Source organism: Alcaligenes sp. PF14 (genome assembly GCF_037150615.1).
In the GTDB taxonomy this organism is placed as follows: Bacteria; Pseudomonadota; Gammaproteobacteria; order Burkholderiales; family Burkholderiaceae_B; genus Alcaligenes; species Alcaligenes phenolicus.
In genome coordinates, this window is record NZ_JBAGRS010000001.1 from 802,013 (window position 1) to 859,093 (window position 57,081).

Genomic DNA, 57,081 nt, shown 5'->3' on the forward strand with positions numbered 1-57,081 from the left:
GCTGAAGCTGACGGTATTCCAGACTGTCTCGAAGGAATCGGCGCTTAGCTCTTGCGGCACCAGGCCAATTTTCTGGCGGGCGCGCTTGTAGTCGGCGACATTGTCTGCGCCATCTACCAGAACGGTGCCGCTGCTGCGATTGACCAGCCCGCAGATAATACTGATCAAGGTGGTTTTGCCTGCGCCGTTGGAGCCGAGCAGGGCAAAAATCTCGCCCCGCCAAATATCCAGGTCCAAAGCGTGCAGGGCTTGATGCCCGTTTGCGTATTGTTTGCTCAGGCCTCGAACACGCAAAATAGCGTGAGAATCAGGAGTGTTCTGCATAGACAGTAAAATGACCCTTTTGCTGTGCCGACAGGGTTTGAATAACGCAATGGATTTGACGATGCCAACTAGCTTACCACCGCTAACAGAGAGTGACGTTTTGAGTGATGCTCAGGCTATGGCTTTAGCCTTGGAGCAGGCTCAACAGGCGGCCAGCATCGGCGAGGTGCCCGTAGGTGCCGTACTATTGGATGCGGACGGCAGGCTGCTGTCTGTGGGCTCCAATCGCACGGTTTGTGATCACGATCCCACCCAGCATGCCGAGATCGTGGCCTTGCGCGCCGCGACGCGTAAAGTTGGCAATTACCGTTTGCCCGGAGCCAGCCTGTTCGTGACGCTGGAGCCTTGCATGATGTGCTTGGGGGCCTTGTTGCATGCGCGTCTGTCGCGGGTGGTGTGGGCCGCAGCCGATCCGAAGACCGGAGTGTGTGGCAGTGTGGAGTCCTTGCATTTGCATCCCACTCTGAATCACCACACCCGTGTCTCGGGTGGTTTGATGTCCGAAGAGGCGGCCCAGGCCTTGCGGGATTTTTTCCGCGAACGACGCGAACAGAAGAAGTTGCAAAAGCAGGCTCAAACAGTCCAATCGCCGCTGGATGGCGCCCAGTAGTCTCGCTAAAATGTCAGCACTTTATTTTCAAGGTTAATCATGAGCAGCCCCGAGCACGACCATCATCACCATCACCACGAACATGGCCAGTGCCATTGTGGGCAGCAGGACAGTTCGGGCATTTACCTGTTTTCGCCCTCTGGCCAGATCCTTGAACCCAAGCGCCTGGAGCTGGCAAGCCAGCGCCTGAACCAGCTGGGCTTTGCCGTGGACATAGACCCGGACGCCCTGGCGGTGGATGAACGCTTTGCCGGTACGGACGCTCAGCGTCTGGCCGCGGTACAGCGTTCCTTGCAACAGCCTCAGCCCATTGTGATGGCGACACGCGGTGGCTACGGTTTAAGCCGCATTCTGGGCCAGATCGACTGGCGCGCGGTAGCCGACAGTGGCAAGCGTTTTGTCGGCATGTCGGATTTCACGGCCTTCAATCTGGCCTTGCTGGCGCAAACTGGCGCCATCAGCTACACCGGCCCCACCGCCATTGCGGACTTTGGTGGCGATGAAACCGATGAATTGACGACCGAACTGTTTGGCGAATTGATGCGTGGCGAGCTGGAGCTGTTCAGCTTTGAGTCCGAGGGTTCGGATGCCGTCGATGGTCACGGTGTTCTGTGGGGCGGCAATCTGGCCCTGGTTTGCTCCTTGCTGGGCACGCCGTACTTCCCCAATATCAACGGCGGTATCTTGTTCCTGGAAGACGTGGGTGAAGCACCGTACCGAGTCGAGCGCATGTTGACGCAGCTCTGGCATGCCGGCGTGCTCAATCGTCAGATGGCGGTGGTATTGGGCCGTTTTACGGCTTACAAGACAGGCGCTTCGGATAACGGCTTTGATATGGATTCGGTGGTGCGCTGGTTGCGTGAAACCGTCAAAGTCCCGGTCGTAACGGGCCTGCCTTATGGACATGTGGACGTCAAGGTCAGCCTGCCTATTGGCAAGGAAGTGGGCCTGGCTACCGAGGACGGCATGGCTTATCTGGTTCTGGATGAGCACGAACACTAACGGATTTCGCGCCTGCTTGATACACTACTGGGTTGAACTCAACCTTTTTCAAAGTACGTTTACGTGATCTCCACCGCTAATTTAACGATCCAGTTTGGTGCCAAGCCTTTATTTGAAAACGTCAGTGTCAAACTGGGCGGAGGCAACCGCTATGGCCTGATTGGTGCCAACGGGTCGGGCAAGTCTACCTTCATGAAAATCATTGGCGGCGACCTGGAGCCAAGCGGGGGTAATGTATCGCTGGATCCGGGCGTGCGCCTGGGCAAGCTGCGTCAGGACCAGTTTGCCTACGAAGACAAACGTGTGCTGGACGTGGTGCTGATGGGCCACACAGAAATGTGGAACACCATGCAAGAGCGTGATGCCATCTACGACAATCCAGAGGCCACCGAAGAAGACTATATGAAGGCCGCCGAACTGGAGGCCCGTTTTGCCGAGTACGACGGTTATACCGCCGAGAGCCGTGCCGGTGAATTGCTGATGGGTCTGGAAATTCCGGTCGAACAGCATCAGTTGCCCATGAGCGAAGTGGCTCCGGGCTGGAAACTGCGTGTGCTGCTGGCACAGGCCCTGTTCTCCAACCCGGATGTCCTGCTGCTGGACGAGCCGACCAACAACCTGGATATCAACACCATCCGTTGGCTGGAAGATGTGCTCAACAGCTACCAGAGCACCATGATCATCATCAGTCACGATCGTCACTTCCTGAATCAGGTCTGCACTCACATGGCTGACCTGGATTACGGCGAGCTGCGTGTCTACCCCGGCAACTACGACGATTACATGCTGGCGTCGGTGCAGTCGCGCGAACGTGTGCTGGCGGCCAACTCCAAGGCCAAAGAGCGTATTGGCGAGCTGCAGGACTTTGTGCGCCGTTTTGCCGCCAACAAGTCCAAGTCCCGTCAGGCTACCTCGCGCCTGAAACAGATTGGTCGCCTGAAGGCAGAGACCATCGAAGTGAAGCCTTCTTCGCGTCAAAACCCGTTTATTCGTTTTGAACAGAAAAAAGTTCTGCACCGCCTGGCCGTGACGGTCGAGGGTTTGAGCAAGTCCTACGATCATCCCATCATCAAGAACTTCTCGGCCATGATTGAAGCGGGCGAGAAAATTGCGATTGTGGGTGCGAACGGTGTGGGTAAGACGACTTTGCTGCGTTTGCTGGCCGGTGATCTGACTCCTGACAGCGGCTCGGTGGTCTGGTCCGAGAACGCTGATATCGGCTATATGGCTCAGGACGTCTCGGACGAGTTCGATACCGAAGACAATGTGTTTGACTGGATCAGCCAGTTTCGTCAGGCCGGCGACGACGATCAGTCTTTGCGCTCGGTGCTGGGCCGCATGTTGTTCTCGGCCGATGACATCATCAAGCCCGTGAAAGTGCTGTCGGGTGGCGAGAAAAACCGCATGACTTTCTCGCGTCTGATGCTGGGTCGTCACAACGTCATGCTCCTGGACGAACCGACCAACCACCTGGATATGGAATCGATCGAGTCCTTGCAGATGGCCATGGAAAAGTTTGAAGGTACTCTGATCTTCGTGTCCCATGACCGCGAGTTCGTCTCCGGCGTGGCAACCCGCATTATCGAAGTGATGCCTGAAGGCCGTCTGGTGGATTACCGCGGTGGCTACGAAGACTACCTGGCCAGCCGCGAGCAGGACTGAGGCTAGGGGTGGCCGTCTTTACCCTGCGTGAGCCCACCAGCTTTGAGCAGGACATCAAAAAAAGCCGTTTTCTGGCACTGGCTGCGCCTGTAGACAGTGCCAGCCAGGCTTTGGCTTTTTTCCAGGCCAAGGGTGTGCCCGATGCCACGCATAATTGCTGGGCCTACAAGATCGGGTCGGAATACCGCTTTAACGATGATGGCGAACCCGGCGGCACTGCCGGGCGTCCCATTTTGCAAGCCATAGAAGGCCAGGATTGCGACCGTGTTGCGGTACTGGTGATACGTTGGTTTGGGGGCGTCAAGCTGGGTACGGGTGGTCTGGTGCGCGCCTATGGCGGCGTGGCCGCTCAATGTTTGCGTCTTGCTGACAAGCAGGAGCTGATTCCCATGGCAGCTTTGCGCTGCCGTTGCTCCTTTGCCGATCTGGCTTTGGTTCAATCCCGTTTCGACAGCTTTGGCGTTCAGGTTCAGGACGAGCAATTCGATGCTGAAGGTGTGCAGTGGCTGTTGAATCTGCCGCTCGAGCATAAAGCTGATTTTCAACAGTCTTTTATCAATATGACGCGTGGCCAGGGGGAATGTGAACCCCTGGACCAAGCCTAAGTCACCCTCGGTTCTGCCCAAGGTCTGCAATGGACCTCTGGTCGCCATCTTCCTTGATGGAGTTTTCTGGACGAAAAGGTATCTTTTCCAGACGATTATCCCTCTGCACCGTCCAGGCAGTGGCCATACTAAATACCTCTGATTCCTTCTAAGTCTGTATCCAGCCTGCGGGTATGATCGGGTTTAGTCAGCATTGTGAGTGTAAGCCATGTCCTACGAGATCCATGCCAGCCAGTGGCTCAATACGACCGCTCCATTAAGCTTGGCGTCCTTGCGTGGCCGCGTGGTGGTGGTCACGGCCTTTCAGATGCTTTGCCCTGGTTGTGTCATCAACAGCCTGCCGCAAGCCAAGAAACTGGATACGCTGTTCTCGCGCGATGATCTGCGCATCATAGGCCTGCATAGCGTGTTCGAGCATCACGACGTGATGGGCCCTGCAGCTTTGCAGGCGTTTGCCCATGAGTACCGCTTGAATTTCCCCATCGCCATTGATCAGCCTTCAGACAGCGGCCCCTTGCCGCGCACCATGAAGGAGTGGGGCCTGGGCGGGACACCATCTACCATTATTTTTGACCGTGATGGCAATCTGGCTCTGAAGGAATTGGGCCATCTGGACGATCTGCGTCTGGGTGCGTTTGTCGGCCAGCTGATTGCTCGCCGCCCGGCGCAAGCAGACAAGAAAGAGGGGGTGGCGGACAAGCAGGATTCTTCCTCTTGCGGGCCGACCTGTACCTACTAGGTTTTTTGCTGAAAAGGGTTTGTCATGAAGATTGCGGTGTTTGATACCTACGTTGTGCGTCCTGACGGGCGTCGTATGCACTTTGATATCTTGGTCAGTGACGATGCCAAGGATATGGACAAGGTCTTGAGTTATGGTCAGCGTTATCTGGCGGCCAAAGGGGTGAATGTTGAAAACTTCACCTCGCGCGAGTGCCGCTTCTGCCATACGGAAATGGCTTCTGCGCCGGTCGAAAATGAAATCAAACGCAGTGGCTTCGCGATTATCGAGCTGGAAAACTGCGACTAAATCGCATTTATGCAAAAAAAACGCCAGACGATTTGTCTGGCGTTTTTTCTGGGGCCGGGCAAATCAGGCCTGGTCAGGCTGCTGGTTTTGCTGGGCAGCAATTTCAGCATGGACTTTTTCCATGTCCACAGCCTGGACCTGTTCGATCAGATCGTCCAGCTGGGCAGCGGAAAGGGCACCGGCTTGCGAGAACAGCAAGACGTTTTCACGGAAAACCATCAGGGTAGGGATGGAGCGAATACGCAGGCCAGCGGCCAGTTCCTGCTCTTCTTCCGTGTTCACCTTGCCAAAGGTCACGCCGGGGTGCTTGGCCGCTGCTGCGTCAAAGACAGGGGCGAATTGGCGACATGGACCGCACCAAGGAGCCCAGAAGTCGATGATCAGGGGTTTGCCGTCTTCTACTGCAGCCTGGAATGTTTCTTCGTTCAGTTCGACGATGCTCATGGGGGAGCCTCCGCAATAAAAAAGCGGCTGATGGTGTTCAGCCGCTTCGTTAAACATGCAATCAGTGTACTCGTTTTCCAGGCAGCCCTAAAGCGCCAAACGAGTTTGCTAAAGGGTTTTTCATTCCGTAGCGATTGCGTACTTGATCACAAACAAGATGGCGACAATCAGTGTGGCCAGGTGGATACTGCGCCAGCGGCCGGTTGTCAGCTTCAGGATCACGTAGCTGATAAAACCAAAGGCCAGACCGTTGGCAATCGAGTAGGTGAAGGGCATGGTGAAGGCAGCCAGGGCAGCAGGCACAGCCTCGGTCATGTCGTCCCATTTCACTTCAGTGATTTCGCGCATCATCAAGCACGCCACATACAGCAAGGCGGGGGCGGTGGCGTAACCGGGAACGGTCGCGGCCAGTGGCGAGAAAAACAGGGCTAGCAGGAACAGGACACCAATGGTCAGCGCTGTCAGACCGGTACGGCCACCGGCTTGCACACCCGAGGCGCTTTCCACATAGGCAGTGGTGCTGCTGGTACCCAACATGGAACCGGCCACAATGGCGGTGCTGTCAGCCAGAAGGGCGCGGCCCAGGCGATTGGGCTTGCCTTCTTCAATCAGGCGAGCGCGCTTGGCAACCCCGATCATGGTGCCCGTGGCATCAAACACCTCAACCAGTACCAGAACCAGAATCACGTGCACAAAGCCGGTGTGCAGGGCACCCATGATGTCCAGTTGCATGAAGGTAGGCATCAGTGAGGGGGGAGTGGAGACCACACCACCAAATTCGCTGTGACCGGTCAGCATGGACAGAATGGTCACGGCCAGAATGCCGATCAGGATTGCACCGCGCACCTTCAGCGCGTCCAGGGCGGCAATAATAAAGAAGCCCAGAATTGCGTACAGGGCTGCGGGCTGGGTCAGGTCACCCAGACCAATCTTGGTGGCAGGGTGGGCCACCACAATACCCGAGTTCATCAGGGCGATCAGGCCCAGGAACATGCCGATACCGGCGGCAATGGCGCTTTGCAGGGATTTGGGAATGCCCCGAATCAGCCAGGACCGGATGCCAGTCACCGTTAGAATCAGGAAGATCACGCCGGAAATAAAGACCGCGCCCAGTGCCTGTTGCCAGGTATAGCCCAGGGTGGCGACCACGGTGAAGGCAAAAAAGGCGTTCAGGCCCATGCCCGGTGCCATGCCGATAGGCCAGTTGGCCACAAAGGCCATGCTGAACGTGCCCAGAGCAGCAGCCAGGCAGGTGGCTACAAAAATGGCATTGCGATCCATCCCTGTGGACGACAGGATGTCTGGATTCACAAAAATAATGTAGGACATGGTCAGGAAGGTAGTGATACCTGCCAGGACCTCGGTACGGACGTTGGTGCCATGCTCAGTGAGTTTGAAGAGACGTTCAAACATGGGCAGCCTCCTTGTGATTATTAGGCGATTGGAGCGTGAAATTATCGATGCGGGATTTTAACCACGAGTGTGCCACTGCGTCGCCCCCCTTTGTCGCGATGTATCGGCACAACCCAGACACTATCCGCTGATTGTCTTGAGGGGATAAATTCCTATTTTCCCCAATACAGCAGGCTAAAATAAGCGCCATGAATATTCTTGGATTTGAAAGTTCCTGCGATGAAACTGGCGTGGCGCTGGTCAGCACGGAACAGGGCCTGCTGGCCCATGCCTTGCACAGCCAGATCGCCATGCACCGTGAATATGGTGGGGTGGTGCCTGAACTGGCCTCTCGCGATCATATCCGTCGCGTCCTGCCTTTGACACGGCAGGTGTTGGCTTCTTGCCATATGCAGCTCGATCAGGTCGATGCCATTGCCTATACCGCCGGCCCCGGTCTGGCCGGTGCCTTGCTGGTGGGAGCCAGTGTGGCGCAGTCGATTGCCTGGTCGCTGAAAAAACCGACGATTGCTATCCATCATCTGGAAGGTCATTTGCTCTCGCCCTTATTGGCCGAGCCGCGTCCCGACTTTCCCTTTGTGGCCTTGCTGGTCTCGGGTGGCCACACTCAGCTGATGCGTGTAGATGGTGTGGGTCAGTATGAATTGCTGGGTGAAACGCTGGACGATGCAGCAGGCGAAGCCTTTGATAAAAGCGCCAAGCTGATGGGCCTGGGTTATCCCGGCGGCCCGGCCTTGTCGCGTCTGGCTGAACAGGGTGACCCCAGCGTCTACGAGCTGCCGCGTCCCATGATGCACAGCAAGGATCTGGATTTCAGCTTTAGTGGTTTGAAAACTGCCGTGCTGACGCGCTTGCGCAAGCTGGAAGCGGAAGAGGGCGGGATTACCGAACAGCAACGCGCTGATCTGGCTGCTGCGACCGAGGCCGCCATTGTGGACGTGCTGGCCGCCAAGGCGATCAAGGCCTTGAAGCAAACGGGCTTGAAACGTCTGGTGGTTGCCGGTGGTGTGGGCGCCAACCGCCACTTGCGGGCTTATTTACAGAAAGCCGTGGCGCGTTTAAAGGGCGAGGTGTTCTTTCCACCGCTGGAATTTTGTACCGATAACGGTGCCATGATTGCTTTTGCGGCGGCCATGCGTGTCAAGCACGGTTTGGTGAATTTGGATGATAGCCAGCATGGCTTTGCCATCCGGCCTCGCTGGGATCTGGCTTGTGTGAACCAGCCTGTCTCCCAGCAAGAGCGTTAGTGCTTATTTTTTCTTGGAACCGATCTTGCTTTCTTTGCCCGTCATCAGACGACGAATGTTTTCCTGGTGACGCCAGAGCAAGAAGGCACTGATCAGGACCAGGGCCGTGGCAATAGAGGCATTCATGGGCCAGACCACCTTGGCACCGAGCAGGTAAAACAAGGGGGCAAACACGGCACTGATGATGGCTGCCAGCGACGAGTAACGGCTGACATAAGCGATAATCAGCCAGGTGGCCGCGGTAGCCAGAGCCAGCCAGGGCAGCAGGGCCAGGATGACACCCAGCGCGGTTGCCACGCCTTTACCGCCTTTAAAGCCCAGAAAGACCGGGTACAAGTGACCCAAAAAGGCAAAAAAGGCGCTGACACCCAGTAAAGTCGGTGCCCAGCCCCAGTTGCTGATGGCCTGTTGGGTCAGAAAGACAGCCAGCCAGCCTTTGAAGGCATCACCCAACAAGGTCAGGACAGCTGCTTTTTTATTGCCGCTACGTAGTACATTAGTGGCTCCCGGATTTTTCGAACCAAAGGTGCGAGGGTCTTGCAAGCCCATGATCTTGCTGACGATTACGGCAAACGGCAAGGATCCCAGCAAATAGGACAAGAGGGCGACAAGCGGGGCGGCCACAGCAAAAGAAACGGCGTTCATGAGGATTGAGCTCCACAATTATTGTTGCGCGGATTCTACCGGCCTTGCAGCAAAATACCAAAGGCAGCGGGTACAATTTGCTGCCCCTGTTAGATTTTTAACGGAAAAGTAAGCATGCGTATTCTGGTCTCCAACGATGATGGCTATACAGCAGCCGGTATCGAGGCTTTGTATGAAGCCTTGCAAGGACTGGGTGAGCTGACTGTCATTGCACCCGAGACCAATTGCAGCGGTGCCAGCAATTCCCTGACCTTGAATCGTCCCCTGTCGCTGCGCCAGGCCAGCAATGGTTTTTATTTTGTTAATGGTACACCGTCCGATTGTGTGCACGTGGCCCTGACAGGCCTGCTGGATTTCCGTCCCGATCTGATTGTGTCCGGCATTAATAACGGCGCCAATATGGGCGACGACACCTTGTATTCAGGCACGGTGGCGGCCGCGATGGAAGGTCATTTGTTTGGTATTCCCGCAATTGCGTTTTCCCTGATTGAACGCGGCTGGAAGAACCTGGACAGCGCAGCGCGCGTGGCACGAGATCTGGTACAGCGTTGTCAAAAGAAGCCGTTGGCGGCCAATACCTTGCTGAACGTGAATATTCCGTGTTTGCCCTACGAAGCCTTGAAGGGCACGCAAGTCACCCGCCTGGGCAAGCGTCATCCTTCGGAGCCGGTCGTAAAAAGCCAGACGCCTTATGGCGAACCCGTGTACTGGATTGGCCGTGTCGGTGGTGTGTCCGATAGCGAGAAGGGCACAGATTTCGGTGCCGTGGAACAAGGTGCAGTATCCATTACGCCCTTGCGCGCGGACCTGACTCACCACGAGCAACTGGCCGGATTGCGGGACTGGATGCAATGACAAGTAAACCAGGCAAGCGCTATCCTTTTGCAGACGGCACTCGGAATCGGTTTGGCAAGTCCAGCCTGGGCAGTGGCCTGTCTGCCAGCAACAGCAATACCCGTATTGTGCAACGGGGCCAGTTACAACCGACACCGTCGGCCGTTTTGTCACCGCAAGTGTCAACAAGTGTCAACCTGGGTTTGAACTCGGAACGCTCGCGTGGCATGATGATCGAGCGCTTGCGCCGTCAAGGAATTACCGACGAACGAGTGCTGGCGGCCATGCAGGCAGTACCGCGCCATCAGTTTGTTGATCAGGGTTTGGCCAGTCGGGCCTATGAAGATGATGCCTTGCCTATCGGCTTTGCGCAGACCATCTCCCAGCCTTGGGTTGTAGCCCATATGATCAGCCTGGTGTGTGACCAGAAAATACCGACCAAGGTGCTGGAAGTGGGAGCCGGATGTGGTTATCAGGCTGCTGTTTTGGCACAATTGGTCAAAGAAGTGTATGCGGTAGAACGTATCAAAGGCTTGTGCGATATGGCTCGCGATCACATGCGCCAATTAGGGCTGTCGCAACGGGCTCGAATAATGTTTGGTGACGGAATGCAAGGTTACCCTGCCGCGGCACCATATGATGCTATTGTTGTGGCGGCAGCCGGTCCGGTCATTCCCAGAACCTTATTGGAACAATTAACATTGGGGGGGAGACTGATCGCCCCTGAAGGTACGACACAACAGCGCCTGGTTTTGGTGGAACGCACCGGACAGGCTACTTGGCGTCGTGAAGAACTTGATGCGGTTCGCTTCGTGCCGATGCGAGCCGGAACCCAGATTTAGTCAGATATTCTCAGGAGATTTATATGCAGCATGCAGTCAGGTTACCGTTAACCGCTGCTTCCACCGGTACACAGTGGTTCTTGACGCCCCGTCAGTGCCTGGTGGCGGCTGTGGTCACCAGTACCCTGCTGGCTGGTTGTGCAAGCCGTAATGAGCGCGCTCCAGTCACTGACCTGAGTTCCTCTTCGGCGGCAGGCAGCGTCAGCAGTGCCTCGGGTACCTATGTGGTACGCCCCGGCGATACGCTCTACAAGATTGCACAAGCGCACGGCATGGACGTGAATTCGCTGATCCAGTTGAACCAGATTACGGATCCTTCCATGTTGCGCGTGGGTCAAACCTTGCGTCTGGATGGCAATACCTCGATGGCGGCAGTGACGACTCGCCCAGCCGGTAGCGGTAGCACACAGACCTCGCCCGTCAGCCCGGCCACCCCGGTCAAGACTGAAACGCCCGTGTCTGCGCCTCGCGCCAGCGACGCGGCTCTGATCGCCTGGGGCTGGCCTGCCAGTGGCAAGATCATCCAGGGTTTCAATGCCTCGACCAAGGGTATTGATATCGAAGGTAAGGTGGGCGACCCCGTGGTTGCCGCAGCGGATGGCAAGATCATGTACGCTGGTAACGGTGTGCGCGGTCTAGGCTCCATGGTGCTGGTCGGTCACAGCAATGGCTTTATCACTGCCTACGCCCATAACAGTGTCTTGCACGTTAAAACGGGTCAGCAGGTGAAGAAGGGGCAGCGTATTGCCGATCTGGGTCAGTCTGACACCACCTCGCCACGACTGCACTTCGAGATTCGTCGCTCCGGTACGCCGGTCAACCCGATCTCGTACCTGCCTACGCGATAAGCTCGGTATCTAGACTGAAAAAAGCGGCTTCTGGCCGCTTTTTTTGTGCGCCCTGTTCGAGGGTGCTCAACTGAATGACTTTTTGAGTGCAGATTGCTCTTCCAACTTGAAGGCTATGCCTGTCGGACGGGCGGGGCATTCAGAATTTAGTAGCGTTGCGGAACCGCTAGTGCCGCGTTGTGCTTGTTTTTACCCGTTGTGCCGAATGCTCATTGTAAAATCAGCGATTCGCCATCGTTTGCAGCAATGCAACTGCGCCATTCTGCTTGGCAGGACGCTTATTTAGGTTTTTATCGAATGTCTGACGTATTGTTAATTGAATCGCTGGATCTGGAAGGACGCGGCGTCGCCCACAAAGAGGGCAAAGTGGTGTTTGTGGAAGGTGCCTTGCCCGGCGAGGAGGTGCTGGCCGAGACGGTGCGCTCCAAGGACTCTTACGATAAAGCCCGCATGACGGCCTTGTTGAAAGCGTCGTCGCAGCGTGCTGAACCTCCCTGTCCCAACTTTGGTGTCTGTGGTGGCTGTGCCATGCAGCACCTGGAGCCTTCGGCCCAGGTTGCCGTCAAGCAACGTGTGCTGGAAGATTCCTTGGGTCATATTGGCAAGGTAAAGCCAGGTCGCGTGCTGGCACCCTTGCACGGCCCTTACTGGGGTTACCGTTACCGCGCCCGTTTCTCCATGCGCTACGTGCCTAAGAAGGGTGGGGTGCTGGTCGGCTTTCGTGAAAAGAATGGTCGCTACGTGGTGGACATGACGGAATGTCGTGTGTTGCCCGCCAAAGTTTCTGCCTTGCTGGAGCCCTTGCGTTCCTGTTTGGCGGGCTTGTCTCGCCCGGATCGTTTGCCTCAGATCGAGCTGGCCATGGGCGACAAGATCACCACCTTGACCTTGCGCCATATGGAGCCGCTGACCAGCGAGGATATCCAGCGTTTGCAGAGCTTCGGTCAGGAGCACGACATTAGCTGGTGGCTGCAGCCCAAGGGCCCGGAAACGGCCCATCCTTTGCTGCGCGAAGATGCGGGCAAGCTGGCGTATGCATTGCCTGAATTTGATTTGCGTATGCCGTACCGTCCTACAGACTTTACGCAGGTGAACCACGACATTAACCGCAGCCTGATCTCGCGTGCCTTGACCCTGCTGGACGTCAAGCCCGAGCATCGTGTGGCGGACTTGTTCTGTGGTCTGGGTAACTTCAGCCTGCCGCTGGCACGCCGTGCAGCCGAGGTGGTTGGCATTGAAGGCAGCAGCACCTTGACCGAACGTGCCGGTGAAGCAGCCTTGGCCCACAATTTGCAGGACAAGGCGAAATTTACAACGCTGAATTTGTTTGAGGTGGACGTGCAATGGCTGCGTGACCTGGGCCATTTTGATCGCATGTTGATTGACCCGCCGCGTGATGGTGCCTTTGCGGTCGCCACTGCTTTGGCGCAGCTGGAAAAGCACGAGCGCCCCGAGCGTCTGGTTTATGTGTCCTGTAGCCCAGGTACTCTGGCTCGTGACGCCGGTGTATTGGTTCACCAGGGTGGTTACACGCTGGAATCGGCCGGTGTGGTGAATATGTTCCCGCATACGGCACACGTGGAATCAATTGCCGTCTTTACACGCTAAGTACACCTAAGCAGGCTTGAACTAAAACGCCCCGCAAATTGGACAGAGTTCCAGTTTGCGGGGCATTTGTTTTTTCTCGGGGGCTTTGTCAGCTCGTTTGCCCAAGGTGCTGTTGCCTTCAATCCCGACCAGTTGGGTAGTATCACGTTTTGAAGGCTGGCGGAAAGATCAGTCCCGTTCAGGTGCTTTTCTCGAGATGTGGGCATGAGCCAGCCCGTGTCCTTGCCAAGGTGGCCGGCAGCTACATGCTTTTCATCACCACGTTTGAAGGCTAGGCTGGCTGATCGGCTTTGTGTGTTTGATTCGGTCCGTTGCTGGTTTTACTGCTTGGTGGCAGGTGTCGCCGCTTTACCTGCATGGGCAATCAAGCCATCGTGTATCAGCTCCATCATCATCTTGAATACCTGCTCGGATTGCAGATGCACAAAGCGCGGCAGAATCTGGCGCAGTATAGGCACATCCTCGGCGGGCCATTGTTCCAGTTCGTTTAGCTCTTCCTCAGTGACCTGGCGGATAAGTCCACCCAACTCGCCCTGAATCAATCCATATAAAGCGGCATACCAGCCCACACAGGCGGCGGGGATTTCGGCATCGCTCAAACCGCCATCGCGCAAGGCCCTGTATACCTGCTCAAGAACCAGATAGTCGGCCTTGCCGGTATTCAGAAAACGCTGCATTTGCTGAAAAGTCTGTGGGTGGCCCAAGGCCAGCTCACGATACTGTCGGGCCAATTCATACAAACGCTCTGTCCACGACAGACCTGTATTCACGGCCTGAATGCGGCCTGTCAAATAATCTGCCATCGCACGCAGCAAGCCGTCCTTGGACTTGAAGTGATAGAGCACGGCCATGGGATCGCAACCGACTCGCTCTCCCAGCTTGCGTAAAGAAAAGCCGCTGTCTCCGGCTTCCTCCATCAAGATGACGGCGGCGATCACCAGCTCGTCCTTATTCAGTTTGCGTGTGCGCGTGGCGGGTGCTTGGACCAATAGAGTTCCTTTGATAGGGAAAGGGCAGATTTGCCAAGTTTAACTCTACAGAGTAGAATAAATTAATTCTACAGCGTAGAAGAAGATCGTTCCACCCCGTTTTTACAACGGGGTGTTGATAACGAGACAGAACGGAACGCCGCGTTGACGGGGCGTCACCGGAGCATTCCGCTCTGTGATCCAGGCGGCCAAAAGGCCGTAACAGACACAGGACATTTATGCTTATTTCCAAACCGACTCTTTTAAATGATGTTTCCAATGCAGAGAGCCTGCTGGTCAGTAATCCCCGATTGTGGAACTGGCGACAAGGCCATCTGAACGAAGCTGTCGCGCCCGCGACGTATTACGAAGCATCACTTGCCCCCTGGAACCGCTTTGATTCTCTGCAAGCCGACACGCAATGTGATGTGCTGGTAGTGGGTGGTGGCTTGCTGGGTGCCTCTACCGCCTTGCACCTGGCCCGCTCTGGCCTGGACGTGGTGCTGGTAGAAAAAGACAGTATTGGCTCTGCCGCTTCAGGCCGAAACGGTGGTCAGCTGACTCCCGGCCTGGCCCGTTGGGAAGCCGCAGACATGATTGCCCATCTGCCTTTGGATGAGGCCCGTCGCTTGTGGCGCTTTGCCTCGCATGAAGCCATGGATCTGCTCGATCAGATTGCTCAGGATTACGATCTGGATTTTGATCGTCGTCGTGGCCATTTAACGGCTGCCATTCACGCAGGTCATATGGGTGCATTGGTAGAGGGGGCGGATGCCCGCCGCTATCTGGGCGATACCAGCGTGGAAGTTGTGGGTAGCTACGAACTGGAGCAAGAAATCCGCTCGCCCTTATATCATGGTGCCGTGGTGGATACCTTGGGTGGTCAACTGCATCCCCTGGCGCTACTGCGCGGACTGGTTTACGGCCTGGTTCAACATGGCGGTCGAGTTTATGAAGGCAGTCCGGTCGAGGAAATCGAGCAGACGGAAAAGGGCGCTTTGGCTATCACCCCCGGTGGCACGATTCTGGCCCGTCAGGCCTTGGTGCTGGCCGTGCATGATACGACTTCGCAGTTCTTGCCGACGCAATCCAATACCACTGTCCCGTTCTATACCTATGTGGGTGTGACTGAACCTTTGGAGTGTCCAGTCAGCGAGTTGCTGCCAACAGACCGTGCGGTGTATGACACGCAATTCCAGATCGACTATTACCGCGCCGTGCGTCAAAACCGCCTGTTGTTTGGCGGGCAGGGTACAGGCACCAGTTGGTCCCCCGAACGTATCAATGACTACCTGCTGGATCGTATTCAGACCGTTTTCCCGCAGCTGGAACAGGTACAGCTGGACTTTTCCTGGAGCGGGATCAGTGACTTTACTCTGAACGGGGCAACTGACTCGCGTAAAACCGAGGATGCGGTACCCGTGTACATGGTGCATGGCTGGAGTGGTCACGGCGTAGCGCAAACCGTGCGTATTGGTAAAGCCATTAGTGACGACGTCATGGGTCGCAACGAGGACTTTGCCATGCTGACGGATATTACCCATCGCAGTATTCCTCTGGGCCATCAGTTGTCCGGCCTGGCGATCCCTGTGGTGAAGGCAGCCATTGGCATGATGAGTGCGGTGAATCCCGGTCGTCTGGTGTCTTTCTAAATACGTTTTCAAGCCTTTGCTTAGCAGCGCTGACTAGGGCAAGCCCTTACTTGTTTTCGATCCTGATTGTTTTACATTGTGATTTCCTATTTGTATTGGCTTCAATATTTTAGGTTCATAATAATTTTCAGTATCATAAAAACAAGGGACAGATATGCAGAAAGGGCTTGTTCGTACAGGGGCTGCGGCCGCTGGTTTGATCTTGGGTTTGGCGGGGGCACCGGCCCATGCGCAGGTGCAGTCGGTAGAGGTGATGCGTGACAGCTATGGTGTGCCACACGTCTTTGCCGACAGCCACTATGGCTTGTATTACGGCTATGGTTATGCGGTCGCCCAAGACCGTCTGTTCCAGATGGATATGGCGCGCCGCTCCTTTGTAGGCACAACAGCCGCCGTTCTGGGTCCTGGCGAGCAGGATGTCTACGTCAAGTACGACATGCAGGTGCGTCAGAACTTCACCCCTGCCTCTATTCAGCGGCAGATTGCAGCCTTGTCCAAGGATGAGCGCGATATTTTCCGTGGCTATGCCGATGGCTATAACGCTTATCTGGCGCAGGTGCGCCGTCGTCCAGAACTGCTGCCTAAAGAATATATAGACTTTGATTTCCAGCCCGAGCCACTGACGGACTTTGATGTGGTCATGATCTGGGTCGGCTCCATGGCTAATCGCTTCTCGGACACAAACCTGGAGGTCACCGCGCTGGCCATGCGTCAGTCTCTGGAAAAACAGCACGGCCTGGACCGTGGCCGCGCCTTGTTTGATGAACTGCTGTGGATCAATGACACAACAGCCCCCACCACCGTTCCGGCACCCGCTGCCGAGCGCAAGCCACAGGCGCAAGCAGGGACGCAGAATCTGGCTCATGTTTCTTCACAAGTGCTGGCTGCCGAGCTGGAGCGTCAGGACAAGCATTGGGGTGGCCGTGGCCCGGACTTTGCACCTAAAGCCAGTAATCTGTGGAGCACCCGCCCCGAGCGCGTTCAGGATGGTTCTACGGTTCTGATCAACGGTCCGCAGTTTGGCTGGTACAACCCGGCTTACACCTACGGTATTGGCCTGCACGGCGCGGGCTTTGATGTGGTGGGCAATACGCCTTTTGCTTATCCGATTGTTCTGTTCGGTACCAACAGCGAGATTGCCTGGGGGGCGACTGCTGGTCCTCAGGACGTGGTGGATATGTACCAGGAGAAACTGAACCCGGCGCGCGCCGATCAGTACTGGTTCAATAATGCCTGGCGCACGATGGAGCAGCGCAAGGAGCGTATCCAGGTACGCGGTCAGGCTGATCGTGAAATGACGATCTGGCGCACCGTACACGGCCCCGTGATGCAGTTTGATTACGAACAGGGCACGGCTTACAGCAAGAAACGCAGCTGGGATGGTTATGAGGTGCAGTCCTTGCTGGCTTGGCTGAATGTAGCCAAGGCGCGCAACTGGACGGAGTTTCTGGATCAGGCCAGCAAGATGGCGATTTCCATTAACTGGTACTACGCCGACAAGCACGGCAATATCGGCTATGTCTCGCCGGCCTTCCTGCCCCAGCGTCCTGCCGATCAGGACATCCGCGTGCCAGCCACAGGGGACGGCAGCATGGAGTGGGAGGGCATCAAGAGTTTTGACGCGATTCCTAAAGCCTACAATCCGCCGCAAGGCTATCTGGTCAACTGGAATAACAAGCCCGCGCCGGATAAAACTAATACGGATACTTACTACTGGACCTATGGCGACCGCATGAACGAGTTGACCAGCCAGTATCAGGACAAGGACGTCTATAGCGTGCAGGAGATCTGGGAGTTCAATAAAAAAGCGTCCTATAGCGATGTGAACTGGCGCTATTTCCGTCCGCATCTGGAAAAGCTGGCGCAGCAGTTGTCGGCCGAGGATTCCGGCAAGGCGGCACTGGACGTCCTGTTGGCCTGGGATGGTATGGAACGAGATCAGGATGGGCACAATGCCGGGCCAGCACGCGTGTTGTTCAAGACCTGGCTGGAGGAGCTGTACAAGCAGGTCTTGATGCCGGTGGTGCCTGAATCGCATCGTGCCATGTACAGCCAGACAGGGTTTGCTACACAGAAAGGCCCCAATCCAGGTTCGATCAACTTGAGCATGGGGACCAAGGTCCTGTTGCGTGCTTTGGCGCTGGAAGCCAATCCTGATCCCAAGCGTGTGAATGTCTTTGGTGAGCGTTCGTCTCAAGAAATCATGCATACGGCTTTGCAAAATGCGCAGGCCCGCTTGAGCCAGGAGCAGGGTACTCAGATGGAGCGCTGGACCATGTCGACCTCGGTGCATCGCTTCAGCGACAAGAACTTCACGGGAACGCCGCAAACGACGTCGGGCAATACCTTTGCATTCACGGGCTATCAGAATCGTGGAACGGAAAATAATCGTGTGGTGTTCAATGCTCAAGGTGTGGAGTTTTGTGATGCCATGCCACCCGGTCAGAGCGGATTCACGGATCGCAATGGCGTGCGCAGCCCGCATTACGAGGATCAGCTGAAGTTGTACGAGAACTTCGAGTGCAAGACTATGGATGTGACACATACGGACATTCGTCGTAATGCGCAAAGCAGCACGATGCTGTTGATTCAGCCTCAGCCTTAACGTCGAGTGCGGCACCTGCACTTTGAGGCGGTGCCGCTTTTCTGATCGTTGCTGGAGGGTTTAGCTGGCCAGGAGATGTAGCCCGAAGTTGTAAATGAGTAAAAATAGCCTGTCAGTATCAGGAGCGAAGCTGAGTATGAAGTCCAAGCTGCAAATCCGTGCAGGATTGGCAGTAGGTTGAAGCGATATAAATGTATTGACTCAGGTTGATCTGACAGACGCTGGCAGATCTATTGGGCAGAAAACGACCCGGAGCGGAAATAGGTGGTGAGCCACGAACTCAGCGAGGAGCTGTCAGCGCAATTTGAGCGGCGCCCATCGCGACGAGGTCCTCCAATTCGTGAACTGTCCGTATCTCGCACTCTTTTAGTATGCTTGGGATCGCCGAGGCTTCGATTTGGGTTTGCGCCTCTGCCCAATATCCAACAAGTTTGAGGGTGCCCCCGCCGACTGAAAGACGATGTGGGTTCAATAGATTGATGATTCCCCCAAGTGCACGCCCAAGAGCGCGTCCTCCTTCCGCAATCACTTCTAATGCCGCCCGATGACCCTGTTGGCTTAACAGTGCTAACTGGTTTGCGTCAACGTTAAGTCTATTGGCCATGTAGCGTCCGCCAGCGATGTCGTCGAGTCTTTGCCACTGTGAGCCAGATGCCTGCACTGGCCAATATCCAAGTTCGCCAGCCCACCCCCTTGCACCGCGGAATACTTTGCCGTCGAGCATAAGACCACAACCAATGGCAGTACCCACCATAACGGTGACGGCTGTCTTGTCACTAGCCAAGTCAATTACAGTAGCGTGTAGTGCTGCATTCGCATCGTTTACCAAGGAAATCTGGTCGACTTTTTGGCAAAGCAGAGTATTTGCTCTCCACCCAGCAAGTTTCGGCAAGACATCACAGGCAACCACAGTATCGTTTTCGACGACGCCAGGTACAGCGATGCCAATTACAACACCTGGTTCGGCGTATTGCCCAATAAAATCCTTCAAGATATCCCTTAGATCAGCAGCACCGAAATCGGGTCCGGTTTCGAACCGCAGGACGTGATCTCGATACCTCAGTAGTAGCTTTGTCCCACCAAGATCAACTCCTACGGCGGACTGGAAAACCTGATTCATCATGTTTTACCTCAGTAGCGTTGTGTCCGCTTTTGGCCGAAAGCGGCGGTTCCAGTCCTAACCCTAACGCAACTGACAAAACACGTCAGATCAAATCTGAGTCAACACCTATAAAAAAAGCCACTCCTGGGACAGGAGCGGCTTTTTCTGCTTTCAGCAGTCGCTGCTTATCAGCCAGGAATACGATCCAGAATGCGCTGTGCTTCAATACGCACCCGCTCAGGTGCGGTGCCACCGATGTGTTTGCGTGAAGCCACCGAGCCTTCCAGAGTCAACACGCCAAAAATATCCGACTCGATACGGCTGTCGAATTTCTGCAGCTGTTCCAGGTTCAGATCAGCCAGATCGCAACCCAACTGTTCACACTCACGCACGGCCAAGGCCACGGTTTCGTGGGCATCACGGAAAGGCAGGCCTTTCTTGACCAGGTAGTCGGCCAGATCAGTAGCAGTCGCAAAACCTTGCAGCGCTGCGGCGCGCATGGCTTCTGGCTTGACCTTGATGCCCGAGATCAGGTCTACAAAAATGGTCAGGGTGTCGCGAATGGTATCAGCCGAATCGAACAGACCTTCCTTGTCTTCCTGGTTGTCCTTGTTGTAGGCCAGTGGTTGGCCTTTCATCAAGGTCAGCAAGGCGATCAGGTGACCATTGACGCGACCGGTCTTGCCACGGGCCAGCTCGGGAACGTCGGGGTTTTTCTTTTGCGGCATGATGGAGCTGCCGGTGCAAAAGCGGTCGGCCAGATCGATAAAGCCTACGCGTGGGCTCATCCACAGCACCAGCTCCTCGGAGAAGCGGGAAATGTGCGTCATGATCAGGGCGGCAGCGGCGCAGAATTCGATGGCGAAGTCGCGGTCCGACACAGCGTCCAGCGAGTTGCGGCACACATCGTCAAAATCCAGCAGCTTGGCAACCATTTCACGGTCGATCGGGTAGCTGGTGCCGGCCAGTGCGGCCGCGCCCAATGGCAGGCGGTTCACGCGTTTGCGGCAGTCTTGCAGACGCTCGGCATCGCGCTGGAACATTTCGGCGTAGGCCAGCAAATGGTGGCCAAAAGTAACGGGCTGTGCCACTTGCAGGTGGGTGAAACCGGGCAAAATAGTGTCTGCCTGAGCCAGTGCCAATTCAGCCAGCTTGCGCTGCATCTGGGCCAGCAGGTCCAGGGCAATGTCGATTTCATTGCGCAGCCACAGGCGGATATCGGTGGCGACCTGGTCATTGCGCGAACGGCCAGTGTGCAGGCGCTTGCCCGCATCGCCAATCAGCTCGACCAGACGTTTTTCAATGTTCAGGTGTACGTCTTCCAGATCCAGCAACCACTGGAACTGGCCTTGGGCGATTTCGTCCAGAATCTGGCTCATGCCGCGCTCGATGTCGGCCTTGTCCTGCTCGGTGATCACACCGACGGCGGCCAGCATGCTGGCGTGGGCCAGGGAACCCTGAATATCAAAGCGGGCCATGCGCTTGTCAAAGTCCACCGACGCTGTGTAGCGTTTGACGAGGTCAGAGACGGGCTCGGAAAAGCGAGCCGACCAGGCCATGGCCTTATTGGCGAACTGGTCTTGGGAAGAGGAGGGGGTGTTTGATGACATAGAGGGCAATTATAGTGGATCGGACGGGCTGACGCAGGTCATCCAGTCCCGCAGGAAACAGACGCTGTGCAGTATATTAGATAGTTTTCAGACTCTAGGAAACCATGCGGGCCCTTTTTGGGGTTGGCTGGACAAGGAAGAATACATGGAGCAAGAACGCACCTTTGCCGATTTGTTGGGATGGCAATGGATCGAAGCGTATTTACCGCAGGATCGCTGGGTACAGATTTTGGCCGGTTTGGCCATGCTGACGGGGCTGGTCTGGATTGTCAGCTGGTTGACCAGTTCCGTACTCTCACGCCTGGTGCGGCGTTTGCTGAAAGTGGCGGGCAAGGACGATTGGGCGCGTGCCCTGGTCAAGAAGCGCTTTGTGCGCAATGTGGGCTATGCCGTGCCCTTGCTGGTGGTCAGCTCCAATCTGACCTTGCTGCCCCTGGCCAAGACCTTGCTGGAAATCATAGAGCGGGTGGCCTTGCTGGGCTTTCTGGTCTTTCTCATCATGGCGATTGTCAGCCTGTTGGGGGCCTGGCAAGAGGTCTACGCCAATTCCAGCAAAGGGCGCACCAAGTCCATCAAGGGCTATGTGGAAGTGGCCAAGATAGCGGTGTGGGCGATTGGCATTATTGTCATGATCTCCATCATTCTGGATCAATCGCCCGTTCTGTTGCTCTCCGGTTTGGGTGCACTGTCGGCGGTGCTCTTGCTGGTCTTTAAAGACACTTTGCTGTCGCTGGTGGCCAGCACGCAGATGAGCACCAATGACATGTTGCGCATCGGCGACTGGATCGAAATGAAGCAGGCCGGGGCGGATGGTTTTGTTATTGATATGGCGCTGCACACGGTCAAGGTCCAGAACTGGGACAAGACCGTCACCACCATTCCCACCTACAAGCTGTTCTCCGAGAGCTATCGCAACTGGCGTCAGATGTTTGAGTCAGGTGGCCGCCGTATCAAGCGCACGTTGAGCGTTGATGCCTCCAGCGTTCGTTTTTTGACGCCGACTGAAGTCGATAGCCTGTCGCGCTTTGCCTTGCTGCGCGATTACCTGAACGAGAAAAAAGAAGATCTGGAGCGTTCCAATCAGGAATTGAGCCGTGCCGGTCTGGATGCGGTCAATTACCGCCGCCTGACCAATCTGGGTACCTTCCGTGCCTATTGCATGGCGTATATCAAGCGCCATCCTGAAATCCATCAGGACATGATTCAGATGGTGCGCATGATGGAGCCCACGGCGGACGGTATTCCTATCGAGGTGTATTGCTTTACCAATAAAACCGCCTGGGTGGACCACGAGCGCATCCAGGGCGATATTTTTGACCACATTCTGGCGGTGCTGCCTGAGCTTGGCTTGCGTCTGTTCCAGTCGCCTACCGGTCGCGACTTGAGCCTGGGCTTGAGTCTGGCAGCAGAAAGTCATCGCCCGTCCTTGCCGGGCGCTGCCAAAGATCCTCTTTAAATTTGACGTGCGAGTAACCATGAAACAAATTACGGCCATCATCAAACCCTTCAAGCTGGATGAAGTTCGCGAAGCCCTGGCAGAGCTGGATGTTAACGGCTTGACCGTGACTGAAGTGAAAGGCTTTGGTCGTCAAAAGGGCCACACCGAGCTGTATCGCGGTGCCGAATATGTGGTGGATTTTCTGCCCAAGATTCGTGTGGACATCGTGGTGGCGGCCGATCGCTGTGATGCAATCATCGAAGCCATTATCAAAGCCGCCCATACGGGCAAAATTGGCGATGGCAAGATTTTTGTGACGCCGGTCGAGCAGGCTATCCGTATCCGTACTTCGGAGAGCGGTCGCGACGCCTTGTGAGGGGGTCGCAGTTGGGCTGGTTTGGACAGGAGTTATGGAAGGACAAGCTGATGCGATATGAAAAACTAGGGTCGGCACCACGTGTTTCGCGTGTAGGCCAAGGCAGTTGGTATGTGGAGCAGGCCGATTGGGCGCAGAGCGTGGCCGCGTTTCAGGCCGGGCTGGACGCTGGCATGAACCATATCGACACCGCCGAGATGTATGGTGACGGGCAAGCAGAAACCTTGATCGGTCAGGCCCTGCAAGGTCGTCGGCACGAGGCGTTTCTGGTGTCCAAGGTCTTGCCCTTCAATGCGAGCCGTCAGGGTGTAATCCGCGCTTGCGAGGCCAGCCTGAAGCGTCTGGGTACGGACTACCTGGATCTGTATTTATTGCACTGGCCCGGTCAGGTTCCTTTGGAAGAAACCTGCGCAGCCTTTGACAGGCTAGTTCAGCAAGGCAAGATCAAGCAATGGGGCGTCAGCAATTTTGACGTGCCGGATCTGGAAGAGCTGTACGACATCGTGGGGCCGGGTGAAATTGCCTGCAATCAGGTCTTGTATCACCTGAACGAGCGTGCCATTGAACACGCGGTTATGCCCTGGTGCCGGGAGCATCAAGTCAGCGTGGTGGCGTACAGTCCCTTTGGTCACGACGATTTCCCCGAGCCGAATTCAGAAGGCGGGGCCTTTTTGGCCGAGATTGCCAGCCATTATCAGGCTACTGCGCGGCAAGTGGCTTTGGCTTTTTTGCTGCGTGACCCCAATGTGTTTGTGATTCCCAAGGCCTCGCGCGCGGTTCATGCCCAGCAAAATGCCGCTGCCGGGGATCTGGTGCTGCAGCCCGAGCATATTCAGGCATTGGACGCTCAGTTTCCTCGCGGCCCCAAGCCTGCTTATTTACCGATGATTTGAACGCAAGAGGAACGGCCCCCAAGCCTGGATGAAATCCAAGGCTTGGGGGCCGTTTTTCATGAGCTGTCGCTTTGCTTAACTGGCGAAGTAGGGCTGACGCTTATTCTTGAAGTACAACCAGGCCAAAGCCAGCATGACTACGGCCGAGATCGGCAGCGTCCAGGTATTGACCCCATACCAGCCATACACGGCCAGCACGCGGCCCGAGGTGAAGGAAGACAAGGCCACACAGGTAAAGATGATGAAGTCATTCAAAGCTTGCACACGGCCACGCTCTTCCGGGCGGTAGCAGTCCACCACCATATTGGTGGCACCAATAAACCCGAAGTTCCAGCCCAGACCCAGCAAAATCAGGCTCACCCAGAAATGCGGCACCGTCATGCCCAGCAGCGCCACAATGCTGGCCAGTCCCAGCAAGAGCACGCCCGCAAAGGTGACGGGGATCTTGCCAAAGCGCTTGATCAGATTGCCGGTAAAGAAGCTGGGGCCGAACATGGCCAGAATATGCCACTGAATCCCCAAGGTGGACTCTTTCAGGCTATGGCCGTGCATCACCATGGCCAAGGGCGAAGCCGTCATCAGAAAGTTCATCAGCACATAGGAAGCGACTCCGGCCAGGAGCGCAATGATGAAGTAGCTATTGGAGGCAATCTCGCGTAAGGGGCGTCCGGTGTAGGGGATTTTCTCTTGCTGATTCCGTGTGCCCGGTGCCAGGCGCAGGCCAAAGGCGAAGGGCAGGACCAGGGCTGCCAAGACTGCTTGTGCCAGGAAGGCGGCGGCAAAAGGGTGCTCCGGCCAAATGTCCTGGGTATGGATAATGGTCTGGGTGGCGATAATCGCGCCCAGCAGCCCCCCGGCCATGACCCAGGAAATGGCCTTGGGGCGGAAGGCATCACTGGCGTCATCGGCCGCGGCAAAACGATAGCTTTGTACGTAAGAGGCATACAGCCCGGCCAGCAGAGTGCCCACACAGAACATGACAAAGGACAGGCTGTAGATCCCGGCGGCGGCCAGCAGGCCCGCCCCTATGCCCAGCAAGGCACCGATGATATAGCCACCCTGGCGCCCCAAGCGGCGCATCAGGTAGGCCGCTGGCAAAATGCCCACAGCCAGACCCAGGTTGAAAATACCTACCGGCAAGGTCGCCAGGTCCGGGCTGCTGGCCATTTTTTGGCCCACCAGACTGCTGAGTGCGACCACCAAGGCCGGGTTTGCCCCGCCTAATGCTTGCATCCCGGAAAGAATAAAGGCGTTGCGTCGGCTTGGATCGGCTTGCGTGGACATGGTCTGGTTCTGTATATAACTTTGTTTTATTAGCTAATGCTGAATTTGAGCTAAACCAGTGTAGCACCGCGTGCCCAGAAGGCTGGCATAAAGGATTCGGCCACCAGGAGGGGTTGACCGTGCCGCCAGAAGACGGAGCAGCGCGACAGAATCTGCTGAGCCTGCGGAACCGGCTCGCCACTGGGATTCAGGGCGCGCTCAATCGTGCGAAAAAAGCTCATGCCGCGATTCAAACGGCAGCTTAAAAAGGCGGAACGTTGTATCTGGGCATCGTTATAAAGCATGTCGGCCAGCGGACGGCTACGCAGCCGCCGTATGCCTTGCCAGACGCTGTGTGAGGCGGGCAGGGGAGTGAAACTGCGGGCAATCACGCAGCGGATTCCGTCCACCGCCATGGACACCTCGCGTATCCAGGCCAGCGTGCCTGGCGGCTTTTGAATCAAAGCGGCTTCTTGCGGGTTCAAGCGGCAAGCGTATTCGCTGACCACTTCCAGATCGACCTTGCCCAAGCGGCGCAGACCGCCAGTCAGGGCGCCGGGACGGTGTAGCCAGTACTTTTGAGCGGGGGTAGCAGAGGGGTGAACGTGCTCATGCCAGGGTTTTTTTGTGCTGGAGGGAAATTTCATGTCCTGTATTATCGCCAAAGCCATAAAATAGCGCTCATGGAAAAAGAACGTATCTCAAAATTAATGGCCCAGCGCGGCATGTGTTCACGCCGTGAGGCGGATGCTTTCATCGAGCGCGGCTGGGTTCGTGTGGACGGTCAAATCGTCTCTGAACTGGGGAGCAAAGCCTACCCCAATCAGAAAATCACACTGGAAAAACAAGCGCGTCAGCGTCAGACCCAACGTGCCACTATCTTGCTGCACAAGCCCGTGGGCTATGTGTCGGGGCAAGCCGAAGCCGGTTATCGCAATGCGGTTTCCCTTATCGGCGCTTCCACGCAGTACAAGGGTGGTCGCGGCAGTCAACGCTTTGATCCGGCGCATTTGCGCGGTCTGGCGCCGGCTGGTCGTCTGGATATCGACTCCACCGGATTGCTGATTCTGACTCAGGATGGTCGTATTGCGCGGCAGATTATTGGCGAAGACTCGGTCATCGACAAGGAATATCTGGTGCGTGTAACCGGCAAGTTGAGCGAGCGTGGTCTGGAACTGCTGAACTTTGGTTTGAGCCTGGACGGCAAGCCCTTGCTGCCGGCTCAAGTGTCCTGGCAGAACGATGACCAGCTGCGTTTCATCTTGCGCGAAGGCAAGAAACGCCAGATTCGCCGCATGTGTGAACTGGTCGGCCTGAAAGTGGTGGGTCTGAAGCGCGTGCGTATTGGCGATCTGGTGCTGGGCGACCTGCCTATGGGCCAGTGGCGCTACATGAAAGAATCCGAGAGCCTGGCCTAAAGGCAAAGGGGCGGCTTACAGCCCCGAGTGACGAAGTTGAAAGCTGGCCTTGTCATCCTGGGCCAGCGTTTTTGTTAACCACGGCATGCTTTGTTCCAGAGCTTTGAGCAGCGTCCAGGGAGGATTGCTGATGAACAGGCCACTGCCATGCAAACCCAAACCATTTTTGGCCGGAGCACGAACCGACAGGCTGACATGCAGCCAGGGCGTATCCAGTTGCTCCAGCTTGCGTTGCAAGGCTTGTACTTCGGGCCGCTGCACAATGGGATACCACACGACAATACAGGCTTGAGCAAAACGCTTGAGCGCGTTTTTGACGCTGTTCAAGACCTGCTGGTAGTCGGATTTGGCCTCGTACGAGGGGTCCATTACCACGATGGCACGTCGCGAGGGCGGCGGTAGCAGGCGTCCCAACTGTTCAAACCCATTTTCCGGATACAGGCGCACTCGACGGTTTCCCTGGGGAAATAGTTGCGCCACGTTGTCGCTCAAGACTTCGAATTCAGATGGGTGCAGTTCAAAGCCGTGAAAGCTGTCCTGCGTGCGCAAGCGCTCCAGCGCCAGCCAGGGCGAACCGGGATAGTAGCGCGCGGTACCGTCCGGGTTCAGGTCGGCAATGGCATCAATATAGTGTTCCACCAGCTCCGGGTAGTCGTCCTGCTGCAAGACCCGGTCCAGGCCGTCGTAGAACTCGCCCTTGGTTTGCGCCCAGTCGTGCTCCAGATCATAGATACCGGCACCACAGTGGGTATCGATGATGCTGAAAGCGCTGTCTTTTTGAGCGTAGTAATTAAAGATATGCAGCAAGGTGGCGTGCTTGAGCACGTCTGCATGATTGCCAGCATGAAAGGCGTGACGGTAACTGAACAAGAGAAATCCTGGTGTTGCGGTTTAATTAAAGAGTGTCGGGGCGAATGGTGGTGACTTTATCAGTGAAAATGCCATTGCACCCCCAATCGAGCAGTTCGCGCACCCGCTCGGCATCGTTCACGGTCCAGACAGCCACGGTGTAGCCTTTTTGTCGAATTGCCTGAACCAAAGCCTGAGTGACAAAGCGGTCATTCAGATTCAGACCCATGCAGCCCAGACGCTCCAGACGTTCGGGCCAGTCGGCCGGAACCTCTTCTTCAATCAGCAGGGCACGGGGCAGGGTGGGGGCGGCTTGTTGGGCTGCTTCCAGAGCCTCTTCAGAAAAGGACGACAGCAGCGGCGGCAAGCTGGCCTGCGCCCACAAGGCTTGGGCGGCCAGGGCGACCAGTCGGCCCGTTTCGGCTTCGTCCCCGGTAGTCGGCTTGATTTCGATATTGCTGTGAACCTGATTGGCCAGGGTGAAGGCGGCTATCGAACTTAATGTGGGCATGGGCTCCCCGGCGTAGGCCGAGGAATGCCAGGCACCGAAGTCCAGGGCGGACAGCTCGGCCAAGGTTAGCCTGGAGGCAATACCCTGACCATTGGAAGTACGGTCCAGCTCGTCATCGTGCAGCAGCACGGGAACCGCATCACGGCTCAGTTTGACGTCGTACTCCATCATGCGAAAACCGTTCTGGGCACCGACCCGAATGGCGGCCAGGGTGTTCTCCGGGGCAATCTTGCCGGCGCCACGGTGGGCGATCAAAGCGGGGTAGGGCCAGTGATGATTCATTGAAGACATGGCGGACTCGCAAGAGGCGTGATAAAAAGCCAATGTACTATTTTAACCGGGGCTGTACACTGTACGGTTTTCATATACGGTATATTTTCAGGCCGAGCCGGCTCACCGGCCTGATGCGCCACCCGCAGCGCCCTGCTGCAAGCGAAAGTAGGTGATGATTAATGTTCGAGATTATCCGTAAGAACCAACGCGTCATGCAGCTGGTCCTGTTAGTGTTGATTTTGCCGTCTTTTGTACTGATCGGCGTCAGCGGCTACTCCAGCTACGTTTCTGGCGATAGCGATATTGTCAAAGTTGGCGATAGCGCCATTACGTCCCAGGAATTTGATCGTGCGCGCCGCATGCAGCTGGACGATATGCAGCGCAACAATCCTTCCGGTTTTGATCTGGCCCAGGCCGACAGCCTGGAAAGCCGTCGTGCATTGCTGGAATCCTTGATTGATCAGCGTGTACAAATCGAAGTGGCTACTGCCGCTCGCTTTAACGTCTCCGACATTGCGCTGCGCGACTACATCGCCACTATGCCGGAATTTCAGGAAAACGGTTCTTTCTCGCCCGCCCTTTACAGCCAGGTTCTGGCTTCGGCTGGCATCAATACCCGTGATTTCGAGCAAAGCCAGCGCGGTCAGATGGCCCTGCAACGCGTGCTCGGTCCCGTGGCTGCCAGCTCCTCCATGCTGCCCAGCGTGATGAACAAGTTGGAAATTGCCCTGACCGAAGAGCGTGGTGTACGCACACGCAGCTTCCTGACCCGTGATTTCGAATCCAAGGTTCAGATCAGCGATGCCGATCTGCAAGCCTGGTATGACGCCAACAAGCAATCGCTGGAACTGCCCCAGCAAGTCAAAGTGGAATACCTGCTGCTGAATGAAGCAGCGGCCTCCAAAGATCTGGCGACACCTACCGACGATCAGCTCAAGCAATACTACGAGCAAAACAAGGCTCGTTACGTGCAGGCTGGCCGTGTGAACATCAGTCACATTCTGGTGACATTGCCTGCCGGTGCCTCCGATACCGAACGTGAAGCGGCCCAGACCAAGGCTCGCGAACTGGCTGAAAAAGCCCAGGCCAATAAAGAAGGCTTTGCCGACCTGGCCCGTGCCAACTCCCAGGACGAGGGTAGCGCCCGTGAAGGTGGCGAATTGGGCTGGATCAGCAAAGGCTCCTGGCCGTCCGTGCTGGAAAGCGCTGTATTTGCCTTGAAAAAAGGTGATGTGTCGGGTGTGATTGAAGGCCCCAACGGTTTCCACATTTTCAAGAGTAACGAAGTTCAGCCCGAACAAGGCGAGTCCTTCGAGCAAGCTCGCAGCAAGGTGCAGGACGAAGTGCGCAAGCAGCTGGCTTCCGAGCGCTTTGCCGATATGGCCAGCAAGCTGACCAATCTGGTTTACGACAACGAGGACAATCTGGAAGCCGCCGCCAATGCCTTGGGCCTGACTCTGAAGCAGGCTGAAGGCATCAGCCGCCAAGGTTTGATTCCTGCTTCGCAAGTTGAAGGTGAGCTGGCTGCCGCCAAGAGCCCTGATGCAGCCGTGCTGGATGACAGCCGTGTTCGCCAAGCCTTGTTCAATGCCGAAACTCTGGCTTCGCGCAAGAATGCAGGCGTTGTAGAAGTATCGCCTGACACCTTGATTGCCCTGCGCGTAACCGACGTCACCGAGGCTCATGTGCCTGCACTGGATAAAGTACGCACTATTGCTGAGGAAAACCTGCGCCGTGAAAAAGCGGCTGCCTTGGCGGTTCAGGCCGGTGAGGACTACCTGAAGCAGTTGCAAGCGGGTGCCGAACCTGAGAACTTCTCGGCCCAGTTTGCCGTGAGCCGTGCGGAATTCCCCGAGATGGACGAAGCCTTGCTGAACAAGGTTCTGGCCAACCCCGTGGACAAGCTGCCTGCCTATGTGGGTGATCGCCAACCCCAGGGCTACACCGTGGTGCAGATTCTGAGCCATGAGCCCGGCAAGTCCGGCAACCCTGGGCTGGACATGCTGACAGCACAGTTGACCCAAGCCATGGCCCGCACGGAGACCCAGGCCGTTCTGCAAGCCATGCGTGTGGAAGAGAAGGTTCAGATTCTGCCAGAAGCAGAAAAAGAGTTGACCTCCACAGGTGAAAATGAATAAAGCGGCTTGAATCAGAGCCTGTAACCCTGGAGCCAGCAGGCTCCAGGGGTGTTTTTCAAAGAGCATTCTGATGAATCACACTGATATTTCCCTGGTACGGCGGCGCCTTTTAGGCGCCGCAACTGTTTGGGGCCTGACGGCACCGTACTTGGCCTATGCTGCGCCTGGGCAGGGCACCTTTATCGAGCGCACCTTGCATCGCCCTGTGCCAGGCGGGGTGGCAGTGCTGGACCTGGGAGCGGGTGGCTCAGCGCCGGTGGTGCACTTTAATGGCAACCGTGTGCTGGTGATTCAGGATGCTGATCAGCGTTGGAAAGCGATTGTCGGACTGGACTTGAAAACCCAAGCAGGCCAGTACAGCATATCCGTGCAAGGACAGTCGGGCGTAGCGTTTCAGGTTGGCAGCAAGCGTTACCGCGAGCAGCGCATCACCCTGAAAAACAAGTCGCATGTGAATCCGGACCCGCAGCAGCAAGCCCGTTTTGAGCGTGAATACGAGGAGCAGATGCAGGCATATGCCAGCTTCCGCACAGAAGGCCCCAGCAATGTGGTCTTTGAAAAGCCGGTACCGGGTCGCCTGACCAGTCCTTTTGGTTTGCGCCGTTTCTTCAATGGTGAAGAGCGTAATCCACATTCGGGCCTGGACTTTGCCGCGCCTACCGGCACGGCAGTAAAAGTGCCCGCTGACGGGATCGTCACCATTGTGGCGGATTACTTCTTTAACGGTAAAACCGTATTTGTGGATCATGGTCAGGGCCTGATCACCATGTTTTGTCACTTGTCGGCTTTTGATGTGCGCGTAGGTGATCGTGTCAGCAGGGGCGATGTGGTGGCGCGTTCCGGCGCAACGGGCCGTGCGACTGGCCCTCATTTGCACTGGAATGTCAGTCTGAATAACGCACGGGTGGACCCCGCCATCTTTATTGGTGCATTCCAGGCCTAGGCAGGCCCTGCAAGGTTTTTCATGATTATCGGTTCGGCATATCGACGGGGCTTGCGAGACAGCGCCTCTATCGCCCTGGGCTATGTCCCCGTCGCGATTTCCTTTGGTTTGACCGCTGTGCACGCGGGCTTGTCACCCTGGCTGGCAGTGATGGTGTCCCTGATCGTGTACGCGGGGGCCAGTCAGTTCATTTTGATCAGTCTGCTGGTGGCAGGTGCCGCCTATCCCAGCATTTTAGGTATTGTGCTGCTCATGAATCTGCGCCATGTGTTCTATGGCCCAACCTTGATGGGCTTTTTTACCGGCCCAAGAACTGTCTCCAGTCTGTTCATGGCTCCTGGCCTGACCGATGAGGTCTTTGCCGCTTCTGCAGCCGGAGTAGCCCGCCAACCGGCCCAGGAGCAGGAGTCCTGGTACTGCGGCTTGCAACTGGGCTCTTACCTGTCCTGGGTGCTGGGCACCGCCGTGGGGGCCTTCTTCGCCAGCGATTTGCTCGGTCAATCTCCCGTGCTGGAAAAGACGCTGGGTTTTGTCTTGCCCGCCTTGTTCTTTGCCCTGTTGCTGGAAATCCGCCGATCTGCACCTGTGCCGGTGTTGGTGGCTGCCGCTGTAGGGGCTGTTCTGGCCATGGCTTTCTTGCCATCATATCTGGCGATTATTGTCGGCATGCTGGCCGGTGGTTTGATGGCCCTGCGCCGCGCTTAAGGAGTGGAGATGGATTGGAGTTTTCTGCTCATGATTGTGCTGGCGGGTCTGGGCACATTTTTGATTCGTTACTTGCCCTTGCGTCTGGGTGGACGACAAGGCAAGGTGGACCCCAGCCGCGTTTCGATCTGGCCACGCCTGTTTGGAGCCATTGGCCCGGCAGGTGTGGTGTCCTTGCTGGTTGTGTCTCTGATCTCTTTGCTGCGCCCTGAACATATGTCCCTGGACTTGCCGCCTTTGCTGGCAGGTCTGGCAGGGGTGCTGCTGGGCCGTCGCTGGCCAGGTGGCATTGCGGGTTCAACACTGACTGGCGTGCTGGCCTATGGCCTGTGCGTGGCTTACGTGGGTGTGTAAGTCGCTTGTCTCCCTGTTTCTGCCTTTGTGATATCTGGTGTCATGAGCCGGATGGGAGTTATTTGTGTGCTATTACAGCTTGTATGTGAGGCCCTGACATAGGGCACAGTGAGCACGGTAATGAGATCTGAAAAAAACGCCTGCTATTGAGCAGGCGTTTTTTGTACGGCTGAAAGCTGATTTGCAAGCGGGTTTAGCCCTTCACACGCACAATCTTCTGAACTTGCGGTACGTGACGGATGGCGCGAATCACGCGTGCCAGGTGGGTACGGCTATCAACCTGAACGGTCAGGTGTAGCACGGAGGTGGCAGCCGATTCGTCCGGCATGGAAATATGCAGGATGTTGGAGTCGGCATCGGTAATTTCAGCAGCCAGACGGCCAAGAACACCACGCTCGTTGATCGCAGTGACATCCAGACGGGTGGACAGGTGGCGGGCGGTATTGCTGTCCCACATGACAGGAACCCAACGTTCGGGCTCTTTGGCCTGGGCGCGTTGTGCCACCGCACACTCAGCCATATGAACAACCAAACCGTGACCCAGACGGATGCCGCCAATAATGGCGTCACCAGGCAGGGGGCCACAGCACGGTGCTAACTGTACAGCCTGACCTTCGTTACCGTGAATCAGAATCGGTGCAGAAGTGTTGGCGTTAATTTCGTCAAACTCGGCCGCAGTGGTTTCCAGCAAGGGGTTTTCTGGAGCAAAGCGGCGCGCCACGACGGCCGCCAAACGTTTGCCCAAGCCAATATCGGCCAGAATTTCTTCACGGGATGCAGCACCCGAACCCTTGGCCAGCTTGTCCCAGTTGGGATCGTCGTCGGTGGCATGTGGCAGGCTCAACTGGTCAAAGGCCTGATCCAGCAGACGGCGGCCAAAAGCAACGGATTCTTCGTATTTAACCGTGCGCAGGTAATGGCGGATTTCCGAACGGGCGCGGCCCGAACGGACGTAGTTCAGCCACTGAGCGCTTGGGCGAGCGGCGGGGGAGGTAATGATCTCTACCGAGTCACCGCTTTTCAGCTCGGTACGCAGCGGGGCAAACTCGCCATTGATTTTGGAAGCAACAGCGTGATTGCCTATATCGGTGTGAATGCTGTAGGCAAAGTCCACCGGAGTCGCACCACGAGGCAGGGAAATAATCTTGCCTTTGGGCGTATGGACATAAACGGCATCGGGGAACAGGTCAACTTTGACGTGTTCCAGGAATTCTGTGGAGTCGCCTGTCTGGCTTTGGATATCCAGCAAGGATTGCAGCCAGCGGTGTGTGCGCTTTTGCAGATCGTTCAGGGTGACGTCGTCTTCTTTGTACAGCCAATGAGAGGCCACGCCTTCTTCTGCCACGTGGTCCATTTCGCGGGTGCGGAACTGGAACTCGACAGGGGTGCCGTAGGGGCCAATCAAGGTAGTGTGCAGGGACTGGTAGCCATTCACTTTGGGGATGGCAATGTAGTCCTTGAATTTGCCCGGTACGGGGCGATACAGCTGGTGCAGCGTACCCAAGGACAAATAGCACTCGGGCAGGGTATGCACAATGACGCGAAAGCCATAAATATCCAGCACGTCCGAAAAGGACTTCTTCTGCTCGACCATCTTGCAGAAAATACTGTAGAGCGACTTCTCACGGCCGGAAATTTCGGCATCAATTCCGGCAGCAGGCAGGGCGATCTTGACGGCTTCGGTGATCTTGCCCAGCACTTCACGGCGATTGCCACGCGCTGCCAGCAAGGCCTTGTGCAGCACCTTGTAGCGATTGGGGTAGATCGCCTTGAAGCAGCGATCCTGCAGCTCGCGGAACAGGGCGTTCAGGCCCAGGCGATGCGCGATCGGAGCGTAAATATCCAGCGTTTCCTGGGCGACGCGGCGGCGTTTTTCCGGCTTGACCGCATCCAGGGTGCGCATATTGTGCAAGCGGTCGGCCAGCTTGATCAGAATCACGCGCACGTCACGCGACATGGCCAGCAGCATCTTGCGGAAGCTGTCGGCCTGTTGCTGTGTCTTGGTAGCAAACTCCAGGCGTTCCAGCTTGGACAGGCCGTCCACAATCTCGGCCACATCGGTCCCGAACTTTTCAGCCAGTTCCTGCTTGGTGACGTCCTGATCTTCGATCACGTCATGCAGCAGGGCCGACATCAAGGCATCGGTATCCAGCTTCCAGCCCGCACAGATTTCCGTGACGGCAATGGGGTGCGAGATATAGGGTTCGCCACTGGCGCGAAACTGCCCCAGATGGGCCTGATCGGAGAAACGATAGGCCTCCCGTACCCGTTCTACATCTTTCGGGTCCAGGTACTGCGAGATGATCTTGTGTAGCGGAGCCAGTGAGGCAATAGGAGGACTGGCACTTTCCTGGGCAGCTTGTGCCAGTGCCGGGGTGTTCTTGTCTTTAGGCTTGCGACGACCTAGCCGTGAACCTTTTTTAAGGACGGCCAACAGCCCAGACGATGCGCCCCGTAAACCAGAAAATGCCATACCGTGCTCCGCCTGTGCCTATCAGGTAGGAACTTTGCGCAGCATTTCCAGACCGGTCGCGCCGGAGGCGATTTCTCGCAGGGCGGTAACCGTAGGCTTGTTCTTGCTTTCCAGACGTGGTTCGTGGCCTTGAGCCAGTTCGCGCGCACGGTAGGCGGCTGCCAAGGTGAGCTTAAAGCGATTGGGGACTTGCTCCAGGCAGTCCTCGATAGTGATGCGAGCCATAGTAGACCTGTTATCAAAAAGTAATAAGAAGGAGATCAGCCCTGATTCAGCAGGGCATCTGCGCCTAATTGTTGAAAGAGTTGGCGATGCCGTACTGACTGAGTGGCAGTGCGCAAACGACTGGCCTGCACAATACTCAATAGCTGCTGTAATGCCGTATCAAAATCCTCATTGATAATAGCATATTGACAGTCATGAACATGGGCGATTTCGTGCTCGGCAGCCTCGAGGCGGCGGGCGATGATCTCTTCGCTATCTTGTCCACGTTTGCGCAAACGGGCCTGCAAGGTGGGCAAGGAGGGCGGCAGAATGAAAATGCCGACGGCTTCGGGGAAATGTTCACGCGCCAGGCGGGCGCCTTGCCAGTCAATTTCCAGCAACACATCGCGGCCTGCATTCAGGGCTTTCTGAATGGGTTCGCGGGGCGTGCCGTAGTAGTTGTCATGCACCTTGGCCCATTCCAGCATGGCGTTTTCTGCGACCATGTTTTCAAAACGCGCTTTGTCCACAAAGAAGTAGTGCTGGCCGTCGCTCTCGCCGGGACGGGGGGCACGTGTGGTGGCCGAGATGGACAGCATGATGTTGGAATCGTTGGCCAGAAGGGCGTTGACCAGACTGGATTTACCCGCCCCGCTGGGGGCGACAACCATAAAGACGGTGCCAGGATAGCTCGTGGACATGGAGAGCAGACTCTAGAAGTAGATTTTTATAAAAGAATTAATTGCTGCTTGGGTCGGTTTGCCCAAACTCATTCAAAACGGCCAGGATGCTGGCTTGGTCCGCGCACAGAAAGACCACCGTGTCATTGGGGTTCATGGAGAACAAAACGTCTTCCACTTCCTGCGGGGCATCTTCGGGCTGGGCAATGGCCATCACGTGCACATCGCCACCGGCTTCGAATTGCTCGGGCGGGACAATATGGGCGACCGCATCCAGATCAGGCTCGCTGATGGCCAGATAGGCCCAGACCTTGTGCTCCTCTTCCAAGGTGATCTCAAGCACATAGGCCGAGTCAGTCTGCTCGATGATTTGGCTTTGAATTTGCATAATGAAAAGAGTGTGTCAGCTAAAAGACAAGGTAGCGGTAACGGGAGCGTGATCCGAGGGCTGCTCATTGGCGCGCGGCTCGCGGTCAATATCGCAGGCCGTGCAACGGGCCTTGAGCGCGTCGGACAACAAGGCGTGATCAATACGCAGCCCCGCATCGCGGCGGAAGGCAAAACGACGATAGTCCCACCAGGTAAAGGGACTACCGCTTTGCTCAAACAGACGGTAGGCGTCGTGCAAGCCCAGTGCCAGCAAGCGCTCGAAGGCGGCCCGCTCGGGTGGGGATACCAGAACATCGCCGACCCACTTGGCAGGGTCGTGAACGTCCTGGTCGGCTGGGGCAATATTATAGTCGCCCAGAATGGCTAGACGGGGATACTGCTGCAATTCTTTTTCCAGCCAGTCGTGCAAGGCGGCAAACCATTCCAGCTTGTAGGTGTACTTTTCGCTTTCCAGCGATTGCCCGTTGGGGCAGTAGGCACAGATCACACGCACCGGGCCGTCAGGCGAGGGGTACGTGGCGGCCAGCAAACGCTGTTGTGGGTCTTCGTAGTTGGGTAGATTGCGTTGCACATCCGCGCCAGGCTCACGCGAAATCAGGGCCACGCCGTTATAGGTTTTCTGACCCGCCCAGTGAGCGTGATAACCCATTTCCTGAAAAGCCTCCAAGGGAAAACGCTCGTCGGGCAGTTTGAGCTCTTGCAGACACAGCACGTCTACGGGGTTGGCCTTGAGCCAGTCCAGAACTTGGGGAAGACGGACGTTCAGGGAGTTCACGTTCCAGGTGGTGAGTTTCATGGTGTCAGACAATCTCGGTAAATCAGAGAAAGCCGCTTGTACAGGGCTTTGCCGATAAAGGTAGTGCAGAGGCGGCCATCAGCGTGTTGGAAACGGGCAGGATGGCGTTTAGCGTGCGCGAATGCCGCCATCATATCAGCGCTAGCCAGGGACTGGTTTTAAAGCCAGCGCCACCGACAGGATGAAAATGGCCGATGAGCCTGGGCTTTGTTCTAGGTCGTAGTGAAAAACAGACATTTTCAGACAATAAATTTGTCCTCAAACTATCTGCATGTAACAGCCATAAAGTCAGGCGGCAAGACCCAAAGCGCGCTTGGGGCAGATTGATGTTTTTAGGGCACGAAAAAGAGGGTTTTTTGCGCAGATCACGCGCCTGCTTGTGTTAAATTGCAGGCCAAGTTGGAACGGTGGGCCAAAACCGATGGAAGGGCTTGGCCGCAGCGCGTAGTACAAGGATTTGATATGCAGGAAAAGGGAATAAAAAAATCGCCATAATGGCGACTTTTTCTGTGTGATCAAAACCGGAAAGAAGGCCAGTTTTGTCTGTCTTGAATGCAAGCAAGATGGAGGCGTGTGCTGGAATCGAACCAACCTGAACGGATTTGCAGTCCGTCACATAGCCAATCTGTCACCACGCCTTTTGTTTTGTCCTGGGACATGTAGAATTATGCCCAAGGACGTAGGGAAAAGCAAGTGTCACATGACGGGACGTGAAACACGGTACGATCTGCTGCGCAAAAGCGACTGACGTCCCTCCCTTTTTTTGCCGCCCCTGCGGCACTCCCTTGTATTAAGGACATGGCATGCAATATCAATTCCCCATTGTGATCATCGATGAGGATTTTCGTTCTGAAAATGCGTCTGGTCTGAGCATTCGTGTATTAGCAGATGCGATCGAGGCCGAAGGCTTCGAGGTGTTGGGAACCACCAGTTATGGCGATCTGAGTCAATTTGCCCAGCAGCAAAGTCGTGCCAGCGCGTTTATTTTGTCCATCGATGATGAGGAGTTCACGCAAGATGGAGACAGCGCCCCGGCGCTGGTCAATCTGCGTGCCTTTATTCGGGCTGTGCGTCGTCGCAATACCGATGTACCTATCTATGTGTATGGCGAGACCAAAACGGCTCGTCATATGCCAAACGATATCTTGCGCGAGCTGCAAGGCGTCATTCACATGTTCGAGGACACGCCCGAGTTCGTGGCGCGCCACATCGTGCGTGAAGCGCGCAGTTATGTGGAAGGCGTCAAGCCTCCATTTCTGAAAGCCTTGCTCGATTACGCCGAGGATGGCTCGTATTCATGGCATTGCCCCGGTCATTCCGGCGGCGTAGCCTTTCTGAAAAGCCCGGTCGGGCAGATTTTCCACCAGTTCTTTGGTGAAAACATGCTGCGTGCCGACGTCTGCAATGCCGTTGAAGAACTGGGCCAACTGCTGGATCACAACGGGGCCATTGGCGCCAGCGAACGCAATGCCGCGCGTATTTTCAATGCTGACCACTGCTTTTTCGTAACCAACGGCACCAGCACCAGCAACAAGATTGTCTGGCACCATGCCGTGGCTCCGGGCGATGTGGTGGTCGTGGACCGTAACTGCCACAAATCCATCCTGCACAGCATTGTGATGACGGGGGCTATCCCCGTGTTTCTGCGTCCTACGCGCAACCACTTCGGGATTATTGGCCCGATTGCGCGCAGCGAATTTGATATCGAGACCATTCGTGAGAAGATCCGCAAGCACCCCTTGCTCTCGCATCTGGATGCCGATACGGTCAAACCTCGTGTGCTGACGCTGACCCAGTCCACCTACGACGGCATTATTTACGACACCCAGGTGATCAAGAATGCCGTGGATGGTTACGTGGAAGTGCTGCATTTTGACGAAGCCTGGATTCCGCACGCGGCTTTCCATCCTTTCTATGGTCAGTTCCATGCCATGGGCAAGAACCGTCCGCGCCCGCAGGAAACCATGGTGTTCTCCACCCAGTCCACGCACAAGCTGCTGGCCGGCTTGAGCCAGGCCAGCCACGTGCTGGCACAGGACTCGGTCACCCGTAGCCTGGATCGTCATTTGTTCAATGAAGCCTATCTGATGCACACCAGCACCAGCCCGCAGTACGCGATTATTGCGTCTTGCGACGTGGCCGCTGCCATGATGGAGCCACCCGGTGGTCGTGTGCTGGTTGAGGAAAGCATTATTGAAGCGCTGGATTTCCGCCGCGCCATGCGCAAGGTCGAATCGCAGTTTGATGAAGACGATTGGTGGTTCAAGGTCTGGGGCCCGCCAACACTGGCAGAAGACGGTGTGGGCAAACCTGAGGACTGGATCATTACGGACGATGCGGAGCATAGCGAGTGGCATGGTTTCGGCCCGCTGGCTGATGGCTTCAATATGCTGGATCCGATCAAGGCCACGATTGTTACCCCCGGCCTGGATCTGACAGGCACATTTGGTGAAACCGGCATTCCGGCTTCTATCGTGACCAAGTTTCTGGCGCAACGTGGCGTGATTGTGGAGAAGATTGGCCTGTACAGCTTCTTCATCATGTTCACCATCGGCATTACCAAGGGCCGTTGGAACTCCCTGGTGACTGCGCTGCAGCAGTTCAAGGACGATTACGACCGCAACTTGCCTGTCTGGCGTGTTCTGCCGCAGTTTGCGCGCCAGTATCCTTGCTACGAGGAAATGGGCCTGCGCGATTTGTGCCAGCATGTGCACCAGTTGTACGCCAAGCATGACATTGCCCGTTTGATGACCGATATGTACCTGTCGGATGTAGTGCCTGTCATGCGTCCGGCTGATGCTTTTGCCTGCATTGCGCAGCGTCGCACGGAACGGGTCGAGATTGATCAGCTGGAAGGTCGGGTGACCACCAACTTGATCACACCTTATCCCCCCGGTATCCCGCTCCTGATTCCTGGTGAAGCCTTTAACAAGACGATTGTGGATTTCCTGAAGTTCTCGCGTGAACTGCATCGCCAGTGTCCGGGCTTTGGTACGGATATCCACGGTTTTGTGGAAGAGGTGGATGCCTCCGGTCAGAAGCGTTACTACGTGGACTGCGTGGCACAGTAAAGCAGTTTGCTATCCAGGGCCGGGGCAGGGCATCGGCCTTTGGGTAGAGCAGTGAAGCAAGCGGGCCTGATGAGGGATGTTCAGGGTTCTGAAAGACTTCCAGACTTGAAGTGTCTGTCATCAGGCCCGTTTTTTATGGGCTGTCTATCTGCCACGAATCTTTGTGACAGGTTCGTGTTGCAGAGGCTTGTTACAGACTTTGTGCTGTGCGCAAGGCACATTCCAGCAGCCGTGAAGTCAGTGCTTGGGGATCACGGTCTGCCCGCAAGATCGCCACAACCCGGCGTTGCAGGGCAGGTTGCTCAATCGGGTATTTATGCAGATTGTGCTCGTTCAGCAGGTTGTCGGGAATGCGGCTCGGCAAGATACAGTCCCCCAATCCTGAAGCGACCAGTCGCAACATGGCATCTATGGTTTCGACCTCCGCCACAAATTCGGGGTGCAGGCCGCTGCTGTGAATCATGCGGCGCAGGGCGTAATGGGGCGGAAAACCGATCAGGCGCAAGGCCTGGTGGCTTAAATCTGCACTGGGAAAAGGCTCCTGCTTGGCGGAGATGCGGCACATTTGGTCGTCAAACAAGGTGTGCGAGATCAAGCCGCCACAGTCCACCGCCGAGTCGTACACAAACCCCACATCGGCTTTACCACTTTCCACTAAAGCCACTACTTCGGGCGAACTGCGTCCCAATAAGGACAAATTCACGCCGGGATGCGAACTCATGAAAGTGGCAGCGACATCGGACATGAAGTAGTAGCTCAGGGTATGGACGGTGGCTAGCCTCACGGTGCCTGAATTGACGCCGTGCTCCTGGCGCACGGCGTGGATAGCGCTATCAATACGGCTATAGGCGGGTTCGATTGCTTGGCGCAGCAGCTCGCCCGCATCATTCAGGCTGACTCCGCGCCCGGTACGGTTAAACAGGGTTTGGCCCAGGCTTTGTTCCAGCGAGCTTAATTGTTTGCTCAGGCTGGATTGGCTTTGTCCCAAATCATCAGCTGCTTTGCTGACCGAGCCTAATTGTGCAATGCGTAAAAAACAGCGCAAGGAGCGATCCAGATGATCGGTGGGGCGGGATTCGTGCATGCCATTGTCTCTTTATTGTTGTACTCAAATGGGTGAAAAATGAGTTTTCAAGGGTGCCTGGGGGGCTATGTGAGCAGTCGCGTATTCAGGGCAGTTATTTTGGCTTGAATTGTCTATGAAAAAGCCTTGTTTTGAATTGCCTTTATTTTGTTCTAACGTCGCCTAATTTGCATTCATAATGCGCCCATATCATGATCAAAATTGATTTGTGGTCTAATCATTGATATAATAAAGAAATCGGGGCGCTAAGGGCAGCGCCCCCTGTCGATATTGAGCAGGAGTTATTCGTGAGCAAATCGAAACCAGTACGTCGTAAACAGGCCTTTGAGGTTGAGCCCCTGAATTGGGTGGCTCCCAAGAAAGCAGTCGTAGAAACCGATCAGGAAGCCAAAGTGGACGCGTCCAGCGACCAGGCTCAGGACAGCTAAGTTCTGACTGAAGGGTTAAAAAGCGCAAGCCTTGCAGCTTGCGCTTTTTTTATGCCTGCCTGTCTTGTATCAGGACCAGCGGCGATGGGCTTGGGTGGCCGGCAGATGCCCTTGCTCCAGCAGTTGCAGGCTGGCCTCTTCAAAGCGGTTCCAGGTGGCCAGAGCCAGTTGTGACCCTGTGCTGACACGGCGTACACCGATGGCGGCCAAATCGGGCACGTTCAGTCCCGGATGAATCAGCAGCACATTGAGGGGCGTAGGTGCCAGTGCCTGGACCACTTGGGCAATATCGTCCAGCTCGCGTAATCCGGGGGCGTAGACCACATCGGCGCCTGCCTGGGCAAAGGCTTTTAGCCGGGTTATGGTTTGTCCCAGATCCAGCGCGTCAATCAGCAGGCCTTCGCTGCGTCCTATTAACAGAACGTCCTCGCCACTGTCGATAATTGCTTGCTTGGCAGCCTGTATGCGGGCCACAGCCAACTCAAGTTCATACAGTTCGTCGCCATGGCGATCTTCAATGGATAAGCCTGCAATGCCGGTTTCAATGGCCAGGCGGACGTTTTCGGCGACCTGTTCGGGCTCATCGGCAAAGCCATTTTCAAAGTCGGCGTTCAGTGGCAGATTCGTGCTGGCCGCCAGCTCTCGCAAATGCGCCAGCAGGGCATCCCGGCCCACCTCAAAGTCTTCCAATCCCTTTGACCAGGCAAACGCAGCGCTGCTGCTGGCAATTGCCTGTGCACCCAGTCGTTCCAGACGCTTGGCTCCACCTATGTCCCAGGGGTTGGGCAAAATCAGTAAGCCACTTTCATGCAAGGCTCGAAAACGGCGTCGTTTTTCCTGTGTGCTGACGTTCATGCGGGACTCCTGAGAATAAAAAACGCAAACCGGAGTTTGCGTTTTGATGCCTGGCCGCGTTTTATTTTTTCTTGGCTTTCTTGCGGATCACCAGAACGGGGATTTCCGAGTAGGTCAGAACGTGCTGGGTTTCGCTGCCCAAGAGCAGGCGCTTGTAGCCCTTGCGGCCATGCGAGGACATGACGATCAGGTCAGCTTTCTGTTTTTCAGCGGTAGAAATAATGGCATCGGCCACCAGTTCGGACTTCACCACCAGGCCCTTGACCGAGACACCAATGTCTTTACCGGCTTGCTTGATGGCGGCCAGCTCGGATTGGGCGTGCTCTACCCAGGAGGCTTCGATACGGCTATCGAGCTTCTGGTCGATAATGGGGCCGCCCTCCAGGTAGCTTTGGCGATAGCGCGGGATGACGCGCAGGGCCAGCAATTTGGCGCCGCTGGTCTTTGCCAGATTCAGGGCATGGGTGACAGCGTGGGCGGACAGTTCTGAGCCGTCGGTACATACCAGGATACGCTCGTACATGAGGGGGAATCCTATAAAAAGGGTTATCAAGAACGTGTCTTGTGGGTAAGGTATCAAACCATACTGCGAATTACGGTCTTTGTGTCTGCTTTATGGTTTTCCATGGCAGCCGTGTATATTCGAGTGGACGTTTTTGTCAGCTTGGCTTTTTTATGCTGGTCATCATATCCCACCGGGATTGAGGGAGATTCATATGAAAGAAGTGGTTGTAGTCCAGGCATGCCGTACCGCGATTGGCGACTTTGGTGGTGCTTTGAAGAACGTGTCGCCTATCGAGATGGGCGCGACGGTATTGCGCGCAGTACTGGATCGCAGTGGCGTGTCGGCGGCAGACGTTCAGCATGTAGTGATGGGGCAGGTTATTCAGACCGAACCACGTGATATGTACTTGTCGCGTGTGGCGTCGGTGCAGGCGGGCGTGGGACACGGAACACCGGCCATGAACGTCAACCGTTTGTGCGGTTCTGGTCTGCAAGCCATTGTGTCGGCCGCGCAGGGTATTCTGGTCGGTGATGCCAAGGTGGCTTTGGCAGGCGGAGCAGAAAGCATGAGCCGTGCGCCTTATATGTCCAGTGCTCATCGCTGGGGCGCTCGCATGGGGGACTCGGTCATGATGGACATGATGACTGGCGCACTGACAGATCCTTTTGATCGCGTTCATATGGGCATTACGGCCGAAAATGTGGCCCGCCAATACGGCGTGACCCGAGCCGATCAGGACGAGCTGGCATTGGAATCGCACCAGCGTGCCCGTCGCGCGATCGAGCAAGGTTATTTTAAAGAGCAGATCGTGCCCATTATCCAGAAAAGTCGTAAGGGCGAGATCGTGTTTGATCAGGACGAGCACGTACGTCTGGACGCTACGATGGAAAACTTTACCGGCCTGAAACCTGTGTTCATGCCTGACGGCGGCAGTGTTACGGCAGGTAATGCCTCGGGCCTGAATGACGGTGCAGCCGCTGTCTTGCTGATGTGCGCGGAAGAAGCTCGCCAGCGTGGGCTGAAGCCTTTGGCCAAGCTGGTGTCCTGGGGGCATGCCGGGGTGGATCCCAGCATTATGGGTATTGGGCCAGTGCCAGCTAGCCGTCTGGCACTGGAGCGCGCCGGTTTGAGCGTGTCGGATCTGGATGTGATCGAGTCCAACGAAGCTTTTGCCGCCCAAGCGTGCGCAGTTGTGCGTGAACTGGGTCTGGATCCGGCACGTGTGAATCCCAATGGTAGTGGTATCAGCCTGGGCCACCCTATTGGCGCGACCGGCGCCGCTATTACAGTCAAGGCCTTGCATGAACTGCAGCGTGTCCAAGGTCGTTACGCGCTGGTCACCATGTGTATTGGTGGTGGGCAGGGGATTGCGGCGATTTTCGAGCGCCCTTGAACCTTGCTGATTATTTCTCTTTAGGCTTCGTTTAAAGAGCAGGAAAGCCGGAAGTGCTACGAGTCACTTTCCGGCTTTTTTTTCGGCATATACAAGTAAATCTTATAAAAACGCCGACTTGATTGTTTGTTTTTGTAATGGGCCCTAAGTATCCAGCCAATTGCATTGAATTGTTTTAAAAGTAACGCGTGGCTTGTGTGGCTGAGCATGAAGCCCTTGTTTTTTCTCATCGGAATAAAACGGAATAAAAGGAGATTCATATGCAAGAAGTCGTCCTGGTTCAAGCTTGTCGAACTGCTTTTGGTAACTTTGGTGGCTCGTTACGGAATGTGCCTCCCATTGAGATGGGGGCGGCAGTCATGCAGGAGGCGCTGGGCAGGAGTGGAGTAGCTGCCTCGGAGGTGGACCAGGTGGTGATGGGGCAGGTGGTGCTGACTGAGCCCCAGGATATCTATATGGCGCGGGCAGCCTCCATGAAAGCGGGAGTGGCTCATGAGGCTGTCGCGATGAGCGTAAACCGTTTATGTGCATCCGGTTTGCAGGCCATTATTTCGGCAGCGCAAGCGATTGTATTGGGTGAGGCTCGGGTGGCCTTGGCCGGCGGTGTTGAAAGTACCAGTCGAATGCCCTATCTGGCGCCAAGCCAGCGCTGGGGGAGTCGCATGGGCAGTGTGGCCTTGGTAGATGTCTTGTCGGAGATTTTCATCAGTCCTCTGACTCGGGAGCATGTGGGGGTGACGGGGGAGAATGTCGCCAGAAAATACGGTGTGTCCCGCTGTGAGCAAGATCAGTTGGCCCTGGAGTCGCACCGTAGAGCGGCTCGTGCCATTGAAAATGGGTACTTCAAGGAGCAGATCGTCCCGCTGGCGGCCCACGATGGGAGCATCTTCGAGCAGGATGAGCATGTTCGGCATGATGGCAGTCTGGAGCAGCTTGCCGCCTTGAAGCCTATTTTCCAGAGCGACGGGGGGACGGTGACGGCCGGTAATATCTTGGGTCTGGCGGATGCGGCGGCGGTGGTGCTGATGATGGAAGAGGGGCAGGCACGCCGTCAAGGCTTGAAGCCTTTGGGCAAGCTGCGCTCATGGGCGCATGCGGGCGTGGATCCTCAATTTGCGGGAATGGGGCCGGTGCCATCGACTCGCTTGGCGCTCAAGCGGGCGGGACTGACGGTAGCCGATATTGATGTGATCGAGTCCAATGAGGCGTTTGCAGCACAGGTGTGCGCCGTTGCCAAAGAATTGGATTTTGATCCGGAGCGAGTCAATCCAAATGGCGGCAGCATTAGCATGGGGCATCCTTTGGGGGCGACAGGAGCGGCACTGGTAGTCAAGGCCTTGCATGAGTTGCAGCGCATCCAGGGGCGGTATGCTCTGGTCACCATGTGTCATGGCGGTAGCGAGGGAGTAGCCATGATTATCGAACGTCAGTGAGCCGTTCCCCATCAAGTGATCGCTGTTATGATGGCGCCTTGCTAAAAAACGCCGGAAGTGGCGCAATGCCGCCTTCCGGCGCTGTTTTCTCTGTCGTCAGGCCATATCCAGGTTCAGGATTATGTGGGGTGCCACGTTGCTCCCGTGTGAGCCGGGCCGCCTGACTGCTTTGCAAGGAAGAGTTTCATGGCTGGTGAGCAGGGGGACGATAGTCCTACGTTGTCGGAAAGCGAAGGGATCCGTTATCTGCACTTTGGAACGGAGTGGATTCAAGGTGCAATGCGTATTCGCAAGCCCGCTGAATTGGTCTTGGCCTACACACAACAAATGATGGCCTGGCTGCTATTTATGGAAGACCCCAAACCCGAGCACAAGCTGGCTATTCTGGGGCTGGGGGCGGGTTCCCTGCTGCGTTTCTGCCTGAAGCAGACCAGCAGTCAGGTACAGACGGTGGAGTGGAATCCGTCGGTGATTGGCATGTGCACTGCTTTCTTCCGGCTGCCGCGCAGCCCACGGTCTCTGATTGATCAGGCTGACGCCGGTGTCTGGGTACAGGATAGCGATCAGCACAGTCAGTATCGCGCCTTGATGGTGGACTTGTACGACGCGCATGCCGAAGGCCCAGTACGTGACAGTCTGGAGTTCTATCAGGATTGCCGCGCGGTTCTGGATGATGAAGGCATCATGACGGTGAATCTTTTTGGTGCCCATCCCAGCTTCAAACATAATATTGACAACATTCGTGAAGCCTTTAATGGCAAAGTATTGCTCTTGCCTGAAATGGACGAGGGCAATCAGGTGGTTCTGGCCTTCAAAGGCAGCACGCTGGAGATGACGGCCGGAGAGCTGCTGAGTCGGGCCGAGCAAGTGCAGGCCGATTATGGTGTGCCGGCTACACGTTGGGCCAGGGAACTGCTCTCGTTCCGTCGCCAGATGCAGGACCAGTAGGGGAGCGGGGCAGGGATTACCTGAAGGGTCAAAGTCCTGTCGTTCGCGTTAGACTAAACACCTAAAATTTTCGTTTTTTTGCATCTAAGGAGTATTGGATGAAACTGATCAGATCGGTGCATCAGGTGGCGGCCGCTTTGGCTTGTGTAGGATTGATGTCGGGCGCTGCAGTTCATGCGCAATCTGTATCGGTATCGTCGATTGTGGAACATCCGGCTCTGGACGCCATTAAGGATGGAGTACACAAAGCGCTGACCGATGCTGGTTATAACGAAGCCTCCGGCTTCAAATGGCAGTTTCAGACCGCCCAGGGCAATCCGGCGATTGCCGCTCAGATCGCTCGTAAATTCGTCGGTGACAAGGCTGACGTGATTGTGGCCATTTCCACTCCTTCGGCGCAGGCCGTGGTGTCGGCAACCAAGACTATCCCTGTGGTGTATTCGGCCGTGACCGATCCTGTGGTGGCACACCTGGTGCCCAGCATGGCACCGTCGGGCACCAACGTGACAGGCGTGTCCGATGCGCTGGCACTGGAAGCCCAGGTTGATCTGATCAAGAAAGTCGTGCCTGATGCCAAGCGCGTGGGTATGGTTTACAACCCTGGCGAAGCCAACTCCGCCGTGGTCGTTAAAGAAATGAAAGAATTGCTGCCCAAGCACGGCATGACGCTGGTGGAAGCCACCGCGCCTCGTACCGTGGACGTGGGGGCGGCTGCTCGTAGCCTGGTGGGCAAGGTCGATGTGATCTACACCAATACCGACAATAACGTGGTGTCGGCCTACGAGTCCCTGGTAAAAGTGGGCGTGGACGCCAAAGTGCCTTTGATCGCTTCGGACACCGACAGTGTGGCCCGTGGTGCTATCGCAGCTCTGGGCGTGAACTACTACAACCTGGGTCTGCAGACCGGTCAACAGGTCATCCGTATTCTGAAGGGTGAAAAACCCGGTGATATGGCCTCCGAGACCAGCAGCAATCTGGAACTGTATGTCAATCCGGGCGCTGCCAAGCGCCAAGGCGTTTCGCTTAACGAGGACTTCGTGAAGTCCGCAACAAAAATCGTCGAATAAGCCTGATTTGACTGTTTCTTGCAGGTGGGTTGCCACAAGCTGCCCGCCTGTTTCTTTTGTATCCTAGACGTCCAACAATATGTCTATTTATTCAATGTGGGGGGCCCTGGAGATTGGTCTGATTTTCGGACTGGTTGCTCTGGGTGTTCTGATTTCTTTTCGCATCCTGCGATTTCCTGACCTGACGGTCGATGGTAGTTTTCCTTTGGGTGGGGCGGTTGCCGCCATCCTGATCAGTCAGGGCAATGATCCTTTCCTGGCGACTGTAGTGGCCACTTTTGCTGGTGCCATTGCCGGCACGATTACTGGCTGGTTGAACGTACGCCTGAAAATCATGGATCTGCTGGCCAGTATCCTGATGATGATCGCCTTGTATTCCATCAACCTGCGCATCATGGGCCGTCCCAATGTGCCCCTGATCATGGAGCCGACGGTCTTCACGATTCTGCAGCCCGAGTCCATCGCTGACTATATTGCTCGTCCCTTGATGCTGATTGGTTTGGTAATCATTTCCAAACTGGCGCTGGATTGGTTCTTCGGTACGCAAACTGGCCTGGCCATGCGCGCTACCGGCGCCAATGCGCGTATGGCCCGTGCTCAAGGTGTGGCAACTGGCAATATGCTTTTGCTGGGCATGGCTATTTCCAATGCCCTGGTCGCCTTGGCCGGTGCCTTGTTTGCACAATCGCAGGGTGGGGCGGATATCTCCATGGGTATCGGGACCATCGTGATTGGTCTGGCTGCCGTGATTGTGGGTGAAAGCATCTTGCCCGCACGCAAACTGTTCTACGCCACCTTGGCCGTGGTGCTGGGCGCGATTCTGTACCGTTTCTTTATTGCTTTGGCTCTGAATGCCGATGTGATCGGCCTGAAAGCGCAGGACTTGAACCTGGTCACCGCTTTGCTGGTTACCGTGGCGCTGGTGATTCCATTGCTCAAGAAAAAGCGTGCTCGTAAACAGAAGGGGGCCCAGTAATGTTAGAAGCAAAAGATCTGTCCCTGACATTTAATCCAGGTACGCCCATTGAAACCCGTGCCTTGCGCGGTTTGTCCCTGACCATTCCGGAAGGGCAGTTCGTGACCGTGATCGGTTCCAACGGTGCGGGCAAGTCTACTTTTCTGAATGCGATCTCGGGCGACCAGTCTGTTGATGATGGCCAAATCATGATCGACAAGGTAGACGTGACTCGCCGCCCGGTCTGGGAGCGAGCCAATTGGGTAGCACGTGTGTTTCAGGATCCAATGGCCGGTACCTGTGAAGATCTGACCATTGAAGAAAATATGGCGCTGGCCACCTGCCGTGGCAGCCGCCGTGGTCTGAGCCGTGCCGTGCGTCACTCCATGCGCGCTGAATTTGCAGAGCGTCTGGAAACCTTGGGTCTGGGTCTGGAAAACCGTCTGACAGACCGCATCGGATTGTTGTCCGGTGGCCAGCGTCAGGCCGTCAGCCTGTTGATGGCGGCCTTGCGTCCTTCCAAGATCTTGCTGCTGGACGAACATACGGCGGCACTGGACCCGCGTACGGCTGACTTTGTTTTGCAACTGACCAATCGGATTGTGCGTGAAGGTGGCCTGACCACCATGATGGTCACGCACAGTATGCGTCAGGCTCTGGATGTGGGTGATCGCACGGTCATGTTGCACCAGGGCAAGGTGGTTCTGGATGTCAGTGGTGAACAGCGTCAAGGCCTGGATGTGCGAGATTTGCTGGAGATGTTCGAGCGGGTTCGGGGCGAGACTTTAGCCGACGATAGTTTATTGCTAGGTTAGGAAGCACTATCCCGGATTTGGAAAACCGCGTGAACTCTGAGGGTTAAACGCGGTTTTTTTATATTCAAGAAACCGTAGGTATATGATAATACGTGTTCTTTTGGCATAGGCAGACAGCGGAGCGGGTGCAAGGGGGTAGCTGGCTAATCGTAGTCGCCAAATAATGGCAAGATCGAAATGAGTCTCATCGCAAATTTTCCTGTTTGATTTGCGCTTTTTCGACATATACTTGCTGCTTGTCCAAACCATACAATCCAGTCAGTTTAAGCGTTAAACTCCCATGCAACGCTTAGCTCAGGAGTTCTTCATGTCATTTCAAAGCTTGTTGGGTCGGCAGACTTTTCGTATTGCTGCCTTCTCTTCCTTGGTTCTGCTCGCCGCTTGCGGCAACAAAGAGCCTCAAGCTCCGGCCGGCGGGATGAAGGTCCCAGTCAGTGTGATTACCGTCCAACCGACCTCTACCGAGTTGTTCTCCGAGCTGCCTGGACGAGTCGAAGCAATTAAAGATGCACAAATCCGCGCCCGTGTTTCCGGGATTGTGGAAGAGATCAACTTTGAGCAGGGCGCTGATGTCAAACAAGACCAGCTCTTGTTTACCATTGACCCGGCTCCGTACCGTGCAGTTCGTAACCAGGCTGCAGCTCAGCTGAAAAACGCCCAGGCTGACGCACAAAGTGCCAAGCAGTTGGCCCAGCGTTACGAGCGTCTGATCAAGGAAAATGCAGTTTCCCGCCAGGATTACGACAACGCCAAGGCCCGCGCCATGCAGGCCGATGCCGCCATTGCCGCTGCACAGGCGACCCTGGACAGCGCCAATATTGATCTGGGCTACACCAAGATTGTGTCGCCCGTGTCGGGCCGTATCGGCAAGTCCCTGGTTACCGAAGGTGCTCTGGTTTCCGCCGCCAACGCCACCCATATGGCCACCGTGCAGCAACTGGACCGTGTCTATATTGACGTAACGCGTTCCACTGCTGAACTGACGCAGCTGCGTCGCGCCATGGCCGATGGCACCTTGAAGTCGGCTGGTGAAGGCCAGGCCAAGGCCAAGGCCAAGGCCGTTCTGGAAGATGGCTCCCTGTACGATCAGGATGGCGCTTTGCTGTTTAGCGGTGTCAGCGTGGATCCATCCACCTCGCAAGTAACCTTGCGTGCCGTGTTCCCTAATCCTGACGAAATCCTCTTGCCCGGCATGTACGTACGCGTACGTCTGGAACAAGGCGTCATTCCGGATGCCTTGCTGGTGCCCGCCCAAGCTGTTCAGTACACCTCGGATGGTGCTTCCAACATTTATGTAGTTCGTGAAGAAAAAGCCCAGTCCGTACCTGTCGTGTTGGGACCTGAGAGCGATGGTCAGTATGTGGTCAACAAAGGCCTGCAAGCTGGCGACCAGATCATTGTCGAAGGCTTCCAGAAGATTCGTCCCGGTGCCCCTGTCCAGACGATGCCTTGGAAGGGCAACAAGTCAGCCGCTGCACCTGCTCCTGATGCGGCTCCCGCACAGGAACCGGCCGCCGCTGCTGAGCCAAACGAAGCCAAGTCTAGCGAGTAAGCGACATGCCTCAGTTTTTTATTGAAAGGCCCATTTTTGCATGGGTCGTTGCCTTGGCGATCACGCTATTTGGCTTATTGGCTTTGCCCAATATGCCTGTAGCGCAGTATCCCGATGTGGCACCACCTTCGGTCACCATCCGGGCGACCTACCCAGGTGCAACCGCGGAAGACGTTGCCAGTACGGTAGCCAGTGTGATCGAAGATCAGCTGAACGGTGCCAAAGGCCTGCTGTACTACGAGTCCGTCAGTGACTCCTACGGCTCGACCGAAATCACCGCCACGTTCCGTCCTGGTACCAATCCTGACATGGCTCAGGTAGACGTCCAGAACCGGGTCAGCAACATTACTGCGTCCTTGCCGACAGCGGTGATGGAGCAGGGCCTGCACGTGGAGCAGTCCAGTACCGGCTTTCTGCAAGTGGTGACCTTGTCCTCCACGGATGGCAGTCTGGATCAGACAGCTCTGGCTGACTACATCGAACGCAATATCAAGAACACGATTTCTCGTGTTCCTGGTGTGGCTCGCTTCCAGCTGTTTGCATCCGGTCGCGCCATGCGTGTGTGGCTGGACCCTGCCAAGCTGGTCGGTTACCAGATGAGCCCAGCGGACGTGACCAACGCGATTCGTCAGCAAAACATGCTGGTGTCTGCCGGTATTCTGGGTGGCCCACCCAATCAGGACAGTCAGCGTGTGGCCGCACCCATTACGGTGAACGGTCAGTTGGCAACCGTGGAAGAGTTTGAAAACATCATTCTGCGCTCGCAGCCTGATGGCTCGACCGTACGTATTAAAGACGTCGCTCGTGTGGAAGTGGGGGCGGACAACTACCAGTTTGGTGCCCGTCTGAACAGCAAGCCAACAGCGGCTTTTGCTATCTCCCTGTTGCCTGAAGCGAACGCGCTGGATACTGCCGCGGCAATCAAAGTCGAAATGGAGAAGTTGGCCGAGTTCTTCCCGGAAAACATCCGCTACGACATTCCTTACGACACCTCGCCCTACGTGGACAAGTCCATCACCCAGGTGGTTTACACCTTGCTGGAAGCCATGGTGCTGGTGTTCATCGTGATGTACGTGTTCCTGCAAAACGTGCGCTACACCCTGATCCCTGCACTGGTGGTGCCGGTGGCTATCTTGGGGGCGTTCGCGGTGATGCAGGTGCTGGGCATGTCCGTGAACGTGCTGACCATGTTCGCGATGGTGCTGGCCATTGGTATTTTGGTGGACGACGCGATCGTGGTGGTGGAGAACGTCGAACGTATCATGGTGGAAGACGGGCTCTCGCCTAAGGAAGCGACCAAGAAAGCCATGCCGCAAATTAGTGGCGCTATTGTGGGTATTACGCTGGTGCTGTCGGCCGTGTTCTTGCCCCTGGCATTCATGGCCGGTTCGGTGGGGGTGATTTACCGTCAGTTCTCGGTGGCCATGGCCGTGTCGATTGCCTTCTCCGGCTTTTTGGCACTGACCTTTACACCTGCCTTGTGCGCGACTTTGTTGAAACCTATCCCCAAGGGTCATCACGAAACCAAGCGTGGCTTCTTTGGTTGGTTCAACCGTGTCTTTACGCGTACCACCAATGGTTACGAAAGCTTTATTGGCAAGACCTTGCGTCGTGGCGGTCGGATGATGTTCATCTACCTGATCATGGTGCTGGTGCTGGGCTTCCTGTACATGCGTATGCCAACCGCGTTCTTGCCCGAGGAAGATCAGGGCTACGTGATTGCCAACATCGAACTGCCTGCCGGTTCGACGGCCAACCGTACGATTGAAACCATCTCCAAGGTAGAGGACTACTTCAAGGAGCAGCCTCAGGTTGAAAACATCATTGCCGTGCAAGGCTTCAGCTTTAACGGTAGTGGTTTGAACTCGGCGATTGCCTTTGTGCCCTTGAAAGATTTCAACGAACGTAAAGGCAAGGAAAACTCGGCTCAAGCCATTTCCGGCAAGGCCATGGGCCAATTGCTGTTCGGTTTGCCCGACTCCATGGTGATCGCGATTGTGCCACCCGCTATTTCTGCTCTGGGTAACTCCTCGGGTATTGATATGCGTCTGGAAGACCGCGGCGGCATGGGTCACGATGCCCTGATGGCAGCCGCGGATCAGTTGCTGGCCCTGGCCAAGGCAAGCCCTGTGTTCGATCCACAGAGTGTGCGTATCACGGGCTTGGGACCTGGCAAACAGATTCGTCTGGAAATTGACCGAGACAAGGCGGCTGCCCTGGGTGTGAACTTCAGCGAAGCTTCTGCCTTGATCAGTGGCGCCCTGGGCTCGTCTTTTGTGGGTAAATTCACCAACCAGGGACGTGTGCAAAGTGTCTGGGTACAAGCTGATGCGCCATATCGCATGACCATCGACGATGTGCTCAAGCTCAACGCTCGCAACAGCGAAGGCAAGATGGTTCCGCTGTCGGCTTTTGTCAGCCAGACGACCGAACAAGGTCCGGTACAGATCGTGCGCTACAACAGCTACGAGTCTGTCCGTATCGGTGGTGGCCCCGCTCCAGGCTATACCTCGGGTGAAGCCATGATCGAGATGGAAAACCTGATGAAGCAGTTGCCTAGCGGCTTTGGTGTGGACTGGACAGGTCTGTCTTATCAAGAGCGTCAGGCCGCAGGCCAGTCCGCTATCTTGATGGGCTTGGCGGTTCTGGTGGTGTTCATGCTGCTGGCTGCCTTGTACGAAAGCTGGGCGATTCCGCTGTCCGTGATGCTGGCCGTACCGTTGGGTATGCTGGGTTCGGTCTTGCTGGTCTCCGGTCTGGGTATGCCTAACGACGTGTACTTCCAGGTGGGTATCGTGACGGTGATCGGTCTGTCAGCGAAGAACGCGATTCTGATTGTGGAGTTTGCCAAGGATGCCTACGCACGTGGTGCTACCTTGATCGACGCCACTCTGGAAGCCGCTCGCTTGCGTTTCCGTCCTATCTTGATGACCTCTTTCGCCTTTGTGCTGGGTGTGGTGCCTCTGGCTACCTCGACTGGTGCGGGAGCTGCCAGCCAGAACGCCGTGGGTCTGGGTGTGCTGGGTGGTATGTTGGCCGCAACGCCCTTGGCTGTCTTGATGGTGCCGACCTTCTTTGTCGTGATCCTCAAGCTCTTTAAAACTAAACCCCGTCTGTTTGGCGAAGCCGCTAAATTGCACGAGGAAGAACAGGCCAAACAAGCTGCACAGCCGGCCGGTTCGCAAGGAGGACAGCACTGATGTCTAGCATGTTTTTACGTAGCCCCTTGGTGCTGGCCGTGGCGTTTGCCTTGTCGGCTTGCTCCTTGGCACCGAAGTACGAGCGTCCTGATTCTCCCGTGCCCGCACAATTCCCTCTGGCCCAGCAGGGCCAGGCGGATGCGGCACAGGCTGCTGATCTGGGCTGGCGTGAATTCTTTACGGATCCGCGTCTGCATGCCCTGATCGAGCAGGCTCTGGAGAATAACCGCGATCTGCGTATTGCCACCCAGCGCATCGAGGAAGCTCGCGCGCAATACGGCGTGGCACGCAGTGACCAGTTGCCCAGCATTGGTGTGCAGGCGGCCGAGCAGGCCACCCACACACCGGCTGAGCTGCGTCCTGGTGGCCCAAATTCGGCCCCCGTAACCCGTACGTTCCAGGCCGGTGTCGGTATCACTGCTTTCGAGCTGGACTTCTTTGGTCGAGTGCGTGATCTGGCTCGTGCTGCTCAAGAACAGTACTTTGCCACCGAGCAGGCTCAACGTACCGCCCATATCGCCCTGGTGGCGGGCACCGCCGAAGCCTACTTCAAGGTACGTACTGCCGAAGAACTGCATGCTTTGATGAGCAATACCTTGCGCAGCCGTCAAGAGACATTGCGCCTGGTGCAGTCTTCTTACGATGCCGGTACGGTGTCGGCGCTGGACCTGAACCAGGCCAAGGTGCAATACAACACCGTGCGTTCCGATATGCAGGCTGTCGAGCGTGATCGTCAGCGTGCACTCAATGCCTTGCAGGTCTTGTTGGGCGGTGAAATACCGGCTGACTTGCCAGCAGGCTTGCCCTTTACCCGTGCTCAGCTGATGCCTAGCTTGCCTGTAGGGTTGTCGGCAGAATTGCTGGAGCGTCGTCCTGACATTCTGGCCGCCGAGCACGCCTTGCGTGGTTCCAACTACAGCATCGGGGCAGCACGCGCTGCTTTCTTTCCGCGTCTGAGCCTGACCGGTCTGCTGGGCTTCATGAGCCCCGAGCTGGGTGGTCTGTTCAGTTCGGGTAACCGTTACTGGCAATTCCAGCCGCAAATTACCATGCCGCTGCTCTCGGGCAGTACCTGGGCCAATCTGGATCTGGCCGAGGCTCGTCGTGACATTGCGATCAGCCAGTATGAAAAAACCATTCAGGAAGCCTTCCGCGAAGTGGCTGATGCTCTGGCGGGCGAAGCCACCTACGGTCAGCAGATCGACGCCTTGCAAGAGGTTGATCAGGCTGCCAGCGAAAGCTTGCGTCTGGCCAAGCTGCGTTACGAAGTGGGTATAGACAGCTTCCTGCAGGTGCAAACGGCGGAAGTCAGCCTGTACGGTACGCGTCAAGCCTATATTCAGACTGGCCTGGCATCCCTGATGAATCGGGTCGAGTTGTACAAGGCTTTGGGTGGCGGCTGGACAGCTGAAACCGTCAAGCCTGAAACAAAGACCCAGGCCACTGGGACAGCACCGGAGTAAACAGGCGATAATACGTCTGGTCATTCATCCCTGAAACTACGGAGGTCCTTGGGGAATGTTAGAACTGGGCGTCAATATCGATCATGTGGCGACGCTGCGCCAGCAGCGTCTGACCACATACCCTGATCCAATTCAGGCCGCTTTGCGAGCAGAAGAAGCCGGAGCGGACCTGATCACCTTACATCTGCGTGAAGACCGGCGTCATATTCAGGATGCCGACGTCGAGGCCCTGCGCCCCGTACTGCGTACCCGGATGAATCTGGAATGCGCCATCACCACCGAAATGCTGGACATTGCCTGCCGTATCAAACCGGACGATGTCTGCCTGGTTCCCGAACACCGTGCTGAACTGACGACCGAAGGTGGTCTGGATGTGGTCGGTCATCTGGACCAGGTCAAGGCGGCTGTGCAGCAATTGCAGGCTGCCGGTATTCGCGTCTCGCTGTTCATTGATGCCGACCCGGCGCAAATCCGAGCCGCCAGCGACGTGGGTGCCACCGTGATTGAACTGCACACCGGCACCTATGCGGATGCTCAAACGCCCGAGCAGGCCGCCAGCGAACTGGAGCGTATCCGTGCCGGTATTGCTCAAGGTGTGTCGCAAGGTCTGCGTGTGAATGCGGGTCATGGCCTGCACTACGGCAACGTACAAGCGATTGCCGCCTTGCCGGGGCTGACGGAGCTTAATATTGGTCACGCCATTGTTGCCCAGGCTGTCTTTGACGGTTGGGAAAAAGCCGTGCGCGACATGAAAGCCCTGCTGGTGCAAGCGGGCGCTCCTGCTCAAGCCTGACTGAGCCCTGCCATCTGGGCAGGGCACTCTTAACTGATTCTGGAAGCACTATGAGTACCATTGATTCCCTATTGTCCCGCCGCTCCATCAAGCTGGTGCAAGGCCCCGGGCCGAACGAGCAGGAGCTGGACCTGATTTTGCGCGCTGCCATGGTCGCTCCTGACCATGGTCGTTTGCAGCCTTGGCGCTTTTGCCTGATCCGCGGTGAAAACGTGCAGGCTCTGGGCGAACTGGCCATTGCCGCCAATGAGCGCGCCGGTAATCCCTTGACCGAGCAGAAAGCCGCTAGCGTACGCGCCTGGCTGGCCAAAGTGCCCATGTTGATCGCCGTGGCCAGCCACATCGATCATGGCGAAGAGAAAATCCCTGAACTGGAACGTGTTCTGGCAACGGGCGCAGCCGTCAGCAATATGCTGCATGCGGCTCATCAACTGGGCTTTGGTGCTTTCTGGAGCACCGGCCTGGGCACCTATGGTGAAGAAGTTCCTGAAGCCCTGGGCTTCGATTCCCTGGATTACCAGTTCCTGGGCTTTGTGTCGGTAGGTACGCCTATTCACAATCTGGGTCCTGCCCAGCGTCCCGAGCCACAAAAGTTCGTGACGGAGTGGCAGCCTGCTTAAATTTGCGGGGTAGCCTGCGCGAGCCAAGTTCGCGATTGTGAAGAAAAAGCCTGAGTTCGTCATTGAACTCAGGCTTTTTTGTCTTCTCTTGCTCAGTAAGTGATGCAAGCTGGAGGAGCAGTGGGAGGCGTTGGCTTCCTGTCCTGT

Annotated in this window: 53 protein-coding genes and 1 tRNA gene (1 of these 54 running past the window's edge); 34 read left to right on the forward strand and 20 right to left on the reverse strand. The window is 56.2% G+C overall.

The window, feature by feature from the left end; translation table 11 throughout:
* A protein-coding gene (locus WFM49_RS03695) for an ABC transporter ATP-binding protein (RefSeq protein WP_009462116.1) crosses the window boundary here: on the reverse strand, positions 1-324 show its beginning. The gene continues 621 nt to the left of window position 1, outside the view; 324 of the gene's 945 nt are visible here — the first part of the coding sequence; the start codon lies at positions 322-324; its stop codon lies beyond the left edge, outside the window.
* A 61-nt stretch (positions 325-385) separates the two neighbouring features.
* On the opposite strand from WFM49_RS03695, the gene tadA reads away from it, so the two are divergent.
* The 6 genes from tadA to WFM49_RS03725 all read left to right on the forward strand — a co-directional run bounded on the left by tadA (position 386) and on the right by WFM49_RS03725 (position 5,230).
* On the forward strand, positions 386-934 hold the full coding sequence (gene tadA, locus WFM49_RS03700) for a tRNA adenosine(34) deaminase TadA (RefSeq protein ID WP_336971709.1): 549 nt from the start codon (positions 386-388) through the stop codon (positions 932-934).
* Between the two features lie 39 nt (positions 935-973).
* Positions 974-1,936, forward strand: a complete 963-nt coding sequence (locus tag WFM49_RS03705; RefSeq protein WP_021446533.1) for an LD-carboxypeptidase — start codon at positions 974-976, stop codon at positions 1,934-1,936.
* Positions 1,937-1,999: 63 nt separating this feature from the next.
* On the forward strand, positions 2,000-3,598 hold the full coding sequence (locus WFM49_RS03710; protein ID WP_009462110.1) for an ABC-F family ATPase: 1,599 nt from the start codon (positions 2,000-2,002) through the stop codon (positions 3,596-3,598).
* 8 nt (positions 3,599-3,606) lie between these two features.
* Entirely contained in the window at positions 3,607-4,203 is a 597-nt protein-coding gene (locus WFM49_RS03715; protein ID WP_009462108.1) for an IMPACT family protein, read from the forward strand.
* Between the two features lie 208 nt (positions 4,204-4,411).
* On the forward strand, positions 4,412-4,942 hold the full coding sequence (locus WFM49_RS03720; RefSeq protein WP_009462106.1) for a peroxiredoxin family protein: 531 nt from the start codon (positions 4,412-4,414) through the stop codon (positions 4,940-4,942).
* Between the two features lie 24 nt (positions 4,943-4,966).
* Positions 4,967-5,230, forward strand: a complete 264-nt coding sequence (locus WFM49_RS03725) for a DUF2024 family protein (protein ID WP_009462104.1) — start codon at positions 4,967-4,969, stop codon at positions 5,228-5,230.
* A gap of 63 nt (positions 5,231-5,293) precedes the next feature.
* Here the strand turns inward: WFM49_RS03725 and trxA are convergent, their stop codons facing one another.
* The gene (gene trxA, locus WFM49_RS03730; RefSeq protein ID WP_009462103.1) at positions 5,294-5,674 is read right to left on the reverse strand and encodes a thioredoxin; all 381 of its coding nucleotides are present in this window, start codon (positions 5,672-5,674) and stop codon (positions 5,294-5,296) included.
* Positions 5,675-5,794: 120 nt separating this feature from the next.
* Entirely contained in the window at positions 5,795-7,087 is a 1,293-nt protein-coding gene (locus tag WFM49_RS03735) for an NCS2 family permease (protein WP_336971720.1), read from the reverse strand.
* A gap of 188 nt (positions 7,088-7,275) precedes the next feature.
* Here WFM49_RS03735 and tsaD point away from each other — a divergent pair, with 188 nt between their 5' ends.
* On the forward strand, positions 7,276-8,334 hold the full coding sequence (gene tsaD / locus WFM49_RS03740; RefSeq protein WP_336971722.1) for a tRNA (adenosine(37)-N6)-threonylcarbamoyltransferase complex transferase subunit TsaD: 1,059 nt from the start codon (positions 7,276-7,278) through the stop codon (positions 8,332-8,334).
* A gap of 3 nt (positions 8,335-8,337) precedes the next feature.
* Here the strand turns inward: tsaD and plsY are convergent, their stop codons facing one another.
* Positions 8,338-8,979 carry a glycerol-3-phosphate 1-O-acyltransferase PlsY gene (gene plsY, locus WFM49_RS03745; RefSeq protein ID WP_026483344.1) on the reverse strand — a complete coding sequence of 214 codons (642 nt, stop codon included), beginning with the start codon at positions 8,977-8,979 and terminating at the stop codon, positions 8,338-8,340.
* Positions 8,980-9,093: 114 nt separating this feature from the next.
* On the opposite strand from plsY, the gene surE reads away from it, so the two are divergent.
* The 4 genes from surE to rlmD all read left to right on the forward strand — a co-directional run bounded on the left by surE (position 9,094) and on the right by rlmD (position 13,111).
* Complete coding sequence (surE, locus tag WFM49_RS03750) at positions 9,094-9,834, forward strand: 5'/3'-nucleotidase SurE (RefSeq protein WP_226349772.1); 741 nt, start codon at positions 9,094-9,096, stop codon at positions 9,832-9,834.
* Entirely contained in the window at positions 9,831-10,655 is an 825-nt protein-coding gene (locus WFM49_RS03755) for a protein-L-isoaspartate(D-aspartate) O-methyltransferase (RefSeq protein ID WP_336971727.1), read from the forward strand. The genes surE and WFM49_RS03755 overlap by 4 nt, the downstream gene beginning before the upstream one ends.
* Positions 10,656-10,678: 23 nt before the next feature.
* Entirely contained in the window at positions 10,679-11,503 is an 825-nt protein-coding gene (locus tag WFM49_RS03760) for a peptidoglycan DD-metalloendopeptidase family protein (protein ID WP_009462088.1), read from the forward strand.
* A 297-nt stretch (positions 11,504-11,800) separates the two neighbouring features.
* Entirely contained in the window at positions 11,801-13,111 is a 1,311-nt protein-coding gene (rlmD, locus tag WFM49_RS03765; RefSeq protein WP_254499157.1) for a 23S rRNA (uracil(1939)-C(5))-methyltransferase RlmD, read from the forward strand.
* A 320-nt stretch (positions 13,112-13,431) separates the two neighbouring features.
* On the opposite strand, the gene WFM49_RS03770 is transcribed toward rlmD, so the two are convergent.
* Positions 13,432-14,100, reverse strand: a complete 669-nt coding sequence (locus WFM49_RS03770) for a TetR/AcrR family transcriptional regulator (protein WP_336971731.1) — start codon at positions 14,098-14,100, stop codon at positions 13,432-13,434.
* A 218-nt stretch (positions 14,101-14,318) separates the two neighbouring features.
* Between WFM49_RS03770 and WFM49_RS03775 the strand changes: the two genes are divergently transcribed.
* Positions 14,319-15,731 carry an NAD(P)/FAD-dependent oxidoreductase gene (locus tag WFM49_RS03775; RefSeq protein ID WP_336971733.1) on the forward strand — a complete coding sequence of 471 codons (1,413 nt, stop codon included), beginning with the start codon at positions 14,319-14,321 and terminating at the stop codon, positions 15,729-15,731.
* Positions 15,732-15,885: 154 nt separating this feature from the next.
* Positions 15,886-18,336, forward strand: coding sequence for a penicillin G acylase (locus WFM49_RS03780; RefSeq protein ID WP_336971736.1), 2,451 nt, complete (start codon positions 15,886-15,888; stop codon positions 18,334-18,336).
* Between the two features lie 280 nt (positions 18,337-18,616).
* Here WFM49_RS03780 and WFM49_RS03785 read toward each other — a convergent pair whose 3' ends face one another.
* Entirely contained in the window at positions 18,617-19,459 is an 843-nt protein-coding gene (locus tag WFM49_RS03785; protein ID WP_336971738.1) for an ROK family protein, read from the reverse strand.
* A 167-nt stretch (positions 19,460-19,626) separates the two neighbouring features.
* Positions 19,627-21,048: an argininosuccinate lyase gene (gene argH / locus WFM49_RS03790; protein ID WP_026483337.1), complete on the reverse strand. Its 1,422-nt coding sequence runs from the start codon at positions 21,046-21,048 to the stop codon at positions 19,627-19,629.
* Positions 21,049-21,193: 145 nt separating this feature from the next.
* On the opposite strand from argH, the gene WFM49_RS03795 reads away from it, so the two are divergent.
* The 3 genes from WFM49_RS03795 to WFM49_RS03805 are packed head-to-tail and all read left to right on the forward strand — an operon-like array spanning position 21,194 to position 23,755.
* Positions 21,194-22,504: a mechanosensitive ion channel family protein gene (locus WFM49_RS03795; protein ID WP_336971742.1), complete on the forward strand. Its 1,311-nt coding sequence runs from the start codon at positions 21,194-21,196 to the stop codon at positions 22,502-22,504.
* A gap of 19 nt (positions 22,505-22,523) precedes the next feature.
* A complete protein-coding gene (locus tag WFM49_RS03800) occupies positions 22,524-22,862 on the forward strand; it encodes a P-II family nitrogen regulator (RefSeq protein ID WP_003799650.1) in 339 nt (112 codons plus the stop codon).
* A 50-nt stretch (positions 22,863-22,912) separates the two neighbouring features.
* Entirely contained in the window at positions 22,913-23,755 is an 843-nt protein-coding gene (locus WFM49_RS03805) for an aldo/keto reductase (protein ID WP_302356838.1), read from the forward strand.
* A gap of 75 nt (positions 23,756-23,830) precedes the next feature.
* Here the strand turns inward: WFM49_RS03805 and WFM49_RS03810 are convergent, their stop codons facing one another.
* A complete protein-coding gene (locus WFM49_RS03810) occupies positions 23,831-25,039 on the reverse strand; it encodes an MFS transporter (protein ID WP_250755758.1) in 1,209 nt (402 codons plus the stop codon).
* 50 nt (positions 25,040-25,089) lie between these two features.
* Positions 25,090-25,665 carry a chorismate--pyruvate lyase family protein gene (locus tag WFM49_RS03815; protein ID WP_250755756.1) on the reverse strand — a complete coding sequence of 192 codons (576 nt, stop codon included), beginning with the start codon at positions 25,663-25,665 and terminating at the stop codon, positions 25,090-25,092.
* 36 nt (positions 25,666-25,701) lie between these two features.
* On the opposite strand from WFM49_RS03815, the gene WFM49_RS03820 reads away from it, so the two are divergent.
* Positions 25,702-26,436, forward strand: coding sequence for a pseudouridine synthase (locus WFM49_RS03820; RefSeq protein ID WP_009457119.1), 735 nt, complete (start codon positions 25,702-25,704; stop codon positions 26,434-26,436).
* 15 nt (positions 26,437-26,451) lie between these two features.
* Here the strand turns inward: WFM49_RS03820 and WFM49_RS03825 are convergent, their stop codons facing one another.
* Together WFM49_RS03825 and ugpQ are read right to left on the reverse strand one after the other, a co-directional pair.
* Positions 26,452-27,306 (reverse strand): 23S rRNA (adenine(2030)-N(6))-methyltransferase RlmJ, encoded by an 855-nt coding sequence (locus WFM49_RS03825; RefSeq protein WP_009457117.1) that lies wholly within the window; start codon positions 27,304-27,306, stop codon positions 26,452-26,454.
* 25 nt (positions 27,307-27,331) lie between these two features.
* Entirely contained in the window at positions 27,332-28,078 is a 747-nt protein-coding gene (gene ugpQ / locus WFM49_RS03830) for a glycerophosphodiester phosphodiesterase (RefSeq protein ID WP_080748050.1), read from the reverse strand.
* Positions 28,079-28,248: 170 nt separating this feature from the next.
* Between ugpQ and WFM49_RS03835 the strand changes: the two genes are divergently transcribed.
* From WFM49_RS03835 to WFM49_RS03850, 4 genes are all read left to right on the forward strand, one after another.
* Entirely contained in the window at positions 28,249-30,207 is a 1,959-nt protein-coding gene (locus WFM49_RS03835) for a SurA N-terminal domain-containing protein (RefSeq protein WP_021446540.1), read from the forward strand.
* A 70-nt stretch (positions 30,208-30,277) separates the two neighbouring features.
* Positions 30,278-31,150 carry a peptidoglycan DD-metalloendopeptidase family protein gene (locus WFM49_RS03840; RefSeq protein WP_336971749.1) on the forward strand — a complete coding sequence of 291 codons (873 nt, stop codon included), beginning with the start codon at positions 30,278-30,280 and terminating at the stop codon, positions 31,148-31,150.
* 21 nt (positions 31,151-31,171) lie between these two features.
* The gene (locus WFM49_RS03845; protein WP_060185142.1) at positions 31,172-31,855 is read left to right on the forward strand and encodes an AzlC family ABC transporter permease; all 684 of its coding nucleotides are present in this window, start codon (positions 31,172-31,174) and stop codon (positions 31,853-31,855) included.
* Positions 31,856-31,864: 9 nt separating this feature from the next.
* Positions 31,865-32,209 carry an AzlD domain-containing protein gene (locus WFM49_RS03850; RefSeq protein WP_009457110.1) on the forward strand — a complete coding sequence of 115 codons (345 nt, stop codon included), beginning with the start codon at positions 31,865-31,867 and terminating at the stop codon, positions 32,207-32,209.
* Positions 32,210-32,402: 193 nt separating this feature from the next.
* Here the strand turns inward: WFM49_RS03850 and WFM49_RS03855 are convergent, their stop codons facing one another.
* The 6 genes from WFM49_RS03855 to WFM49_RS03880 all read right to left on the reverse strand — a co-directional run bounded on the left by WFM49_RS03855 (position 32,403) and on the right by WFM49_RS03880 (position 37,390).
* Positions 32,403-34,682 (reverse strand): RelA/SpoT family protein, encoded by a 2,280-nt coding sequence (locus WFM49_RS03855; RefSeq protein WP_009457108.1) that lies wholly within the window; start codon positions 34,680-34,682, stop codon positions 32,403-32,405.
* Between the two features lie 21 nt (positions 34,683-34,703).
* Positions 34,704-34,907 carry a DNA-directed RNA polymerase subunit omega gene (gene rpoZ / locus WFM49_RS03860; protein ID WP_003799665.1) on the reverse strand — a complete coding sequence of 68 codons (204 nt, stop codon included), beginning with the start codon at positions 34,905-34,907 and terminating at the stop codon, positions 34,704-34,706.
* Positions 34,908-34,942: 35 nt separating this feature from the next.
* A complete protein-coding gene (gmk, locus tag WFM49_RS03865) occupies positions 34,943-35,587 on the reverse strand; it encodes a guanylate kinase (RefSeq protein WP_021446541.1) in 645 nt (214 codons plus the stop codon).
* 37 nt (positions 35,588-35,624) lie between these two features.
* A complete protein-coding gene (locus WFM49_RS03870) occupies positions 35,625-35,954 on the reverse strand; it encodes a hypothetical protein (RefSeq protein WP_009457104.1) in 330 nt (109 codons plus the stop codon).
* A 15-nt stretch (positions 35,955-35,969) separates the two neighbouring features.
* On the reverse strand, positions 35,970-36,752 hold the full coding sequence (gene xth, locus WFM49_RS03875; protein WP_336971754.1) for an exodeoxyribonuclease III: 783 nt from the start codon (positions 36,750-36,752) through the stop codon (positions 35,970-35,972).
* A gap of 564 nt (positions 36,753-37,316) precedes the next feature.
* Positions 37,317-37,390 (reverse strand) — tRNA-Cys (locus WFM49_RS03880).
* Between the two features lie 165 nt (positions 37,391-37,555).
* Here WFM49_RS03880 and WFM49_RS03885 point away from each other — a divergent pair.
* Positions 37,556-39,823, forward strand: coding sequence for an arginine/lysine/ornithine decarboxylase (locus tag WFM49_RS03885; RefSeq protein ID WP_021446542.1), 2,268 nt, complete (start codon positions 37,556-37,558; stop codon positions 39,821-39,823).
* A 190-nt stretch (positions 39,824-40,013) separates the two neighbouring features.
* On the opposite strand, the gene WFM49_RS03890 is transcribed toward WFM49_RS03885, so the two are convergent.
* Positions 40,014-40,907, reverse strand: a complete 894-nt coding sequence (locus WFM49_RS03890) for a LysR family transcriptional regulator (RefSeq protein ID WP_009457094.1) — start codon at positions 40,905-40,907, stop codon at positions 40,014-40,016.
* A gap of 287 nt (positions 40,908-41,194) precedes the next feature.
* Between WFM49_RS03890 and WFM49_RS03895 the strand changes: the two genes are divergently transcribed.
* The gene (locus WFM49_RS03895; protein ID WP_021446543.1) at positions 41,195-41,335 is read left to right on the forward strand and encodes a hypothetical protein; all 141 of its coding nucleotides are present in this window, start codon (positions 41,195-41,197) and stop codon (positions 41,333-41,335) included.
* 69 nt (positions 41,336-41,404) lie between these two features.
* Here WFM49_RS03895 and WFM49_RS03900 read toward each other — a convergent pair whose 3' ends face one another.
* Positions 41,405-42,190, reverse strand: coding sequence for an isocitrate lyase/PEP mutase family protein (locus WFM49_RS03900; protein ID WP_336971758.1), 786 nt, complete (start codon positions 42,188-42,190; stop codon positions 41,405-41,407).
* Positions 42,191-42,251: 61 nt separating this feature from the next.
* Complete coding sequence (locus WFM49_RS03905) at positions 42,252-42,713, reverse strand: universal stress protein (protein ID WP_336971760.1); 462 nt, start codon at positions 42,711-42,713, stop codon at positions 42,252-42,254.
* Between the two features lie 193 nt (positions 42,714-42,906).
* Here WFM49_RS03905 and WFM49_RS03910 point away from each other — a divergent pair, with 193 nt between their 5' ends.
* The 11 genes from WFM49_RS03910 (at position 42,907) to WFM49_RS03960 (ending at position 56,934) form a co-directional block, all read left to right on the forward strand.
* Positions 42,907-44,088, forward strand: coding sequence for an acetyl-CoA C-acyltransferase family protein (locus WFM49_RS03910; RefSeq protein WP_009457088.1), 1,182 nt, complete (start codon positions 42,907-42,909; stop codon positions 44,086-44,088).
* A gap of 260 nt (positions 44,089-44,348) precedes the next feature.
* Entirely contained in the window at positions 44,349-45,521 is a 1,173-nt protein-coding gene (gene bktB, locus WFM49_RS03915) for a beta-ketothiolase BktB (RefSeq protein WP_009457084.1), read from the forward strand.
* 186 nt (positions 45,522-45,707) lie between these two features.
* Positions 45,708-46,469: a spermidine synthase gene (locus tag WFM49_RS03920; protein ID WP_336971762.1), complete on the forward strand. Its 762-nt coding sequence runs from the start codon at positions 45,708-45,710 to the stop codon at positions 46,467-46,469.
* A gap of 98 nt (positions 46,470-46,567) precedes the next feature.
* Positions 46,568-47,536: an ABC transporter substrate-binding protein gene (locus WFM49_RS03925; protein WP_009457081.1), complete on the forward strand. Its 969-nt coding sequence runs from the start codon at positions 46,568-46,570 to the stop codon at positions 47,534-47,536.
* Between the two features lie 79 nt (positions 47,537-47,615).
* The gene (locus tag WFM49_RS03930) at positions 47,616-48,512 is read left to right on the forward strand and encodes an ABC transporter permease (RefSeq protein ID WP_336971764.1); all 897 of its coding nucleotides are present in this window, start codon (positions 47,616-47,618) and stop codon (positions 48,510-48,512) included.
* A complete protein-coding gene (locus tag WFM49_RS03935; protein WP_009457077.1) occupies positions 48,512-49,306 on the forward strand; it encodes an ABC transporter ATP-binding protein in 795 nt (264 codons plus the stop codon). Before WFM49_RS03930 ends, WFM49_RS03935 begins: the two co-directional genes overlap by 1 nt.
* A 307-nt stretch (positions 49,307-49,613) precedes the next feature.
* Complete coding sequence (locus WFM49_RS03940; protein WP_336971766.1) at positions 49,614-50,858, forward strand: efflux RND transporter periplasmic adaptor subunit; 1,245 nt, start codon at positions 49,614-49,616, stop codon at positions 50,856-50,858.
* A gap of 5 nt (positions 50,859-50,863) precedes the next feature.
* Entirely contained in the window at positions 50,864-54,058 is a 3,195-nt protein-coding gene (locus WFM49_RS03945; RefSeq protein WP_021446545.1) for an efflux RND transporter permease subunit, read from the forward strand.
* Complete coding sequence (locus tag WFM49_RS03950; RefSeq protein ID WP_254499175.1) at positions 54,058-55,521, forward strand: efflux transporter outer membrane subunit; 1,464 nt, start codon at positions 54,058-54,060, stop codon at positions 55,519-55,521. Before WFM49_RS03945 ends, WFM49_RS03950 begins: the two co-directional genes overlap by 1 nt.
* A 55-nt stretch (positions 55,522-55,576) precedes the next feature.
* Positions 55,577-56,314 (forward strand): pyridoxine 5'-phosphate synthase, encoded by a 738-nt coding sequence (pdxJ, locus tag WFM49_RS03955; protein WP_009457072.1) that lies wholly within the window; start codon positions 55,577-55,579, stop codon positions 56,312-56,314.
* Between the two features lie 50 nt (positions 56,315-56,364).
* Positions 56,365-56,934 (forward strand): nitroreductase family protein, encoded by a 570-nt coding sequence (locus tag WFM49_RS03960; protein ID WP_026483308.1) that lies wholly within the window; start codon positions 56,365-56,367, stop codon positions 56,932-56,934.
* Positions 56,935-57,081 lie beyond the last annotated feature (147 nt).

Coding starts and splice junctions, on each gene's coding strand:
- tadA (WP_336971709.1), top strand. CDS start 386: ATGCCAACTAGCTTACCACCGCTAACAGAGAGTGACGTTTTGAGTGAT.
- WFM49_RS03705 (WP_021446533.1), top strand. CDS start 974: ATGAGCAGCCCCGAGCACGACCATCATCACCATCACCACGAACATGGC.
- WFM49_RS03720 (WP_009462106.1), top strand. CDS start 4,412: ATGTCCTACGAGATCCATGCCAGCCAGTGGCTCAATACGACCGCTCCA.
- WFM49_RS03725 (WP_009462104.1), top strand. CDS start 4,967: ATGAAGATTGCGGTGTTTGATACCTACGTTGTGCGTCCTGACGGGCGT.
- trxA (WP_009462103.1), bottom strand. CDS start 5,674: ATGAGCATCGTCGAACTGAACGAAGAAACATTCCAGGCTGCAGTAGAA.
- WFM49_RS03735 (WP_336971720.1), bottom strand. CDS start 7,087: ATGTTTGAACGTCTCTTCAAACTCACTGAGCATGGCACCAACGTCCGT.
- tsaD (WP_336971722.1), top strand. CDS start 7,276: ATGAATATTCTTGGATTTGAAAGTTCCTGCGATGAAACTGGCGTGGCG.
- plsY (WP_026483344.1), bottom strand. CDS start 8,979: ATGAACGCCGTTTCTTTTGCTGTGGCCGCCCCGCTTGTCGCCCTCTTG.
- surE (WP_226349772.1), top strand. CDS start 9,094: ATGCGTATTCTGGTCTCCAACGATGATGGCTATACAGCAGCCGGTATC.
- WFM49_RS03755 (WP_336971727.1), top strand. CDS start 9,831: ATGACAAGTAAACCAGGCAAGCGCTATCCTTTTGCAGACGGCACTCGG.
- WFM49_RS03760 (WP_009462088.1), top strand. CDS start 10,679: ATGCAGCATGCAGTCAGGTTACCGTTAACCGCTGCTTCCACCGGTACA.
- rlmD (WP_254499157.1), top strand. CDS start 11,801: ATGTCTGACGTATTGTTAATTGAATCGCTGGATCTGGAAGGACGCGGC.
- WFM49_RS03775 (WP_336971733.1), top strand. CDS start 14,319: ATGCTTATTTCCAAACCGACTCTTTTAAATGATGTTTCCAATGCAGAG.
- WFM49_RS03780 (WP_336971736.1), top strand. CDS start 15,886: ATGCAGAAAGGGCTTGTTCGTACAGGGGCTGCGGCCGCTGGTTTGATC.
- WFM49_RS03785 (WP_336971738.1), bottom strand. CDS start 19,459: ATGATGAATCAGGTTTTCCAGTCCGCCGTAGGAGTTGATCTTGGTGGG.
- argH (WP_026483337.1), bottom strand. CDS start 21,048: ATGTCATCAAACACCCCCTCCTCTTCCCAAGACCAGTTCGCCAATAAG.
- WFM49_RS03795 (WP_336971742.1), top strand. CDS start 21,194: ATGGAGCAAGAACGCACCTTTGCCGATTTGTTGGGATGGCAATGGATC.
- WFM49_RS03800 (WP_003799650.1), top strand. CDS start 22,524: ATGAAACAAATTACGGCCATCATCAAACCCTTCAAGCTGGATGAAGTT.
- WFM49_RS03805 (WP_302356838.1), top strand. CDS start 22,913: ATGCGATATGAAAAACTAGGGTCGGCACCACGTGTTTCGCGTGTAGGC.
- WFM49_RS03810 (WP_250755758.1), bottom strand. CDS start 25,039: ATGTCCACGCAAGCCGATCCAAGCCGACGCAACGCCTTTATTCTTTCC.
- WFM49_RS03815 (WP_250755756.1), bottom strand. CDS start 25,665: ATGAAATTTCCCTCCAGCACAAAAAAACCCTGGCATGAGCACGTTCAC.
- WFM49_RS03820 (WP_009457119.1), top strand. CDS start 25,702: ATGGAAAAAGAACGTATCTCAAAATTAATGGCCCAGCGCGGCATGTGT.
- ugpQ (WP_080748050.1), bottom strand. CDS start 28,078: ATGAATCATCACTGGCCCTACCCCGCTTTGATCGCCCACCGTGGCGCC.
- WFM49_RS03835 (WP_021446540.1), top strand. CDS start 28,249: ATGTTCGAGATTATCCGTAAGAACCAACGCGTCATGCAGCTGGTCCTG.
- WFM49_RS03840 (WP_336971749.1), top strand. CDS start 30,278: ATGAATCACACTGATATTTCCCTGGTACGGCGGCGCCTTTTAGGCGCC.
- WFM49_RS03845 (WP_060185142.1), top strand. CDS start 31,172: ATGATTATCGGTTCGGCATATCGACGGGGCTTGCGAGACAGCGCCTCT.
- WFM49_RS03850 (WP_009457110.1), top strand. CDS start 31,865: ATGGATTGGAGTTTTCTGCTCATGATTGTGCTGGCGGGTCTGGGCACA.
- WFM49_RS03855 (WP_009457108.1), bottom strand. CDS start 34,682: ATGGCATTTTCTGGTTTACGGGGCGCATCGTCTGGGCTGTTGGCCGTC.
- rpoZ (WP_003799665.1), bottom strand. CDS start 34,907: ATGGCTCGCATCACTATCGAGGACTGCCTGGAGCAAGTCCCCAATCGC.
- gmk (WP_021446541.1), bottom strand. CDS start 35,587: ATGTCCACGAGCTATCCTGGCACCGTCTTTATGGTTGTCGCCCCCAGC.
- WFM49_RS03870 (WP_009457104.1), bottom strand. CDS start 35,954: ATGCAAATTCAAAGCCAAATCATCGAGCAGACTGACTCGGCCTATGTG.
- xth (WP_336971754.1), bottom strand. CDS start 36,752: ATGAAACTCACCACCTGGAACGTGAACTCCCTGAACGTCCGTCTTCCC.
- WFM49_RS03885 (WP_021446542.1), top strand. CDS start 37,556: ATGCAATATCAATTCCCCATTGTGATCATCGATGAGGATTTTCGTTCT.
- WFM49_RS03890 (WP_009457094.1), bottom strand. CDS start 40,907: ATGCACGAATCCCGCCCCACCGATCATCTGGATCGCTCCTTGCGCTGT.
- WFM49_RS03900 (WP_336971758.1), bottom strand. CDS start 42,190: ATGAACGTCAGCACACAGGAAAAACGACGCCGTTTTCGAGCCTTGCAT.
- WFM49_RS03905 (WP_336971760.1), bottom strand. CDS start 42,713: ATGTACGAGCGTATCCTGGTATGTACCGACGGCTCAGAACTGTCCGCC.
- WFM49_RS03910 (WP_009457088.1), top strand. CDS start 42,907: ATGAAAGAAGTGGTTGTAGTCCAGGCATGCCGTACCGCGATTGGCGAC.
- bktB (WP_009457084.1), top strand. CDS start 44,349: ATGCAAGAAGTCGTCCTGGTTCAAGCTTGTCGAACTGCTTTTGGTAAC.
- WFM49_RS03920 (WP_336971762.1), top strand. CDS start 45,708: ATGGCTGGTGAGCAGGGGGACGATAGTCCTACGTTGTCGGAAAGCGAA.
- WFM49_RS03925 (WP_009457081.1), top strand. CDS start 46,568: ATGAAACTGATCAGATCGGTGCATCAGGTGGCGGCCGCTTTGGCTTGT.
- WFM49_RS03930 (WP_336971764.1), top strand. CDS start 47,616: ATGTCTATTTATTCAATGTGGGGGGCCCTGGAGATTGGTCTGATTTTC.
- WFM49_RS03935 (WP_009457077.1), top strand. CDS start 48,512: ATGTTAGAAGCAAAAGATCTGTCCCTGACATTTAATCCAGGTACGCCC.
- WFM49_RS03940 (WP_336971766.1), top strand. CDS start 49,614: ATGTCATTTCAAAGCTTGTTGGGTCGGCAGACTTTTCGTATTGCTGCC.
- WFM49_RS03945 (WP_021446545.1), top strand. CDS start 50,864: ATGCCTCAGTTTTTTATTGAAAGGCCCATTTTTGCATGGGTCGTTGCC.
- WFM49_RS03950 (WP_254499175.1), top strand. CDS start 54,058: ATGTCTAGCATGTTTTTACGTAGCCCCTTGGTGCTGGCCGTGGCGTTT.
- pdxJ (WP_009457072.1), top strand. CDS start 55,577: ATGTTAGAACTGGGCGTCAATATCGATCATGTGGCGACGCTGCGCCAG.
- WFM49_RS03960 (WP_026483308.1), top strand. CDS start 56,365: ATGAGTACCATTGATTCCCTATTGTCCCGCCGCTCCATCAAGCTGGTG.